The 56,797-nt window shown below is 61.2% G+C and carries 52 protein-coding genes and 2 tRNA genes (1 of these 54 cut by a window edge); 35 read left to right on the top strand and 19 right to left on the bottom strand.

What is annotated here, in order from left to right:
* The 3 genes in view from carB to HU737_RS19035 are tightly spaced (each overlapping or abutting the next) and all read left to right on the top strand, a layout consistent with a single transcriptional unit that may run on beyond the window.
* Positions 1 to 327, top strand: the 3' end of a protein-coding gene (gene carB / locus HU737_RS19045; protein WP_186556502.1) for a carbamoyl-phosphate synthase large subunit. It extends 2,895 nt beyond the left edge of the window; the window shows 327 of its 3,222 coding nt (coding positions 2,896-3,222); the start codon falls outside the window, past its left edge; its stop codon occupies positions 325 to 327.
* Positions 324 to 806 carry a transcription elongation factor GreA gene (gene greA / locus HU737_RS19040; protein ID WP_186556501.1) on the top strand — a complete coding sequence of 161 codons (483 nt, stop codon included), beginning with the start codon at positions 324 to 326 and terminating at the stop codon, positions 804 to 806. Before carB ends, greA begins: the two co-directional genes overlap by 4 nt.
* Positions 784 to 1,233, top strand: a complete 450-nt coding sequence (locus HU737_RS19035) for an MFS transporter (RefSeq protein WP_186556500.1) — start codon at positions 784 to 786, stop codon at positions 1,231 to 1,233. Before greA ends, HU737_RS19035 begins: the two co-directional genes overlap by 23 nt.
* Positions 1,234 to 1,245: 12 nt before the next feature.
* Here the strand turns inward: HU737_RS19035 and yhbY are convergent, their stop codons facing one another.
* Positions 1,246 to 1,554: a ribosome assembly RNA-binding protein YhbY gene (yhbY, locus tag HU737_RS19030; RefSeq protein WP_186556499.1), complete on the bottom strand. Its 309-nt coding sequence runs from the start codon at positions 1,552 to 1,554 to the stop codon at positions 1,246 to 1,248.
* Between the two features lie 102 nt (positions 1,555 to 1,656).
* On the opposite strand from yhbY, the gene rlmE reads away from it, so the two are divergent.
* The 16 genes from rlmE to HU737_RS18950 all read left to right on the top strand — a co-directional run bounded on the left by rlmE (position 1,657) and on the right by HU737_RS18950 (position 17,648).
* Positions 1,657 to 2,283: a 23S rRNA (uridine(2552)-2'-O)-methyltransferase RlmE gene (gene rlmE, locus HU737_RS19025; protein WP_186556498.1), complete on the top strand. Its 627-nt coding sequence runs from the start codon at positions 1,657 to 1,659 to the stop codon at positions 2,281 to 2,283.
* Between the two features lie 204 nt (positions 2,284 to 2,487).
* Positions 2,488 to 4,395, top strand: a complete 1,908-nt coding sequence (ftsH, locus tag HU737_RS19020; RefSeq protein WP_186556497.1) for an ATP-dependent zinc metalloprotease FtsH — start codon at positions 2,488 to 2,490, stop codon at positions 4,393 to 4,395.
* Positions 4,396 to 4,403: 8 nt separating this feature from the next.
* Positions 4,404 to 5,255, top strand: a complete 852-nt coding sequence (gene folP, locus HU737_RS19015; RefSeq protein ID WP_186556496.1) for a dihydropteroate synthase — start codon at positions 4,404 to 4,406, stop codon at positions 5,253 to 5,255.
* Between the two features lie 16 nt (positions 5,256 to 5,271).
* Positions 5,272 to 6,612: a phosphoglucosamine mutase gene (glmM, locus tag HU737_RS19010; protein ID WP_186556495.1), complete on the top strand. Its 1,341-nt coding sequence runs from the start codon at positions 5,272 to 5,274 to the stop codon at positions 6,610 to 6,612.
* 66 nt (positions 6,613 to 6,678) lie between these two features.
* Positions 6,679 to 7,434: a triose-phosphate isomerase gene (gene tpiA, locus HU737_RS19005; protein ID WP_186556494.1), complete on the top strand. Its 756-nt coding sequence runs from the start codon at positions 6,679 to 6,681 to the stop codon at positions 7,432 to 7,434.
* A gap of 4 nt (positions 7,435 to 7,438) precedes the next feature.
* Complete coding sequence (secG, locus tag HU737_RS19000) at positions 7,439 to 7,831, top strand: preprotein translocase subunit SecG (protein WP_186556493.1); 393 nt, start codon at positions 7,439 to 7,441, stop codon at positions 7,829 to 7,831.
* A 21-nt stretch (positions 7,832 to 7,852) separates the two neighbouring features.
* Positions 7,853 to 7,938, top strand: a tRNA-Leu gene (locus HU737_RS18995).
* Positions 7,939 to 8,036: 98 nt separating this feature from the next.
* Positions 8,037 to 8,113: transfer RNA gene (locus HU737_RS18990), tRNA-Met, on the top strand.
* Between the two features lie 130 nt (positions 8,114 to 8,243).
* Positions 8,244 to 8,702 (top strand): ribosome maturation factor RimP, encoded by a 459-nt coding sequence (rimP, locus tag HU737_RS18985; RefSeq protein ID WP_186556492.1) that lies wholly within the window; start codon positions 8,244 to 8,246, stop codon positions 8,700 to 8,702.
* A 59-nt stretch (positions 8,703 to 8,761) separates the two neighbouring features.
* A complete protein-coding gene (gene nusA, locus HU737_RS18980) occupies positions 8,762 to 10,243 on the top strand; it encodes a transcription termination factor NusA (protein WP_186556491.1) in 1,482 nt (493 codons plus the stop codon).
* Between the two features lie 27 nt (positions 10,244 to 10,270).
* Positions 10,271 to 12,799 (top strand): translation initiation factor IF-2, encoded by a 2,529-nt coding sequence (gene infB, locus HU737_RS18975; RefSeq protein ID WP_186556490.1) that lies wholly within the window; start codon positions 10,271 to 10,273, stop codon positions 12,797 to 12,799.
* 117 nt (positions 12,800 to 12,916) lie between these two features.
* Positions 12,917 to 13,318, top strand: coding sequence for a 30S ribosome-binding factor RbfA (rbfA, locus tag HU737_RS18970; RefSeq protein ID WP_186556489.1), 402 nt, complete (start codon positions 12,917 to 12,919; stop codon positions 13,316 to 13,318).
* A gap of 3 nt (positions 13,319 to 13,321) precedes the next feature.
* On the top strand, positions 13,322 to 14,239 hold the full coding sequence (truB, locus tag HU737_RS18965; RefSeq protein WP_186556488.1) for a tRNA pseudouridine(55) synthase TruB: 918 nt from the start codon (positions 13,322 to 13,324) through the stop codon (positions 14,237 to 14,239).
* Between the two features lie 148 nt (positions 14,240 to 14,387).
* On the top strand, positions 14,388 to 14,657 hold the full coding sequence (gene rpsO / locus HU737_RS18960) for a 30S ribosomal protein S15 (RefSeq protein WP_009404303.1): 270 nt from the start codon (positions 14,388 to 14,390) through the stop codon (positions 14,655 to 14,657).
* 249 nt (positions 14,658 to 14,906) lie between these two features.
* The gene (pnp, locus tag HU737_RS18955; RefSeq protein ID WP_186556487.1) at positions 14,907 to 17,012 is read left to right on the top strand and encodes a polyribonucleotide nucleotidyltransferase; all 2,106 of its coding nucleotides are present in this window, start codon (positions 14,907 to 14,909) and stop codon (positions 17,010 to 17,012) included.
* A 285-nt stretch (positions 17,013 to 17,297) separates the two neighbouring features.
* Positions 17,298 to 17,648 (top strand): BON domain-containing protein, encoded by a 351-nt coding sequence (locus HU737_RS18950; RefSeq protein ID WP_186556486.1) that lies wholly within the window; start codon positions 17,298 to 17,300, stop codon positions 17,646 to 17,648.
* Between the two features lie 84 nt (positions 17,649 to 17,732).
* Here HU737_RS18950 and HU737_RS18945 read toward each other — a convergent pair whose 3' ends face one another.
* Positions 17,733 to 18,035, bottom strand: a complete 303-nt coding sequence (locus HU737_RS18945; RefSeq protein WP_186556485.1) for a heme-binding protein — start codon at positions 18,033 to 18,035, stop codon at positions 17,733 to 17,735.
* A gap of 60 nt (positions 18,036 to 18,095) precedes the next feature.
* Here HU737_RS18945 and HU737_RS18940 point away from each other — a divergent pair, with 60 nt between their 5' ends.
* A complete protein-coding gene (locus HU737_RS18940) occupies positions 18,096 to 18,509 on the top strand; it encodes a VOC family protein (RefSeq protein WP_186556484.1) in 414 nt (137 codons plus the stop codon).
* Between the two features lie 169 nt (positions 18,510 to 18,678).
* On the opposite strand, the gene HU737_RS18935 is transcribed toward HU737_RS18940, so the two are convergent.
* From HU737_RS18935 to dksA, 13 genes are all read right to left on the bottom strand, one after another.
* On the bottom strand, positions 18,679 to 21,615 hold the full coding sequence (locus tag HU737_RS18935) for a DUF748 domain-containing protein (protein ID WP_186556483.1): 2,937 nt from the start codon (positions 21,613 to 21,615) through the stop codon (positions 18,679 to 18,681).
* Positions 21,616 to 21,693: 78 nt separating this feature from the next.
* Positions 21,694 to 22,563, bottom strand: a complete 870-nt coding sequence (locus HU737_RS18930) for an oxygenase MpaB family protein (protein WP_186556482.1) — start codon at positions 22,561 to 22,563, stop codon at positions 21,694 to 21,696.
* Between the two features lie 39 nt (positions 22,564 to 22,602).
* Positions 22,603 to 24,537 (bottom strand): acetate--CoA ligase, encoded by a 1,935-nt coding sequence (gene acs, locus HU737_RS18925; protein ID WP_186556481.1) that lies wholly within the window; start codon positions 24,535 to 24,537, stop codon positions 22,603 to 22,605.
* Positions 24,538 to 24,709: 172 nt separating this feature from the next.
* A complete protein-coding gene (gene pgi / locus HU737_RS18920; RefSeq protein ID WP_186556480.1) occupies positions 24,710 to 26,374 on the bottom strand; it encodes a glucose-6-phosphate isomerase in 1,665 nt (554 codons plus the stop codon).
* 432 nt (positions 26,375 to 26,806) lie between these two features.
* Entirely contained in the window at positions 26,807 to 27,670 is an 864-nt protein-coding gene (gene panC, locus HU737_RS18915; RefSeq protein WP_186556479.1) for a pantoate--beta-alanine ligase, read from the bottom strand.
* Positions 27,667 to 28,467: a 3-methyl-2-oxobutanoate hydroxymethyltransferase gene (gene panB / locus HU737_RS18910; protein WP_186556478.1), complete on the bottom strand. Its 801-nt coding sequence runs from the start codon at positions 28,465 to 28,467 to the stop codon at positions 27,667 to 27,669. The genes panC and panB overlap by 4 nt, the downstream gene beginning before the upstream one ends.
* A 249-nt stretch (positions 28,468 to 28,716) precedes the next feature.
* Positions 28,717 to 29,196 carry a 2-amino-4-hydroxy-6-hydroxymethyldihydropteridine diphosphokinase gene (gene folK / locus HU737_RS18905; protein WP_186556477.1) on the bottom strand — a complete coding sequence of 160 codons (480 nt, stop codon included), beginning with the start codon at positions 29,194 to 29,196 and terminating at the stop codon, positions 28,717 to 28,719.
* Positions 29,197 to 29,198: 2 nt separating this feature from the next.
* Entirely contained in the window at positions 29,199 to 30,587 is a 1,389-nt protein-coding gene (locus HU737_RS18900; protein WP_186556476.1) for a polynucleotide adenylyltransferase PcnB, read from the bottom strand.
* Between the two features lie 748 nt (positions 30,588 to 31,335).
* Positions 31,336 to 32,787 carry a sigma-54-dependent transcriptional regulator gene (locus tag HU737_RS18895; RefSeq protein WP_186556475.1) on the bottom strand — a complete coding sequence of 484 codons (1,452 nt, stop codon included), beginning with the start codon at positions 32,785 to 32,787 and terminating at the stop codon, positions 31,336 to 31,338.
* 4 nt (positions 32,788 to 32,791) lie between these two features.
* Complete coding sequence (locus HU737_RS18890; RefSeq protein WP_186556474.1) at positions 32,792 to 35,767, bottom strand: sensor histidine kinase; 2,976 nt, start codon at positions 35,765 to 35,767, stop codon at positions 32,792 to 32,794.
* The gene (locus tag HU737_RS18885) at positions 35,751 to 35,927 is read right to left on the bottom strand and encodes a hypothetical protein (protein WP_003250005.1); all 177 of its coding nucleotides are present in this window, start codon (positions 35,925 to 35,927) and stop codon (positions 35,751 to 35,753) included. Before HU737_RS18885 ends, HU737_RS18890 begins: the two co-directional genes overlap by 17 nt.
* Before the next feature lie 235 nt (positions 35,928 to 36,162).
* A complete protein-coding gene (gluQRS, locus tag HU737_RS18880) occupies positions 36,163 to 37,050 on the bottom strand; it encodes a tRNA glutamyl-Q(34) synthetase GluQRS (RefSeq protein WP_186556473.1) in 888 nt (295 codons plus the stop codon).
* Between the two features lie 63 nt (positions 37,051 to 37,113).
* Entirely contained in the window at positions 37,114 to 37,560 is a 447-nt protein-coding gene (gene dksA, locus HU737_RS18875) for an RNA polymerase-binding protein DksA (protein ID WP_186556472.1), read from the bottom strand.
* 212 nt (positions 37,561 to 37,772) lie between these two features.
* On the opposite strand from dksA, the gene HU737_RS18870 reads away from it, so the two are divergent.
* Positions 37,773 to 38,945: a pyridoxal phosphate-dependent aminotransferase gene (locus HU737_RS18870; protein WP_186556471.1), complete on the top strand. Its 1,173-nt coding sequence runs from the start codon at positions 37,773 to 37,775 to the stop codon at positions 38,943 to 38,945.
* Entirely contained in the window at positions 38,945 to 39,613 is a 669-nt protein-coding gene (sfsA, locus tag HU737_RS18865) for a DNA/RNA nuclease SfsA (protein WP_186556470.1), read from the top strand. The genes HU737_RS18870 and sfsA overlap by 1 nt, the downstream gene beginning before the upstream one ends.
* Before the next feature lie 34 nt (positions 39,614 to 39,647).
* Here the strand turns inward: sfsA and HU737_RS18860 are convergent, their stop codons facing one another.
* Complete coding sequence (locus tag HU737_RS18860) at positions 39,648 to 39,965, bottom strand: Rieske (2Fe-2S) protein (protein WP_186556469.1); 318 nt, start codon at positions 39,963 to 39,965, stop codon at positions 39,648 to 39,650.
* Positions 39,966 to 40,128: 163 nt separating this feature from the next.
* Here HU737_RS18860 and HU737_RS18855 point away from each other — a divergent pair, with 163 nt between their 5' ends.
* Genes HU737_RS18855 through HU737_RS18840 form a run of 4 tightly spaced genes read left to right on the top strand, consistent with a single transcriptional unit; the run spans position 40,129 to position 43,723 of the window.
* Complete coding sequence (locus tag HU737_RS18855) at positions 40,129 to 41,013, top strand: heme/hemin ABC transporter substrate-binding protein (RefSeq protein WP_186556468.1); 885 nt, start codon at positions 40,129 to 40,131, stop codon at positions 41,011 to 41,013.
* 50 nt (positions 41,014 to 41,063) lie between these two features.
* Complete coding sequence (locus HU737_RS18850; RefSeq protein ID WP_186556534.1) at positions 41,064 to 42,047, top strand: FecCD family ABC transporter permease; 984 nt, start codon at positions 41,064 to 41,066, stop codon at positions 42,045 to 42,047.
* Positions 42,047 to 42,814, top strand: a complete 768-nt coding sequence (locus HU737_RS18845; protein WP_186556467.1) for a heme ABC transporter ATP-binding protein — start codon at positions 42,047 to 42,049, stop codon at positions 42,812 to 42,814. The genes HU737_RS18850 and HU737_RS18845 overlap by 1 nt, the downstream gene beginning before the upstream one ends.
* A gap of 12 nt (positions 42,815 to 42,826) precedes the next feature.
* Positions 42,827 to 43,723, top strand: coding sequence for a ChaN family lipoprotein (locus tag HU737_RS18840; protein ID WP_186556466.1), 897 nt, complete (start codon positions 42,827 to 42,829; stop codon positions 43,721 to 43,723).
* Between the two features lie 292 nt (positions 43,724 to 44,015).
* Here HU737_RS18840 and HU737_RS18835 read toward each other — a convergent pair whose 3' ends face one another.
* The 3 genes from HU737_RS18835 to HU737_RS18825 all read right to left on the bottom strand — a co-directional run bounded on the left by HU737_RS18835 (position 44,016) and on the right by HU737_RS18825 (position 46,543).
* A complete protein-coding gene (locus HU737_RS18835; RefSeq protein WP_186556465.1) occupies positions 44,016 to 44,288 on the bottom strand; it encodes a TfoX/Sxy family protein in 273 nt (90 codons plus the stop codon).
* A 239-nt stretch (positions 44,289 to 44,527) separates the two neighbouring features.
* Positions 44,528 to 44,881, bottom strand: a complete 354-nt coding sequence (locus HU737_RS18830; protein ID WP_186556464.1) for a pentapeptide repeat-containing protein — start codon at positions 44,879 to 44,881, stop codon at positions 44,528 to 44,530.
* A 99-nt stretch (positions 44,882 to 44,980) separates the two neighbouring features.
* Positions 44,981 to 46,543 carry a bifunctional aminoglycoside phosphotransferase/ATP-binding protein gene (locus HU737_RS18825; RefSeq protein WP_186556463.1) on the bottom strand — a complete coding sequence of 521 codons (1,563 nt, stop codon included), beginning with the start codon at positions 46,541 to 46,543 and terminating at the stop codon, positions 44,981 to 44,983.
* Between the two features lie 108 nt (positions 46,544 to 46,651).
* Here HU737_RS18825 and mrcB point away from each other — a divergent pair, with 108 nt between their 5' ends.
* The 9 genes from mrcB to msrQ all read left to right on the top strand — a co-directional run bounded on the left by mrcB (position 46,652) and on the right by msrQ (position 56,529).
* Positions 46,652 to 48,973, top strand: a complete 2,322-nt coding sequence (gene mrcB, locus HU737_RS18820; protein ID WP_186556462.1) for a penicillin-binding protein 1B — start codon at positions 46,652 to 46,654, stop codon at positions 48,971 to 48,973.
* Positions 48,974 to 49,034: 61 nt separating this feature from the next.
* The gene (locus HU737_RS18815; RefSeq protein ID WP_186556461.1) at positions 49,035 to 49,796 is read left to right on the top strand and encodes a tetratricopeptide repeat protein; all 762 of its coding nucleotides are present in this window, start codon (positions 49,035 to 49,037) and stop codon (positions 49,794 to 49,796) included.
* Positions 49,796 to 50,128 carry a YqcC family protein gene (locus tag HU737_RS18810; protein ID WP_186556460.1) on the top strand — a complete coding sequence of 111 codons (333 nt, stop codon included), beginning with the start codon at positions 49,796 to 49,798 and terminating at the stop codon, positions 50,126 to 50,128. Before HU737_RS18815 ends, HU737_RS18810 begins: the two co-directional genes overlap by 1 nt.
* Before the next feature lie 408 nt (positions 50,129 to 50,536).
* Positions 50,537 to 52,261: an acetolactate synthase 3 large subunit gene (locus HU737_RS18805; protein ID WP_186556459.1), complete on the top strand. Its 1,725-nt coding sequence runs from the start codon at positions 50,537 to 50,539 to the stop codon at positions 52,259 to 52,261.
* 1 nt (position 52,262) lies between these two features.
* On the top strand, positions 52,263 to 52,754 hold the full coding sequence (ilvN, locus tag HU737_RS18800; protein ID WP_003250040.1) for an acetolactate synthase small subunit: 492 nt from the start codon (positions 52,263 to 52,265) through the stop codon (positions 52,752 to 52,754).
* A 53-nt stretch (positions 52,755 to 52,807) separates the two neighbouring features.
* Positions 52,808 to 53,824 (top strand): ketol-acid reductoisomerase, encoded by a 1,017-nt coding sequence (gene ilvC, locus HU737_RS18795; RefSeq protein ID WP_033701544.1) that lies wholly within the window; start codon positions 52,808 to 52,810, stop codon positions 53,822 to 53,824.
* Positions 53,825 to 53,975: 151 nt separating this feature from the next.
* On the top strand, positions 53,976 to 54,827 hold the full coding sequence (gene pssA, locus HU737_RS18790; RefSeq protein ID WP_186556458.1) for a CDP-diacylglycerol--serine O-phosphatidyltransferase: 852 nt from the start codon (positions 53,976 to 53,978) through the stop codon (positions 54,825 to 54,827).
* A 77-nt stretch (positions 54,828 to 54,904) separates the two neighbouring features.
* Positions 54,905 to 55,918: a protein-methionine-sulfoxide reductase catalytic subunit MsrP gene (gene msrP / locus HU737_RS18785; protein ID WP_186556457.1), complete on the top strand. Its 1,014-nt coding sequence runs from the start codon at positions 54,905 to 54,907 to the stop codon at positions 55,916 to 55,918.
* Positions 55,918 to 56,529 carry a protein-methionine-sulfoxide reductase heme-binding subunit MsrQ gene (gene msrQ / locus HU737_RS18780; RefSeq protein WP_186556456.1) on the top strand — a complete coding sequence of 204 codons (612 nt, stop codon included), beginning with the start codon at positions 55,918 to 55,920 and terminating at the stop codon, positions 56,527 to 56,529. Before msrP ends, msrQ begins: the two co-directional genes overlap by 1 nt.
* Positions 56,530 to 56,797 lie beyond the last annotated feature (268 nt).

Below are 56,797 nucleotides of genomic sequence, written 5' to 3'. Positions count from 1 at the left end.
CTGGGCTTCGAAGTGGTTGCAACTGTCGGCACCGCCAAGGTTATCGAAGCGGCTGGCCTGAAGGTGCGCCGTGTGAACAAGGTGACCGAAGGTCGTCCGCACGTGGTCGACATGATCAAGAACGACGAAGTGTCGCTGATCATCAACACCACCGAAGGCCGCCAGTCGATCGCTGACTCCTACTCGATTCGTCGCAATGCGCTGCAGCACAAGATTTACTGCACAACTACCATTGCGGCCGGTGAAGCCATCTGTGAAGCGCTGAAATTCGGCCCTGAAAAGACCGTTCGTCGCTTGCAGGATCTGCATGCAGGACTCAAAGCATGAGCATTACCAAGTACCCGATGACCGTCCAGGGCGCTCGCGCCCTGGAAGAAGAGCACCTGTTCTTGAGCAAGACCGAGCGTCCGCGCTTGAGTCAGGCTATTGGCGAAGCCCGCGAACTGGGCGATCTCAAGGAAAACGCCGAATACCATGCCGCCCGTGAGGAGCAGGGTATGGTCGAAGCGCGTATCCGCGACATCGAGGGCCGTCTGCAGAACTCGGTGGTGATCGATATCACCACCATTCCGCATACTGGCAAAGTGATCTTCGGTACCACCGTGCTCTTGGCTAACGCCGAGACCGGTGAAGAAGTGACCTACCAGATCGTTGGTGAAGACGAAGCCGATATCAAGCAGGGCAAGCTCTCTGCTGGCGCACCCATCGCCCGAGCCATCATTGGCAAGGAAGAGGGTGATGTTGCAGCGGTCAAGACACCTAGCGGTGTGGTCGAGTACGAGATTGTCGAAGTCAAGCACATCTGACCGGCGCCAGCGCGCGCCATCCCTCGAGGGGATCCTCTGGCAGCTGGCCCAGGTATTCTGGGTCGGCGGCTTGTGGGTGTTCCATGTGGGCTTGGTGCCGGCGCTCAAGGTCAGTGGCCTGGCGCCGTTGCTGGTGCACGACGTGGCTGCGCAGATCGACCGTTGGTTGATTGGCGTGGCTTGGCTCGGGTTGATGACCCAGCTGGCGGTGTTGGCGAGGGTGGAGGGCCTGGCGGCCTGGTGGCGGCAATTTCGCGGCCAGATGCTGCTGCTCGGCTTTGCTGCCTGCGTCAGCTACTACACGCTACGCTACGGGATATCCGTGGGCGAACGTTGGCAGATGTTCTGCTTTTTGGTGCTGGGCTTCTCCGGCATCGTGCTGGTGGCCCAGCCGGTCCCGGTCAGGGCGCGCAAGGCGCGCCACTGATCGGAGCCACCGTTACTTGAAGCGGTGGATGTTCGACAGCTGCTTGTTCGGTTGCGGGTTCTTGCGGTAGATCAGCGCTTTTTTGCCGATGGTCTGCACCAGTTCGGCGCGGCCGGCCTTGCACAGCCCGGCGATGGCGGCGGCACGTTCTTCGCGATCCTCGGAGCGAATTTCGACCTTGATCAGCTCATGGTCGGCCAGGGCGCGTTCCAATTCGGCGATAACGCCTTCGTTCAGGCCGTTGCCGGCAACGATCAAGACCGGCTTCAGGTCGTGACCAATAGACTTGTACTGCTTCTTCTGCTCGTTATTGAGCGGCATAATCTGACCCTTTTCGTCTGATTCTGTAAAATTGGTAGCCATTTTACCCGAGGGCCTGTGGCTCCGCCCAGTCAATCACGACGCTAATCATCGAGGTGCCCCGTGGTACAGCGTTCTAAAAGCAGCCATAACTGGCTGAGAGAGCATTTCAACGATCCTTTCGTCAAGCAGGCGCAGAAGGATGGTTATCGCTCGCGTGCGAGCTACAAACTGCTGGAGATCCAGGAAAAGGACAAGTTGATCCGTCCTGGCATGAGCGTAATCGACCTGGGCGCGGCCCCGGGTGGCTGGTCGCAGGTGACCAGTCGTCTGATTGGTGGCCAAGGTCGGTTGATCGCCTCCGACATCCTGGAAATGGACTCGATCCCGGATGTCACCTTCATTCAGGGCGACTTCACCGAGGACGCGGTGCTGCAAAGCATCCTTGAAGCGGTCGGCAATTCACACGTGGACCTTGTGATTTCCGATATGGCCCCCAATATGAGTGGTACGCCTGAGGTGGACATGCCGCGGGCCATGTTCCTCTGCGAGTTGGCACTGGACCTGGCGACCCGGGTTCTGCGTCCAGGCGGAGATTTCCTGATCAAGATCTTCCAGGGCGAAGGTTTTGATGTGTACCTCAAGGACGTGCGCAGCAAGTTCGACAAGGTGCAGATGCGCAAGCCGTCCTCCTCGCGGGATCGATCCCGTGAGCAATACCTGCTCGGCAGGGGCTTCAAAGGGGCGTGAAATGGCACTTGGCGTGGTGGGTGATAGTTAATTCCAATCAGCCGCCGCGTCAGGATTGTCCGAACTTCGTGTAGTCTAGGTTTCACAAAGGGTTACAGACGGCACCTGCGGATGCGTGGGTAATGTAGTAAGTTAGGGCGGTGAATATCATGCGAGGCACGGCTGCGTCGTGCGCCGACCTCAGAGGGTAGCTAATTGAACGACATGGCAAAGAATCTGATCCTGTGGTTGATCATCGCGGCCGTCCTGGTGACGGTGATGAACAACTTCTCCAGCCCGAACGAGCCGCAAACCCTCAACTACTCTGACTTCATCCAGCAGGTCAAAGACGGTAAGGTCGAGCGAGTCACGGTCGACGGTGCCGTCATTACCGGCAAGCGCACCGATGGCGACAACTTCAAGACCGTACGTCCGGCCATCGCCGACAACGGCCTGATTGGCGACCTGGTCAACAACAATGTTGTTGTCGAAGGTAAGCAGCCTGAACAGCAAAGCATCTGGACCCAACTGCTGGTAGCCAGCTTCCCGATCCTGGTGATCATCGCGGTGTTCATGTTCTTCATGCGCCAGATGCAGGGCGGTGCGGGCGGCAAGGGCGGGCCGATGAGCTTCGGCAAGAGCAAGGCGCGCCTGCTTTCCGAAGACCAGGTCAAGACTACCTTGGCTGACGTCGCCGGTTGCGACGAGGCCAAGGAAGAAGTTGGCGAACTGGTCGAGTTCCTGCGCGATCCGGGCAAATTCCAGCGTTTGGGCGGTCGTATTCCACGCGGCGTGCTGATGGTTGGCCCGCCAGGTACCGGTAAGACCCTGCTGGCCAAGGCCATCGCCGGTGAAGCGAAGGTGCCGTTCTTCACTATTTCCGGTTCCGACTTCGTCGAAATGTTCGTGGGTGTTGGCGCAAGCCGCGTTCGTGACATGTTCGAGCAGGCCAAGAAGCACGCGCCGTGCATCATCTTCATCGATGAAATCGACGCCGTCGGTCGCCACCGTGGCGCCGGCATGGGCGGCGGTCACGACGAGCGCGAGCAGACCCTCAACCAATTGCTGGTCGAGATGGACGGCTTCGAGATGAACGATGGCATCATCGTTATCGCTGCCACCAACCGTCCAGACGTGCTCGACCCGGCGCTGCTGCGTCCTGGTCGCTTTGACCGCCAGGTGGTGGTAGGGCTGCCGGATATCCGTGGTCGCGAGCAGATCCTCAAAGTGCATATGCGCAAGGTGCCGATTGGCGAGAACGTCAACCCTGCCGTTATTGCACGTGGTACTCCGGGCTTCTCCGGTGCCGACCTGGCCAACCTGGTCAACGAAGCGTCGCTGTTCGCTGCTCGTTCGAGCAAGCGGGTAGTTGAAATGAAGGAGTTCGAGCTGGCCAAAGACAAGATCATGATGGGCGCCGAGCGCAAATCCATGGTCATGTCCGAGAAGGAAAAGCAGAACACCGCTTACCACGAAGCAGGTCACGCCATCGTTGGTCGTGTCGTGCCTGAGCATGACCCGGTCTACAAGGTCTCGATCATTCCGCGCGGCCGTGCGCTGGGTGTGACCATGTTCCTGCCTGAGGAAGACCGTTACAGCCTGTCCAAGCGTGCGCTGATCAGCCAGATCTGCTCGCTGTACGGCGGCCGTATCGCCGAAGAAATGACCCTGGGCTTCGATGGCGTCACCACTGGTGCCTCCAACGACATCATGCGTGCCAGCCAGATTGCGCGGAACATGGTCACCAAGTGGGGCCTGTCCGAGAAGTTGGGCCCGCTGATGTATGCCGAGGAAGAAGGCGAGGTGTTCCTGGGTCGCAGTGCAGGTTCCCAGCACGCCAGCGTGTCGGGCGAAACCGCCAAGCTGATCGACTCCGAGGTGCGCAGCATCATCGACCAGTGCTATGCCACGGCCAAGCAGATTCTTACCGAGAACCGCGACAAGCTTGACGCAATGGCCGAAGCCCTGATGAAGTACGAAACCATCGATGCCGACCAGATCGACGACATCATGGCCGGTCGTACACCACGCGAGCCTCGTGACTGGGATAACGATGCCGGCACCTCCGGCAACCAGGCTTCCCAGGGTGATCGACCGGAGTCGCCGATCGGCGGTCCTGCGGCTCAACACTAAGGGTTATCATGACCTCACAGCTGTACCCGACCCGGTTGCCTTGCGGCAACCGGGTTCTTGATTTGTCCCGTACCCATGTCATGGGTATTCTCAATATCACCCCTGATTCCTTCTCCGACGGTGGCCGTTTCAGCCAGCGCGATGAAGCCCTGCGCCATGCCGAAGCCATGGTCGCGGCAGGTGCCACCTTGATCGACATCGGCGGCGAGTCCACTCGTCCAGGTGCCCGGGCAGTGTCTGTCACCGAGGAGCTCGAGCGCGTGGCGCCGATGGTCGAGGCGATCAACAGTCGCCTGGATGTGGTTATCTCGGTCGATACCTCTACCCCAGCAGTGATGCGCGAGTCGGCCCGTCTGGGCGCTGGCCTGATCAACGACGTGCGCGCGCTGGAGCGCGATGGTGCGTTGGACGCCGCCGCGGCGACCGGCTTGCCGGTGTGCTTGATGCACATGCGCGGTGACCCGGATAACATGCAGGACAACCCCCACTACGACGATGTCACCGTCGACGTGACGCGCTATCTTGAACAGCGTATGGCGGCCTGCGTGGCGGCCGGAATCAGCGCCGAGCAGATCGTCCTCGACCCGGGCTTTGGTTTTGCCAAGACCCTCGAGCACAACCTGAGTCTGTTCAAGCACATGGAGGCGCTCTATCGCCTCGGTCGCCCGCTGTTGGTGGGCGTATCGCGCAAGAGCATGATCGGCCTGACCCTGGATCGTCCGGTCGGTGAGCGGTTGTATGGCAGCTTGGCCCTGGCAGCCCTGGCCATGACCAAGGGTGCAAGCATCCTGCGTGTGCACGATGTGGCTGAGACAGTCGATGTGGTGCGCATGATCGCCGCCGTGCAGAACGCCGAATAAGAACACTGGAGTTCCTATGAGCAGAAAATACTTTGGTACCGATGGTATCCGTGGCCGCGTTGGCGAATATCCGATTACTCCGGACTTCATGCTCAAGCTGGGCTGGGCGGCAGGCATGGCCTTCCGCAAGCAGGGTGCTTGCCGGGTGTTGGTGGGCAAGGACACGCGGATTTCTGGCTACATGTTCGAATCTGCGCTGGAGGCCGGTTTGTCCGCGGCCGGTGCCGATGTGATGTTGCTCGGGCCGATGCCAACTCCGGCGATCGCCTACCTGACTCGCACCTTCCACGCCGAGGCGGGGATCGTTATCAGTGCTTCGCACAATCCTCATGATGACAACGGTATCAAGTTCTTCTCCGGTCAGGGCACCAAGTTGCCCGACGAAGTCGAGATGATGATCGAGGAGCTCCTCGACCAGCCGATGAATGTGGTCGAATCGAGCAAGCTGGGCAAAGTTTCCCGGATCAACGATGCCGCGGGTCGCTACATCGAGTTCTGCAAGAGCAGCGTCCCGAGCAGCACCAGCTTCGAAGGTCTGAAGCTGGTGATCGATTGTGCTCACGGTGCTACCTACAAAGTCGCGCCAAGCGTGTTCCGCGAGTTGGGCGCCGATGTCACGGTGCTGCACGCACAGCCCGATGGCCTGAACATCAACCTGAACTGTGGCTCGACCCATATCGAGTCGCTGCAGGCTGCGGTGTTGGTCGGTCATGCCGATTTGGGCATCGCCTTCGATGGTGATGGCGATCGGGTGCTGATGGTTGACCATACCGGCGCTATCGTCGACGGCGACGAACTGCTGTTCATCATCGCCAGGGACCTGCAGGAACGCGACAAGCTGCAGGGTGGGGTGGTGGGTACCCTGATGAGCAACTTGGGCCTGGAACTGGCCTTCAAGGAGCTTGATATCCCCTTCGTGCGCGCCAAGGTTGGCGACCGCTACGTGATGGCCGAGCTGATCGAGCGTGAGTGGATCCTCGGTGGGGAAAACTCCGGGCACGTGGTGTGCTGTAACCACACCAGCACCGGTGATGCGATCATTGCCGCGCTGCAGGTGCTGATGGCGCTCAAGCGTCGTGGCGAGAACCTCGCCCAGGCGCGTCAGGCGGTGCGCAAGTGCCCTCAGGTGCTGATCAATGTGCGCTATGGTGCCGGTGCCGACGATCCGTTGGAAAACCCTGCGGTGAAAGAAGCCAGTGCCAAGGCTACCGAGGCGATGGCCGGTCGCGGCCGGGTGCTGCTGCGCAAGTCCGGCACCGAGCCGCTGGTGCGGGTGATGGTCGAAGGCGATGATGAACATCAGGTCCGTGGCCATGCCGAAGCCTTGGCTAAGCTGGTTGCCGAAGTTTGTGCGTGAAAGACCCTTGCCAGCGCAGTTCGGGTTGGGTAAGATCTGCGCCCACTTTGACCGACGAGGTAAAGCATGCGTCGCCCCATGGTAGCTGGTAACTGGAAGATGCACGGTACCCGCGCCAGCGTCGCTGAGCTGACCCAGGGCTTGAGCAATCTGTCCCTGCCGAGCGGTGTAGAAGTTGCGGTTTTTCCTCCCGCCTTGTTCATCAGTCACGTGATTGATGGGTTGGCTGGTAAAGGAATTATCGTTGGGGCACAGAATTCTGCTGTACAGTCCGAACAGGGCGCGCTGACCGGCGAAGTTGCACCGAGTCAGTTAGCTGAAGTGGGTTGCAAGTTGGTGCTGGTCGGGCACTCTGAGCGTCGCCAAATCATTGGTGAAAGCGATGAAGTGCTCAACCGCAAGTTTGCAGCCGCTCAGGCAAGTGGTTTAACGCCAGTGCTTTGCGTAGGGGAAACCCTCGAAGAGCGTGAGGCAGGCAAGACGCTCGAAGTTGTAGGGCGTCAACTAAGCAGTATCATCGATGAGTTCGGTGTTAAGGCTTTTGCCAATGCTGTAATCGCCTATGAGCCTGTATGGGCCATTGGTACGGGTTTGACGGCCTCGCCTCAACAGGCTCAGGATGTGCATGCTGCCATCCGTAAGCAGTTGGCGGCAGAGAACGCCGAAGTTGCCGAGAATGTGCAGCTTCTCTACGGCGGCAGCGTGAAGGCGGCCAATGCGGCCGAACTGTTCGGCATGCCGGATATCGATGGGGGGCTCATTGGTGGAGCGTCCCTGAACGCAGACGAATTCGGTGCAATTTGTCGCGCCGCAGGAAACTGAACAAATGATGGAAACAGTCGTAGTTGTTTTTCATCTGTTGGCTGCACTGGCACTGGTAGTGCTGGTATTGCTGCAACAGGGTAAAGGTGCGGAAGCAGGTGCATCTTTCGGCGCAGGTGCTTCTAATACTGTGTTCGGAAGCCAAGGTTCTGCTACCTTCCTGAGTAAATTTACTGCTATACTCGCTGCCACTTTCTTTTTAACTGCACTTGGGTTAGGATACTTCGCGAAAGAGCAAGCTCACCAGCTGACTCAAGCAGGTCTGCCAGATCCAGCAGTTTTGGAAGTTAAAGAGCAGAAGCCGGCAGTAAATGATGATGTACCGGTGCTCCAGGAGCAGAAGAGCGAAGCCACCAACACTGGTGATGTACCTCCTCCGAGCCAAGAGCAGAAGTAACGGGTTTCAAGAAGTAGTATTGCCGAGGTGGTGGAATTGGTAGACACGCAACCTTGAGGTGGTTGTGCCCATAGGGTGTAGGGGTTCGAGTCCCCTTCTCGGTACCAATTGAAGCAAGAGAGCCCGCTTTAGCGGGCTTTCTTGTAGGTGGAGGTCGGATTGACCCAGTAGCGGGTTCAGTCTTATACTTTCGCCCCAGCTTTGTCGCGGGGTGGAGCAGCTTGGTAGCTCGTCGGGCTCATAACCCGAAGGTCGTTGGTTCAAATCCAGCCCCCGCAACCAGCTTCAGCGGAGCCCCTTTTCAGGGGCTTTTTGCTAGCCGAACAGTTTTAGGCGTCGTTGTCCAACGGCGCTTTCAGGGATGGGCGCTTTGCCCATTTTTTATTTGCACAGCATGCACGAGGGGGTTCAGGTGTCGAGCAAGCTAGAACAGTTGCAGGCCTTGTTGGCCCCGGTTGTCGAGGGTCTGGGCTATCAGTGCTGGGGGATCGAGTTCATCTCCCAGGGCAAGCATTCGGTGCTGCGTATCTACATCGACAAGGAAGGCGGAATCCTGGTGGACGACTGCGAAGCAGTCAGCCGACAGGCCAGCGCGATCCTCGATGTGGAAGATCCGATTACTTCCGAATACACCCTTGAAGTGTCCTCTCCTGGCATGGATCGCCCGCTGTTCACGCTTGAACAGTTTGCCTCGCATGCCGGCGAGCAAGTGAAGATCAAGCTGCGTTCACCCTTCGAGGGTCGTCGTAACTTCCAGGGCCTTCTCCGCGGCGTGGAGGAGCAGGATGTGGTCGTCCAGGTAGACGATCAAGAGTTCCTGTTGCCGATCGACTCGATCGACAAGGCCAATATTATTCCCAGTTTTGACTGAGACGTGCCGGACCCGGCGGACTATCCGGGCCCAATGGCTTGCGCAAGGCGAGGCGTACGATGAGCAAAGAAGTACTGCTGGTTGTTGAATCGGTATCCAACGAAAAGGGTGTACCGCCCGGCGTCATTTTCGAGGCGCTGGAAGTGGCTCTGGCCACTGCAACCAAAAAACGTTTTGAGGACGAAGTCGACCTGCGTGTGGAAATCAACCGCCACACCGGTAGCTACGAGACCTTCCGTCGCTGGACCGTGGTCGACGAAGCCGATCTTGATGATCCGGCGATCGAGACCTGGTTGGACAAGATTCACGAGACCCACCCTGAAGCCAAGGTCGGTGACGTGATCGAAGAGAAGATCGAGTCTATCGAATTCGGTCGCATCGCCGCTCAGACCGCTAAGCAGGTCATCGTGCAGAAGGTCCGCGAGGCCGAGCGTGCGCAAGTGGTCGACGCTTACCGCGAACGTGTTGGCGAGATCATCTCCGGCACCGTGAAGAAGGTCACCCGCGACAACGTCATCGTCGACCTGGGCAACAACGCCGAGGCGTTGCTGGCTCGCGAAGACATCATTCCACGCGAGACTTTCCGGGTTGGCGTGCGCCTGCGTGCGCTGCTCAAGGAAATCCGCACTGAGAACCGCGGTCCGCAGCTGATCCTGTCGCGTACCGCGCCGCAGATGCTGATCGAACTGTTCCGCATCGAAGTGCCGGAAATCGCCGAAGGCCTCATCGAGGTCATGGCCGCTTCCCGTGATCCGGGTTCGCGCGCCAAGATCGCCGTTCGCTCCAAGGACAAACGCATCGACCCGCAAGGCGCCTGCATCGGCATGCGTGGTTCGCGTGTTCAGGCGGTGTCCGGCGAGTTGGGCGGTGAGCGTGTGGATATCGTCCTGTGGGACGAGAACCCCGCGCAATTTGTCATCAACGCCATGTCGCCGGCTGAAGTCGCGGCGATCATCGTTGATGAGGATGCCCACGCCATGGATATCGCCGTGGCCGAGGACAACCTGGCCCAGGCCATCGGTCGTGGTGGTCAGAACGTTCGCCTGGCAAGCCAGCTCACCGGCTGGACCCTGAACGTGATGACCGAGAAGGACATCCAGGCCAAGCAGCAAGCCGAGACTGGCGACATCCTGCGCAACTTCATCGACGAGCTGGAAGTCGACGAAGAGCTCGCCCAGGTGCTGGTCGACGAAGGCTTCACCAGCCTGGAAGAAATTGCCTACGTACCGTTGGAAGAAATGCTCAACATCGATGGCTTCGACGAGGATATCGTCAACGAGCTGCGCGCTCGTGCCAAGGACCGCCTGTTGACCAAAGCCATCGCTACCGAGGAAAAACTGGCAGACGCCCATCCGGCCGAAGACCTGCTCTCGCTTGAGGGTATGGACAAGGACCTGGCGGCCGAACTGGCGGTGCGCGGCGTGGTTACCCGCGAAGACCTGGCCGAGCAGTCGATTGACGACCTGCTCGACATCGACGGCATCGACGAAGAGCGTGCCGGCAAGTTGATCATGGCCGCCCGAGCCCACTGGTTCGAGTAATTAGGCGCGGCCTGAGGAGAGAAGTGCATGACGCAAGTCACGGTGAAAGAATTGGCCCAAGAGGTCGCTGCACCGGTTGAGCGCCTGCTGCAGCAGATGCGTGAGGCAGGTCTGCCGCACACCGACGCCGGTCAGGTAGTGACCGACAATGAGAAGCAGGCTTTGCTGGCTCATCTGAAGAGCAGCCACAAGGCAAAAGTGGAAGAGCCGCGCAAGATCACCTTGCAGCGCAAAACCACCAGCACCCTGCGTGTCGCCGGTAGCAAGAGCATCAGCGTAGAAGTACGCAAGAAGAAAGTTTTCGTTCAGCGCAGCCCGGAAGAGATCCAGGCTGAGCAGAACCGCGAGCTGGAAGAGCGCCGCGCCGCTGAAAACGCTGCACGCGACAAGGCTAACGCCGAAGCGCGTCAGCGCGCCGAGGAGCAATCCCGTCGCGAAGCGCCACAAGCCGCTGTTGCCAGCAAGCCTGAGGCCGCGCCTGCCGCTGCCCCGGTGGCTGCTGCCCCAGCTGCGGCCCAGGAGCCTGTGAGCGAAGAAGCCGCAGTCCGCGCAGCCGAGCGCAAGAAAGAAGAAGCGCGTCGCACCGAAAACCGCACCCGCGATGAAGATCGTCGTGGCGGTCGTGGCGAAGCGCCGCGCGTCTCGATCAAGGTCAAGGTCAAGGAGAAAGAAAAAGCTCCGACGCCTCGTGCCGCTCCGCGTACCACCGAAGAAGAAAGCGATGGCTTCCGTCGCGGTGGCCGTGGCAAGGGCAAGCTGAAAAAGCGCAACGCGCATGGCTTCCAGAGCCCGACCGGTCCAGTCATCCGTGACGTGACCATCGGCGAGACCATCACGGTTTCCGACCTGGCCAACCAGATGTCCGTCAAGGGCGCTGAAGTAGTCAAGTTCATGTTCAAGATGGGTACTCCGGTCACCATCAACCAGGTGCTCGATCAGGAGACCGCCCAGCTGGTCGCCGAAGAGCTCGGCCACAAGGTCACCCTGGTCAGCGACACTGCCCTGGAAGATTCCCTGGCCGAATCGCTGAAGTTCGAAGGTGAGAGCGTACCGCGTGCTCCGGTTGTGACCGTCATGGGTCACGTTGACCACGGTAAGACCTCGCTGCTCGACTACATCCGTCGTGCCAAGGTTGCCGCTGGCGAAGCCGGTGGTATCACCCAGCACATCGGTGCTTACCACGTCGAAACCGACCGCGGTATGGTCACCTTCCTCGACACCCCAGGTCACGCTGCGTTTACCCAGATGCGTGCCCGTGGTGCCAAGGCGACCGACATCGTCATCCTGGTGGTGGCGGCGGACGACGGCGTGATGCCGCAAACCCGCGAAGCCGTTCAGCATGCCAAGGCAGCTGGCGTTCCGCTGGTCGTTGCAGTGAACAAGATCGACAAGCCGGGTGCCGACCTCGATCGCATTCGTAACGAGCTGTCCGTCGAAGGCGTGACCTCCGAGGACTGGGGTGGTGACACTCCATTCGTCAAGGTTTCGGCGAAGATGGGTACCGGTGTCGACGAGCTGCTCGAAGCCGTACTGCTGCAGGCCGAGATCCTCGAGCTCAAGGCCACCCCAACCGCGCCTGGTCGTGGTGTCGTGGTCGAATCGCGCCTGGACAAGGGCCGCGGCCCAGTTGCCACCATCCTGGTTCAGGACGGTACGCTGCGTCAGGGCGACATGGTCCTGTGCGGTTCGAACTATGGCCGCGTTCGCGCCATGCTCGACGAGAACGGCAAGCCTGTGAAAGAAGCCGGTCCGGCCATTCCAGTCGAGATCCTCGGCCTGGACGGCACGCCGGAAGCCGGTGACGAGCTGTCGGTAGTGGCTGACGAGAAGAAGGCCCGTGAGGTCGCTCTGTTCCGTCAAGGCAAGTACCGTGAGGTCAAGCTGGCCCGCGCTCACGCTGGCAAGCTGGAAAACATCTTCGAGACCATGGGTCAAGAAGAGAAGAAGACCCTCAACATCGTCCTCAAGACCGATGTTCGTGGTTCTCTCGAAGCGCTGCAGGGCTCGCTCGGCGGCCTGGGCAACGACGAAGTGCAGGTGCGCGTGATTGGTGGTGGCGTCGGTGGTATCACCGAGAGCGACGCCAACCTGGCCCTGGCGTCCAACGCGGTGCTGTTCGGCTTCAACGTGCGTGCCGATGCCGGTGCCCGCAAGATCGTCGAGCAGGAAGGTCTGGATATGCGTTACTACAACGTGATCTACGACATCATCGAAGACGTCAAGAAAGCCCTGACCGGCATGCTCGGCAGCGATGTTCGCGAGAACATCCTGGGCGTCGCCGAAGTGCGTGACGTGTTCCGTTCGCCGAAGTTCGGCGCCATCGCTGGCTGTATGGTCATCGAGGGTACCGTTCACCGCAACCGTCCGATCCGCGTACTGCGCGAGGACGTGGTGATCTTCGAAGGCGAGCTGGAATCGCTGCGTCGCTTCAAGGACGACGCGGCCGAAGTCCGCTCGGGCATGGAGTGCGGTATTGGCGTCAAGAGCTACAACGACGTCAAGGTCGGCGACAAGATCGAAGTCTTCGAGAAAGTCCAGGTGGCTCGTACCCTGTAAGGGTCGAGCTGGCAGAAGCCTCGCCCCAGGGCGGTTGGCAACGCCTCTGCAGGTAGCGCCCGGTCCGGCTTCAAGCCTGGCCGGGCGTTTGCCGCTTTAAGTTACAGGTAGCAAAGAATGGCAAAAGAATATAGCCGTACCCAACGCATTGGCGATCAGATGCAGCGTGAGCTGGCCGAGCTGATCCGCCGTGAAGTCAAAGACCCGCGCGTCGGCCTGGTGACCATCACCGCCGTCGACGTCAGCCGTGACCTGGGCCATGCCAAGGTGTTCATCACGGTCATGGGCCAGGAAGATGCCCCCGACGCGATCAAGCAGTCGGTCAAGGCGCTGAACAGCGCCGCCAGCTTCCTGCGCCTGCACCTGGGGCGCTCGATGCAACTGCGCAGCGTGCCGCAACTGCATTTCCATTTCGATGAAAGCGTCAGCCGCGGTGTGCACCTGTCGGCACTGATCGAGCGTGCAGTGGCTGAAGACCGTCTGCATCAGGGTTCCAACGAGCCGGACACCAAGGAGTAACGGGTGGCCCAGGTCAAACGAATCCGCCGCAACGTCAGCGGCATCATCCTGCTCGACAAGCCATTGGGGTTCACCTCCAACGCCGCCTTGCAGAAGGTCCGCTGGTTGCTCAATGCCGAGAAGGCCGGCCATACCGGCAGTCTCGATCCCCTGGCCACCGGCGTGTTGCCGCTGTGCTTCGGTGAAGCGACCAAGTTCTCCCAATACCTGCTCGATTCCGATAAAGGTTACGAGACGGTCATGCAGTTGGGGCAGACTACCAATACCGCCGATGCCGAAGGCGAAGTCTTGCAGACTCGCGAGGTGACCGTTGGTCGCGCCGATATCGAGGCCTTGCTGCCACGTTTTCGCGGCCCGATCAGCCAGATCCCGCCGATGTACTCGGCGCTCAAGCGTGACGGTCAACCGTTGTACAAATTGGCCCGTGCAGGAGAGGTAGTGGAGCGCGAGGCGCGTTCTGTTACTATTAACCGCTTGGAGCTGCTCGAGTGCGAAGGCACCCGTGCGCGCCTGTCGGTTGGTTGCAGCAAAGGCACCTATATTCGTACCCTGGTGGAGGATATCGGTGAGGCGCTGGGCTGTGGTGCCTATGTCGCCGAACTGCGTCGAACCCAGGCTGGCCCCTTCGAGTTGGCACAGACCGTGACCCTCGAGGCGCTCGAACAAGCCCATGCCGAAGGTGGCAATGAAGCGCTCGATCGCTTCCTGATGCCGTCCGATAGCGGGTTGCAGGACTGGCCGCTGGTGCATCTATCCGAGCACAGTGCGTTCTACTGGCTGCATGGCCAGGCAGTACGTGCGCCGGATGCGCCGCAGTTCGGCATGGTCCGGGTACAAGATCACAATGGTCGCTTCATCGGTATCGGTGAAGTGAGCGAAGACGGGCGCATTGCGCCGCGTCGCTTGATTCGGTCGGAATGACCGATACCAGCTGCGAAAGCCTTGGCTGACACAGGTGGATACGAGGATGGCTGTCAGTAGGCACGGTCACACCTCTTTTTATTAATACAGGGTTCGTCCCTGGCCTATTGGACCCCGCTTGCGGGATCCGTTTATCTGGAGATGCCAAATGGCCCTCAGCGTTGAAGAAAAAGCTCAAATCGTTGCCGACTATCAGCAAGCCGCCGGCGACACCGGTAGCCCGGAAGTGCAGGTTGCTCTGCTGACCGCCAACATCAACAAACTGCAAGGCCACTTCAAGGCCAACGGTAAAGACCACCACTCGCGTCGTGGCCTGATCCGTATGGTTAACCAGCGTCGTAAGCTGCTGGACTACCTGAAGGGCAAAGACACCACTCGTTACAGCGCCCTGATCGGTCGTCTGGGTCTGCGTCGCTAATAGCGGCCTGGCCAGTGGTGTGCATGGCGTGTCGCATTCTTCGGCAGTGCTGCTTGGCAGCGCTACCGTCGGACACGCTACGCGTATCTTCGAGGTTGGCAGCCTGGCATCGCTGAGCGGTTTATCCGCCCAGCAGCCAGGCTCCCAGCCTCGATTTGTATCTGGACGGTCAATGGGGCCGATTCCCCGTTCTGCCCAAGAATTCGTAAGAAACCAGTTCCCCCAGAGCCACTGAAAAGGTAGGAAACCGTGAACCCGGTAATCAAGAAATTCCAGTTCGGTCAATCGACCGTTACGCTCGAAACCGGCCGCATTGCCCGTCAGGCATCCGGCGCCGTGCTCGTCACCGTCGACAACGACGTCACCGTTCTGGTGACCGTGGTCGGTGCCAAGCAAGCTGATCCAGGCAAGGGCTTCTTCCCGCTGTCTGTTCACTACCAGGAAAAGACCTACGCCGCGGGTAAGATCCCAGGTGGTTTCTTCAAGCGTGAAGGCCGTCCTTCCGAGAAAGAGACCCTGACCTCGCGCCTGATCGACCGTCCGATCCGTCCGCTGTTCCCAGAAGGCTTCATGAACGAAGTGCAGGTTGTCTGCACCGTCGTCTCCACCAGCAAGAAGACCGATCCGGACATCGCTGCGATGATCGGTACCTCGGCTGCCCTGGCGATCTCCGGCATTCCATTCGAAGGCCCGATCGGCGCCGCCCGTGTTGCTTTCCATGAGAGCACCGGCTACCTGCTCAACCCAACCTACGAGCAACTGGCCGCTTCGAGCCTGGACATGGTCGTCGCCGGTACTGCCGACGCTGTCTTGATGGTTGAGTCGGAAGCCAAAGAGCTGACCGAAGACCAGATGCTGGGCGCTGTGCTGTTCGCCCACGATGAGTTCCAGGCCGTTATCCAGGCTGTCAAAGAGCTGGCTGCCGAAGCTGCCAAGCCGACTTGGGACTGGAAACCTGCCGTTGCCAACACCGAGCTGCTCAACGCTATCCGCGCTGAGTTCGGCGACGCCGTTTCCCAGGGCTACACCATCACCGTCAAGGCCGACCGTTATGCGCGCCTGGGCGAGCTGCGCGATCAAGCGATCGCCAAGTTCTCCGGCGAAGAAGGCCAGCCTTCTGCCGCCGAAGTCAAAGAAATCTTCGGTGAGATCGAGTACCGCACCGTTCGCGAAAACATCGTTAACGGCAAGCCACGTATCGACGGTCGCGACACCAAGACTGTACGTCCGCTGAACATCGAAGTCGGCGTTCTGCCAAAGACTCACGGTTCGGCCCTGTTCACCCGTGGCGAAACCCAGGCCCTGGTCGTTGCGACCCTGGGTACTGCCCGTGACGCCCAGCTGCTGGACACCCTCGAAGGCGAGAAGAAAGACCCCTTCATGCTGCACTACAACTTCCCACCGTTCTCGGTAGGTGAGTGTGGTCGTATGGGCGGTGCTGGCCGTCGCGAAATCGGCCACGGCCGTCTGGCCCGTCGTTCGGTTCAGGCCATGCTGCCTGCTGCTGACGTGTTCCCGTACACCATCCGTGTCGTTTCGGAAATCACCGAATCCAACGGCTCGAGCTCCATGGCTTCGGTCTGCGGCGCTTCGCTGGCCCTGATGGACGCTGGTGTACCGATGAAGGCGCCGGTTGCCGGTATCGCCATGGGTCTGGTCAAGGAAGGCGAGAAGTTCGCCATCCTCACCGACATCCTCGGTGACGAAGACCACCTGGGCGACATGGACTTCAAGGTAGCCGGTACCGCCAAAGGCGTTACCGCGCTGCAGATGGACATCAAGATCAACGGCATCACCGAAGAGATCATGGAAATCGCCCTGGGCCAGGCCCTGGAAGCGCGCCTGAACATCCTCGGCCAGATGAACCAGATCATCGGTCAATCGCGTACCGAGCTGTCGGCCAACGCTCCGACCATGATCGCGATGAAGATCGACACCGACAAGATCCGCGACGTGATCGGCAAAGGTGGCGCGACCATCCGTGCCATCTGCGAAGAGACCAAGGCTTCGATCGACATCGAAGACGACGGCTCGATCAAGATCTTCGGCGAAACCAAGGAAGCGGCTGAGGCAGCACGCCAGCGCGTTCTGGGTATCACCGCTGAGGCCGAGATCGGCAAGATCTACGTGGGTAAGGTTGAGCGCATCGTCGACTTCGGCGCTTTCGTCAACATCCTGCCTGGCAAAGACGGCCTGGTGCACATCTCGATGCTCAGCGATGCGCGTGTCGAGAAAGTCACCGACGTGCTCAAAGAAGGTCAGGAAGTTGAAGTACTGGTACTGGACGTGGACAACCGCGGCCGTATCAAGCTGTCGATCAAAGACGTTGCCGCGGCCAAGGCTTCGGGCGTTTAACAGCACAGCTGTAGCGTAAGAAAAGGACCCTTCGGGGTCCTTTTTTTTGCCCTGGATTTTACCGCTGGTGCTCTGGCAGCAAACCCTTGGTGTACTTGCATCTTGCACGCAGGTTTATCCCGCTACATGCAAAATGCACGATACCTACTATTGAGTAAAAATACTAACGTATTGATTTATAAGGATTTTATTGAATGCAAAAACCTGGCACAGCCCCTGCAATAGTATCTTCACCTGACGCCAAAAGACCTGGCGCAGACCTTTCGAACAACAGGAGTGTCTCGTATGAAGAAGTTCGCCATTGCTGCCGCTGCTGCAACCGCTCTGACCCTGACCATGGCTAACGCGGCCTTTGCCCAGCAGCCAACCCAGGCGCCTATGATGCTGGCGGCTGGTGAAGTCACCAAGGCCAAGGAAGAGACCAAGGACACCTGGATCACCACCAAGGTAAAAGCTGATCTGCTGACTGAAAAAGGGATTCCAGGCAGTGACATCAAAGTCGAGACCAACAAAGGGGTAGTTTCTCTGTCCTCGGATGTAGCTATCACCGAAGCCCAGAAAACGACCGCTGTTGCGATTGCCAAGAAAATCAAAGGCGTTCAAGCCGTTTCGGCTGACGGCCTGAAAGCCGAATAAGGATTGTCCCGACGGCCACAAGGATTTGGCCACCCACACAAAAACCCCGGCTCAGGCCGGGGTTTTTATTTGCCTGGTGGGCTTTCAACTCACCGGGTTACGCGCCACTACATCACTTTCAAAACACGTTTGATCGACAATCAACGGCTCTACCAGCGGCCGGCTGTCGCGAAAGTGCGCGGTTTGCGTGTGTGCTTCATAAGCTGCGTCGTCGCAGTAGATCTCGTAGAGATAGATCACATCGGGGTCGAGGCGATCCTGGGATACGTCGAACACCAGGCAACCAGGCTCAGTCGCCACAGAGGCAGCAGCGTTGGCTGTGATTGCGCTCAGGAAAGCATCCGCACTGCCGGGTTTGACACGGGTCTTGATGAACAGGCTATACACAGGTCGTCCTTTTTGTTTTAAATTCTGTTTTGAATTGTATACAAAAATGGAGCCCTGCCAATGTCCGAATTACCTGCCCGCCCTGGTCGACTCAACGGTCTGCGCCACATTGCCCTGTTGGTACCCAATCTGGAGGAGTGCGAGCGCTTTTATGTCGATGTACTCGGTATGGAAGTGCTGCACCGAGCCAACGAAGACCTGGTCTATCTCACCTGCGGCAACGACAACCTATCGTTGGGGCGTGGCGCTGGGGCTGCCAACGGGCTGCAGACCTTGGATCACTACGGGTTCATTGTCGACAGCGTGGAAGAGTTGGACGCCTGGTACCAGTATTTCAAAGCGCACGGCGTCACCCTGCTCGATACGCCTTTCAATCATGGCGATGGCGCGCGCAGTTTCCATTTGCTCGATCCTGCGGGCAATAAAGTGCAGCCGCTGTATCACCCGGCAGTATCGGGGCAGCGGTTGGTCTAGGCGGGAGGAAGCTGCAGGGTTGCGATTTGAGTTGTCTGTTTTGGGGCTGCTTTGCAGCCCTTCGCGGGCAAGCCCGCTCCTACAGGGACCGCGCCGCTCTGTAGAAGCGGGTTTGGCGAGGCACCGGAACGCCGCGAAGGGCTGCACAGCAGCCCCAAGACAGACGATACTACTCAGCGTCTAGATGCATCGGCGTGATCACCCGCCCATCGCTCTCGGCTTTACCCAGGGTGGTATCGATGAAGTACACCCGGTCATCCTCAAGCTTGCCCTTGTCCACCAGGTAATCCTTGATGTTGCCGGCGCGTTCCTGGCCCAGCTGACGCAGCAGTGCAGCGCTTTCCGCCCACGACTTGATCACCGCTTCGCGCAGCTTGGCCGTACGTTCATCGCGGCTCAGTTCCTGCCATTCGCCCGGGGGCTGCTGTTTCAAGCGCGTGCGGTAGATGCCTTCGAGCATGGCCGGCTTGTCGCTGTCATCTACCACCAACATGGAGGCGTTGGCCGGCACCTTGTCACCACGGCGCTGGAGGATCTTGTACCAAGTAGCCTGGTACTCGCGCTCCAGACGCTGTTCGGCGATCAATGGGCCGTCGCTGGTCTGGGCGCTGGTGCCTTCGATTTCCAGGCGCAGTTCCGGGCGCTCTTTAAGGGCGGAGGCCAGCTTGTCCAGGGCCGACTGGGCGTCGCCACTCAGGTCGCTGGAACCTGGAGCAAAGGCCACGGTACCGAGGTCTTCCGAACCGCCGCCGGCGACCAGCCCACCAATGAACTTGAACGGCGCCTGGGCTGCACGCAGCACCAGGTTGCGCAGGGTCTGCCAGACGATCGGCATGACGCTGAACTGGGGATTATTAAGGTCGCCGGTGACCGGCAGCTCGATCGAGATCTTGCCTTCGGTATCCTTGAGCAGCGCCACCGCCAGGCGGATGGGCAGGTCCACGGCATCCGGGCTGTCGACTTTCTCACCCAGTTGCAGCTGCTCGACCACCACTTTGTTCTCGGCTTTGAGCTGGCCGTTGGTGATCAGGTAGTGCAGGTCGAGGTTCAGCCGCCCCTTGCGGATGCGGAAACCTGCGAACTTGCCGGAGTAGGGCGTCAGGGTGGTCAGCTCGACCCGCTTGAAGCTGGTAGCGATGTCCAGGCTGGCCATCGGGTTGAATGGATTGAGCGCACCTTTGATGGTGACCGGGGCATAACGGTCGACCTTGCCCTTGATGTCGACTTTCGCCGGAGCCGGCTTGCGGTTGTCGATGGTGCCAACCTGGCCATTGAGCTGCTGCACCGCCGTGGCGAAGTTGGGGGTCAGGGTCAGATCGGCGAAATTCGCCGAGCCATCGTTGATGTCGATCTGGCCGATGTGAATCCCCAGCGGCTTGTCGTTGCTGGCCGCTGCCGGCTTGGCTTGGGCAGTACTGGCGCTACCGGCCGGTTGTGGAATCAGCAGGTCATCGACGTTGGTGGTGCGGTCTTCGTTGATGATGAAGCGCGCATACGGCTGCAGCAGATTGACCTTGTCGATCGACAGGGCATCACCATGCACATAGGACAGACCGTCGAGGTTCAGTTGCTGCCATTTGACGAAGTCGCGGTTCTTGATCGTATCGAGGGTGTGCAGTTGGTTGACCTGGGCCTTGCCGCCGACGCTGAAGGCCAGCGGCTCGGTGCTCTTGAGGTCGACCTTGAGGCTGCTCGAGAGCATGCCACTGCGCAGTTCCAGGCGAATGAACGGGCTGATGTAGGCCTGGGCCACCCGCAGGTCGATATCGCTGGTAGTGACATCGAGCTTGGCCGTTACCGGTGCCAGGTTGACCTGGCCTGCGGCCTGCAGCTTGCCTTGCTTGCCGACGCCAGTGTCAAGCTTGAGGGTGAAGGGCGACTTGTTGAGGCTGTCGAAACCCTGCAGGTCAAGGTTGAGCGGACCGACGTCCAACGCTACCGGCTCTTTCTGGCTGCGGTCAGCCAGGTGAATCATGTAGTTGCGCGCCTGTACATCCTTGAGCAATACCTGCCAAGGCTTGCTCGGCTCTGCTGCGGCTTTCTCCTCGCTGCTGGGCTCAGCGGCAGCGGGTTCGGCTTTTTCTTTTGGGCTGGCCTTGGCCGGCTGGCTGGCGAATAACTTCTGCCAATCGAGCTGGCCATCTTTTTCCAGTGCTGCCCAGGTTTCCAGTTTCTCACTACGGATCTTGCCGACGGTGACCAACTGCTTGGCCAGGTCGATAGAGGTCTCGCTGACCTCAAGGCTCGCCAGGCGGGCCAATGGGCGGCCGTCCGGTGCCTTGATGGCGAACGGGGCGATGCGCACCGAAGTGTTGTCCAGCAACAGCTCGGTTTCCTTTGCCAGGTTGAGCTTGTAGTGGGTGTCGAGGCTGATTACGCCGTCTTCCAGGACCAACGGCACAGCGTCGCGCACGTAGGGCCACCAGGCTTTCATCTTGCCGTCGGTGATCTTCAAGGTGCCTTCGGAGGCAATCGGGGCCAGACCCAGGGTGCCTTTCCAGTCGATGCGGCCACCGGCCGGGCCATTGGCGACCAGGCTCATGTCAGCGTTGTCGTCAGGTAGGGTGCTGAGGTTCTTCAGCTCAAGGTTCATCGAGTCGTAAAGAAACTCGATGGGCTCACTCGGACGCAGGTCCTGGAAGTGCAGGTAGCCTTCGTTGAGCTTGATGCTGCCAATGCGCAGCGGGAACGGATCGCTCGCCGGCTCTTCAGCTTTCGGCTCGCTGGGCGGCAGTTTGAACAGCTGGGTGAGGTTGAGGCTGCCGTCTTTGGCGAACAGCACTTCGCTGCGCGCCTTGTCCAGCTCCACTGCATCCAGGTGCAGGGCGCCGCTCCACAGGCTGTCGAGCGAGAGGTTGGCGTAAAGGCGTTCGAAGCCGACCTGCTCTTTGCCCGGCTCGCCAATCTGCAAGCCCCAAAGCGTCAGTTCAAGGCTGAAGGGGTTGAGCTCGATACGCGTCAATTGCGCCGGCACCGTGGCGTACTTGGCCAACTGCTGGTTGGCAATACGTAGGCCGACGCCGGGGAGAATGAGGAAGCCGAGCAGGCTATACAGGGCCACGAGGGCCAGCAAGGCGCCGATGGCGCGAGTCAATCCTTTGGGCATGTGCAGCTTCGTCTATCCAAGCGGGAGTGCTTGGAGTATGGCACGTTAAATCGGTTCCGCAGAACCAGCCAAATTACCTTAGTCGATGCCCATGCGCCGCCTGGCCCGATGCGCCGAGCTGTCGCGCATGGCCCAGCGCAAGACCGGCGCGGTGCGGGCTATGCCCAGGCGGATCATGCGACTGCGCAATTGCCCCTGGTGCAGACCGAGCATGTCCCGGCCCCAGTCCGGCAGCAGGTCGATGCCCGCTTGCAGCATGAGCTTGCCCACAGGCTCAGCCAGACGGCTGGGGGCAGGGGCCTTGAGCAGAATGCTCACTACCTCAAGGCTACGGGCGTCGCACTGCAGGTGCGGGCGCATGCGTTGCAGGTAGTCGTCGATCTGCTGGCAGGAGCGAGGCACGTTACGTGCCCCAAGGCGCTCGGCGATCAGTGCGATCTCATCGTAATACGCGTCCTGGTCGGCGCGAGACAGATGGGGGTTGCGGTAACGCAGGTGCGCGGCAAGAAAACTGCTGACCTCGGCCACATGTACCCAGGTCAGCAGGTCGGGATCACTGGCGGCATACGGGCGGCCATCGGCAGCGGTGCCGACCACTTGCAGGTGGATGGTGCGCACCTTGTCGATCAACCATTGGGCATCCCGGGTCGAGCCAAAGGTGGTGCCGGAGATGAACTGGCTGGTGCGGCGCAAGCGACCCAGCAAGTCCTGACGAAAGTTGGAGTGATCCCATACCCCGGCCAACGCCAGCGGATGCAGCAGTTGCAGCATCAGCGCACTAATGCCGCCTACCAGCATGCTGGGGAAGTCGCCATGCACCTGCCAGCTGATGCTCTTGGGTCCGAACAAGCCAGGGTCGCCTTTGGGCGATTCCAGGTCGAGCTGGCCGAGGGCCAACCCGGTGAGGCTCATGACCTGGGTTTCGATACGACGGCGTAAGGCTTCCATGGCGACCTGCTGTTGGGGGCAGCCCGCCATGGGCCGCCGTCATTGGTTGAGGCGTTTGTCGATCAAGCCCTGGACCACGCTGGGGTCGGCCAAGGTCGAGGTATCGCCCAGGTTGTCCAGCTCGTTGCAGGCGATCTTGCGCAGTATACGCCGCATGATCTTGCCCGAACGGGTCTTGGGCAGGGCAGGCGCCCACTGGATCATCTCGGGCTTGGCGAAGCTGCCGATCTCCTTGCTGACCAGTGCCAGCAGTTCAGCCTTGAGAGTATCGTCAGGGTCGACCCCATTCATCGGCGTGACGAAGGCGTAGATGCCTTGCCCCTTGAGATCGTGAGGGTAACCGACCACGGCCGCCTCGGCGATGCTGTCGTGCAGCACCAGCGCGCTTTCCACCTCGGCAGTGCCGATGCGGTGGCCGGAGACGTTGATCACATCGTCGACCCGCCCGGTGATCCAGTAGTCGCCATCGGCGTCGCGGCGGGCGCCGTCACCGGTGAAGTAGTAGCCGGGCAACGGCTTGAAATAAGTGTCGACCATGCGCTGATGGTCGCCATACACACTGCGAATCTGTCCAGGCCAGCTGGCCTTGATCGCCAGCAGCCCAGCGCCTGCGCCCTCGATCAGCTTGCCCTGCTCGTCCAGCAGCACCGGCTGCACACCAAACAGCGGCTGGGTGGCGCAGCCTGGCTTGAGCTGCGGGTTGCCTGGCAGCGGGCTGAGCATGATGCCGCCGGTTTCGGTCTGCCACCAGGTATCGACGATCGGGCAGCGCTTCTGCCCAACCTCCTCGAAGTACCATTCCCAAGCTTCCGGGTTGATCGGCTCGCCGACGCTGCCAAGCAGCCGCAGGCTTTTCCTCGAGGTGCTTTGCAGTGGGCCTGAGCCTTCGCGCATCAGCGCGCGCAGGGCGGTTGGCGCGGTGTAGAAGATGTTCACCTGATGCTTGTCGACCACCTGCCAGAACCGCGAGGTGTCCGGGTAGTTGGGCACGCCCTCGAACATCAGCGAGATCGCCCCATTGGCCAATGGGCCGTAGACGATATAGCTGTGGCCAGTGACCCAGCCGACATCGGCAGTGCACCAGAACACCTCGCCGTCACGGTAATCGAACACCACCTTGAAGGTCAGCGTGGCTTGCAGCAGGTAACCGCCGGTGGTGTGCAGCACTCCTTTGGGTTTGCCGGTGCTGCCGGAGGTGTACAGGATGAACAGCGGGTCTTCAGCTTCCATTGGCTCAGGCGGGCAGTCGTCGCCAGCCAGTTCGGTCGCGGTGTGGTACCAGAGGTCGCGGTTGTTGTCCCAGGCGACTTCGCCACCGGTGCGCCGCACCACGAACACGCTGCTGACGTTGGGGCAGCTGGCTAGGGCCTTGTCGACGTTTTGTTTGAGCGCGATACGTTTGCCACCGCGTACGCCTTCGTCGGCGGTGATCACGGTGCGGCAATCGGCATCGAGAATACGGTCGCGCAGGGCATCGGGGGAGAAGCCGCCGAAGACCACCGAGTGAATCGCGCCGATGCGAGCGCAGGCGAGCATGGCGTAGGCCGCTTCAGGGATCATCGGCATATAGATGCATACCCGATCGCCTTTGTTCACGCCGCGGGCCTTGAGCGCGTTGGCCAGGCGGCAGACTTGCCGGTGCAGTTCGCGGTAGCTGATGGCGTTCGAATCTTGCGGATCGTCACCTTCCCAGAGCAGCGCGGTCTGCTCGCCGCGCTTGGCCAAGTGACGGTCGATGCAGTTGTAGCTGACGTTCAGTTGGCCACTGTCGAACCAGCGCGCCTCGCCGGTTTTCAGGTCTGACTGCTGCACGCGGGTCCAGGGTTTGATCCAATCCAGGCGTTTGGCCTGCTCGGCCCAGAAGTTGTCTGGGTCGTCTACCGACTGGCGGTAGAGGCGTTGGTAATCGTCCACAGTCAGCTGTGCGGACTGGCTGACGGCCAAGGCGGTGGGGTATTTGCTGAGATCGAACATGGCGGGTTGTCCTGCTCTTGTCGTGGCAATCATTCGATGGACAGTGTAGTCAGCGAACATGTTCCACGAAGTTGGCAGGGCAGAAACCATCGCGGGGCAAGCCTGCCCCCACGCCCTTCAAGGCTGCGTGAGAGCGGGCTTGCCCCGCGATAGAGAGTGGGCAGCGGTGGGATCAGCCGCGGTGACGCCCACGGAAGTAGTTGATCAAGCCTTGGGTAGAGCCGTCTTCGGCGGACTCTTCCTGAGCGCCCACCAGACGCTGGTAAACACCCTTGCCGAGTTCTTTGCCCAGTTCCACGCCCCACTGATCGAAGGCGTTGATGCCCCACACCACGCTTTGCACGAACACCTTGTGCTCATACATCGCCACCAGTGCGCCGAGGCGGCGCGGACTGATGCGCTCGACTACCAAGGTGTTGCTCGGGCGGTTGCCCGGGATCACCTTGTGCGGCGCGAGCTTGTCGATGTCCGCTTCGTTCAGGCCTTTGCCGCGCAGTTCGGCCTCAGCCTCTTCGCGGGTCTTGCCGAGCATCAGCGCCTGGCTCTGCGACAGGCAGTTGGCGTACAGCCACTGGTGATGGTCGGCGACCGGATTGAAGCTCACCACAGGGACGATGAAGTCCGCCGGGATCAAGTGGGTGCCTTGGTGCAGCAACTGGTGATAAGCGTGCTGACCGTTGCAACCCACACCACCCCAGATCACCGGGCCAGTCTCGGTTTTCACCGGGGTGCCGTCTTGCAGCACGCTCTTGCCGTTGGACTCCATGTCCAGCTGTTGCAGGTGCTTGGTGATGTTACGCAGGTAGTGGTCGTATGGCAGGATCGCGTGGCTGTTGGCGCCCCAGAAATTGCCGTACCAGACGCCGAGCAGGGCCAGCAGGACCGGCATGTTCTTGTCGAACGGCGCGGTCTGGAAGTGCTGGTCCATGGTGTAGGCGCCAGACAGCAGTTCTTTGAAGTTGGCGGTGCCGATGGCCAGGGCGATCGGCAAGCCGATGGCCGACCACAGCGAGTAGCGCCCGCCGACCCAGTCCCACATGGGGAAGATGTTCTCTTCGCGAATACCGAAGGCCACGGCGGCGGCCTTGTTGCTCGAGACGGCGATGAAGTGGCGATACAGCTCGGCCTCGGAGCCGCCTTGGGCCAGGTACCAGGTCCGTGCGGCCATGGCGTTCTTCAAGGTCTCGAGGGTGTTGAACGACTTCGACGAGACGATGAACAGCGTGGTTTCGGCGCGCAGGTTGGCCGACAGCTCATGGAATTCACTGCCGTCGATGTTCGCCAGGTAATGGCAGCGTACCCCGCGCTGGGCGTAGGGCAGCAGGGCTTCGGAAACCAGCTCCGGGCCGAGGAACGAGCCACCGATGCCGATGTTGACCACATCGGTGATCGGCTTTTCGCTGTATCCGCGCCACAGGCCATCGTGGATGCGGCCGACCAGCTCGGTGATCTGGTTGAGGACCTTGTGCACCTCAGGCATCACGTTGACGCCATTGACGCTGAGCTTGTCGCCCACCGGGCGGCGCAGCGCGGTATGCAGCACCGGGCGTCCTTCCGAGGCGTTGATGATTTCGCCGTTGAACATCGACTCGATGGCCTGGGCAAGATCGACTTCATTGGCCAGGTTGACCAGCAGCTCGCGGGTCTGCTCGGTAATCAGGTTTTTCGAGTAGTCGAGGAACAACCCGCAACTGCTCAGGGAAAACTGGTCGAAGCGCTTGGAATCGGCAGCGAAGGCTTCGCGCATGCTGAAGCCCTGCATGGCGTCGCGGTGTTGCACAAGCGCCTGCCAAGCGGGCAGCGCCGTCACATCATGGGGGGTACGGTAATACGCCATTGCGGATGGTTTCCTTGATGCATGATCGTGCCTTGGACAACGGGCAGTCGCTGCCGGTTGCAGGCTGGGGATCATTATAGGCATTGCTTGCGTGGGGGGAATGGGGGCAGGCAGGGAGAATTTGGGCCGCTGCGCGGCCCTTCGCGGGCAAGCCCGCTCCCACAGGGATCGAGATGACCTTGAGAGATTCACTATGACTCACGGCAAGCAGTGGGCCTCCCAGGCACAACAATGATCGCGTACAACATGCAAATCCCTGTGGGGGCGGCACAGGGATTGAGATGACCTTGAGAAACTCGCTAAGACTCACGGCAAACAGTGGGCCTCACAGGCACAACAATGATCGCGTAAAACATGCAAATCCCTGTGGGAGCGGGCTTGCCCGCGAAGAGGCCAGCACTGACACAGCAAAGTCAGTTGCTCCCCCAAGGCCTAGGCAGTCAGTTCATCCAGATGCAGGTACAGGTTATCGATCAGTCGTGTAGTACCCAGGTACGCTGCAGCAATTACCACCACATCGCGATCATCGATCATCGCCGGACGCAAGGTCAGTGCATGGCGCACCTCCAGATAGTCCGGGCGAAAACCTGCTGCCAGCAGCTGCGCCTGAGCCGCAACGATCAACGCAGCATAGTCGCGCTGACCATGGCGAATGGCGTCGGCCATCGCACTCAGTTCACGATACAGCGCCGGCGCCGCTGCGCGCTGCTCCGGGCTCAGGTAACCATTGCGCGACGACAGTGCCAGGCCATCCTCGGCGCGCACGGTCGGCTCGCCGATGATCTGGATCGGCATGTTCAGGTCGCGCACCATGGCGCGGATCACCGCCAGCTGCTGGAAGTCTTTCTCGCCGAATACGGCAAGGTCGGGCTGGACCATGTTGAACAGCTTGCTGACCACGGTTGCGACACCTTCGAAGTGCCCAGGACGGCTGGCGCCGCACAAGCCTTCGGACAACTGCGGCACGCTGACCCGGGTCTGCACGCTCATGCCGTCGGGGTACATCTCTTCGACGGTGGGTGCGAATAGCAGGTGGCAGCCAGCCTGGAGCAAGCGCTCCTGGTCGGCGGCCAGGGTCCGTGGATAGCTGTCGAGGTCTTCGCCGGCGCCAAACTGCAGCGGATTGACGAAGATGCTGGCAACCACGAAATCAGCACGCTGGGCGGCCTTGGTCACTAGCGCAGCATGGCCGCTGTGCAGGTTGCCCATGGTCGGGACGAAGGCGATGCGCTTGCCTTCGCCACGCGCGCGGGCGACGGCAGCGCGCAGCTCGCGCACGGTCTTGACTGTGTTCATGCGCTGAATCCGTGTTCGCTGGCGGGGAAGCTGACGTCTCTGACCGCAGTGACATAGGCGACCAGCGCACTGTGGATATCTGGCTGGCCGACCATGAAGTTCTTCACGAACTTCGGCACGCGACCGCTCAAGGACAGGCCGAGCATGTCGTGCAGCACCAGCACCTGGCCGTCAGTTGCACTGCCGGCACCAATACCAATGACCGGAATGCTCACCGCCTGGGTGATCTCCGCCGCCAACTCGCTGGGTACGCATTCGAGCAGCAGCATGGCCGCGCCGGCTTGCTCCAGGGCAATGGCGTCAGCGCGCATCTGCCGCGCTTGGGCTTCCTGGCGGCCTTGGACCTTGTAGCCACCCAGTACATTGACAGTTTGCGGGGTCAAGCCCATGTGCGCGCACACCGGCACGCCGCGCTCGGCCAGCAGGCGGATGGTTTCGGCCAGCCAGGCAGCACCTTCGAGTTTGATCATGTGGGCGCCGGCCTGCATCAGTGTGGCGCAGTTGGCAAAGGCCTGTTCGGCGGTGGCGTGGGCCATGAACGGCAGGTCGGCAAGGATCAACGCGCCGTCATTGCCGCGTTTGACGCAGGCTGTGTGATAGGCCATCTCGGCGGTAGTGACCGGCAGGGTGCTGTCGTGACCTTGCAGGACCATGCCCAGCGAGTCACCCACCAGCAGTACGTCCACACCGGCCTGGCTGGCGACCTTGGCGAAGGTCGCGTCGTAGCAGGTCAGCATGGTGATTTTCTCACCTTTGGCCTTACGGCCGTGCAGGGTGGTCAGGGTTACTTCAGGCATGTAGGAAATCCTCGTTCAGGCGCTGTGAAAAACGACTGCGAACAACGCATGCATTCATCTTCCGGAGCGGCACATCATCGACTGTGATGTTCGGGCACAGGTCCGTCCGGGCCTAAATAGGTGATATGTGGCACATCGACGCCACGGGACGCCTATAGTCGTGAGCGAGGGGGGCGAAGTCAATGACCCTGTTACCGCATTGTTACGGCGCGGGTGTTACTGGCGTTACCGTCGCCTGCAACGCCCGAATTACAGGCGTTCCAGACCGACGAACGGGCAGTCTTCGAGCAGCTCGGCGAGGCGCCGGCCATCGGCGAGGGTGAAATCCGCCGGGACCAGTTCGGCCAGCGGGTAGAGCACGAAGGGGCGCGCCTGCATGTGGTAATGCGGCACTTTCAGGCGGGGAATATCGATGACCTGGTCAGCGAACAGCAGTACATCCAGGTCGAGGGTGCGTGGCCCCCAGCGCTCCTGACGGACCCGGCCCTGCTCATTCTCGATCGCTTGCAAGGCATCGAGCAGTTGCAGCGGGGCCAGCGAGGTGTCCAGCGCGGCCACGGCATTGGTGTAGCGCGGCTGGCCTGGCAGCAGCGAGTCACTGGCATAGAAGCTCGACACGCCTGCCAGGCGGGTGCCCTCGGCCTTGTCCAAGGCATCGAGGGCATTGCGCAGCTGTTCGGCGGGATCGGCCAGGTTACTGCCCAGGCCGATGTAGGCGCGGCTGCTCATGCTCAGTCAAAGGCCTCGTCACCGCTGCGCTTGCGCTTGGAGCCGCTGCGCTTGCGTTTGCGTGGGGCGGCACCGGCGCCATCGTCACGGTTGCCCAGGTCGCGGATCATGTCGCGACGCTCGCTGTCGTTGGCTTCCTGGTAGTCAGTCCACCATTGGCCGAGTTCTTCGGTTTCCTCGCCTGCGCTTTCACGCAGCAGCAGGAAGTCGTAGCCGGCACGGAAACGAGGGTTGTCGAGCAGCATGTCGGCGCGTTTGCCGCTGCGGCGCGGCAGGCGCTCCTGCATGTCCCAGATCTCGCGGATCGGCAGGGTGAAGCGTTTCGGGATAGCGATACGCTGGCACTGCTCGGCGATCAAGTCGTGCGCGGCCTGGTTCATGGCCGGGATTGGCGGCACGCCTTGGCTTTGCAGATACAGCGCGCGGCCCGGCAGGGCTGGCCAGAGCAGGGCGGCGAAGAGGAAGGCGGGGGTAACCGGCTTGCCTTGCTTGACGCGCAGGTCGGTGTTGGCCAGTGCCTGGCTGATCAGTGTATGGGTATAGGTCGGACGCTCTTCCAGGGCATGGCTGCTGCCTGGGAACAGCGGCTCGAACAACTCCAGGTCGACCAGCATTTCAAAGACGATTGCGCCTTGGCCGGAGAGGAACAGCTTGAGGCTCTCCTCGAACAGGCGGGCAGCGGGAATCTCGCGCAGCAGTGGCGCCAGCTCACGAATCGGCTTGACCGTGTGCTTTTCGATGCCGAAGTCGAGCTTGGCGGCGAAACGCACGGCGCGCAGCATGCGCACGGGGTCTTCCTGGTAGCGATGGACCGGGTCGCCAATCAAGCGCAACAGGCGGTTGCGGATGTCATGGATACCGTTGGCGTAGTCGAGAATGCGCTCGCTGACCGGATCGTAGTACAGCGCATTGATGGTGAAGTCGCGGCGCTGCGCGTCTTCTTCCAAGGTGCCGTAGACGTTGTCACGCAGGATGCGACCGCTGGCATTGTGCGACGAGCGATGGCTATCGCCTTCGCCTTCGTCCGAATGATGGGCGCGGAAGGTGGCGACTTCGATGATCTCACGGCCGAAATGCACGTGGACCAGCTTGAAGCGACGGCCAATGATCCGGGCGTTGCGGAACTCGGCACGGATCTGTTCGGGGGTGGCGCTGGTGGCGACGTCGAAGTCCTTGGGGTTGATCCCCAGTAGCAAGTCGCGCACGCAGCCACCGACCAGGTAGGCCTGATAGCCGGCGGCCTGCAGGCGGTCGACGATGCTTACCGCATGGCGGCTGAACTGGCTGCGTTGCAGCGAGTGCTGGCTCTTGTTGATCACTTCAGGCGTGGTGCGCCTGTGGTGTTGACCACCGGTGGGCGGACGGAATGACTGGAACAGCTTCTTCAGCATGGGATGCACTGTTTGAAGGAATGTTCGGCCACGGATAGGAGAATGGCCGCATGATGGGCGGGGATTCTAGCATTTACTGGGGGAATGGTGTAGGCGATGCGCCAAGGGGTGTTTCAGGGGGGGAGAAACGACAAGGGGAGCCTAAGCTCCCCAAGAAGTCGTTGCGTGCTCTTATTGTTTTTCTGCTGGGCTTCTTGTTTTTGTTGAGTGCCCTGTCCACAAAGCTCGAAACTTGTGGACGACCCCCAAACCGGGGGTAAAGAGCAAACGGATTGCTTTGGCCGCTGAGGTGATGCTGATCTGTCGATCCAACCAGTGTAGGCGCTGCTTTAGTGCAGTTTTTGTTGTTCTCTGCCTGGTTGTGGGGCAAGCCCCAAACACAACTCCTCTCCAAAAGAATCAGTTAGCTGCGCCTCCGCCGTCTTGTTTTTATTGTGCGTGAGCCGTTTCGTCTTGTTCTTATTCTGAGTTGCAGTGCTTGTTATTGTTCTTGTACCAAACATATAGCAGGTGCCGTGCCAACTTTGGCAGGTCCAGCAAAATCAGGGGTTTGCGGGTTTCTGGCGGGGTTGTCGGGCGGGCAAATGTAGAAATTTCGTTACCGTACGCCTCGGCATCTGTTACGGCGGGAGGGGTGGGGTAACAGATTTTTGCGCGAACTGATCTGTTACCTCTGAACGCATCGCGGGGCAAGCCCGCTCCCACGCGCGTGGGAGCGGGCTTGCCCCGCGATGATGTCGGATCGTTATCAGTTATCGCTGGTAGCGTTGCTCTTGCGCCGTGGAATGCCCAGGCGCTGGCGGCGTTCCCACAGGCACTTGCGGCTGACACCCAGCTTGCGGGCAAGCTCGGTCTCGGTCATGTGGTCCTGGTGTTCGAGGACGAAATGTTGGAAGTAATCTTCCAGCGACAGATCCTCGGTCGGCTCATGGCTGGCGTTGTTGGCGCTGACACCGCTGATGGTCGGCAGATTGTTCAGCAGGTCGTCATCGTCCAAATCGCTCAGTTCGATGTCGATGCCCAGCAGCTCGGCGGAAATTTCCGGGCTCTCGCTGAGAATAACCGCGCGCTCGACAGCGTTTTCCAGCTCGCGCACGTTACCCGGCCAGCTGTAATGACGAATGGCCTGCTCGGCTTCGTGGGAGAAGTGCAGGTCATCGCGACCGATGCGCGCGCTCTGTCGGGCGAGGAAGGCATTGGCGATCTCATTGACGTCACTGCCACGCTCACGCAGGGCCGGCAGCTTCAGGGCGATCACGTGCAGGCGGTAATAAAGGTCTTCGCGGAACTGCCCAGCCTTGGCCAGGTTCTTCAAGTCGCGGTGGGTCGCTGCGATCAGGCGCACATCGACTTTCTGCGACTGCACTGAGCCGACCCGGCGAATTTCGCCTTCCTGCAACACACGCAGCAGACGCGCCTGGGCTTCGAGTGGCAGTTCGCCGATTTCATCGAGGAACAGCGTCCCGCCGTCGGCCGCTTCGACCAGGCCGGCACGACCCGCGCTGGCGCCGGTGAATGCGCCTTTCTCGTGGCCGAACAGCTCCGACTCGATCAGGGTTTCCGGGATGGCCGCGCAGTTGACCGAGATCATCGGCGCCTTGGCCCGTCGCGATAGATTGTGCAGGGCGCGGGCGACCAGCTCTTTACCGGTGCCGGATTCGCCCTGGATCAACACATTGGAGTCAGTCGGGGCGACCTTGCGGATCTTGCTGTACATATCCTGCATCGGCGGGCACGAGCCGATGATGCCGATCTCGCCGTTGGCGGCGTTGTTGCTGCCCTTGTCGGCGGCGCCTGGCTTGCCATTGGCCCGTGGCTCGGCGCTGGCTGGCGCCGCGGCGGGGGCGTTCTGGCGGTCGCGCAGAATCCGCGCCACGGCCTGGAGCATCTCGTCATGGTCGAAGGGCTTGGCGATGTAGTCCACCGCGCCCATCTTCATCGAGTCGACTGCCGAGCGCAGGCTGGCGTAGCTGGTCATGATCAGCACCGGGGTGCCCTGGCCGAGCTTGATCAGCTCGGTGCCGGGCGCGCCAGGCAGACGCAGATCGCTGACGATCAGGTCGAAGGTGGCAATGCTGAAGCGTTCCTGGGCTTCCTGCACCGAGCCGGCTTCGCTGACCTGGTACTGGTTGCGCTCGAGCAGTCGACGCAAGGCCGAGCGGATGATGGTTTCGTCTTCGACGATCAGAATATGCGGCATTGATTCAATTCTCTCGACGGTCTCGAATTTCAGGGGACGTCGCTACGACATGCCGGGGCAGGGTCACGCGGATCCGGGTGCCACGCTGCCGTTCGATATCGGCGGGGCTGTCGATGGTGATTTGCCCATAATGCTCTTCCACGATGGAATAGACCAGAGCGAGCCCCAGTCCGGTTCCCTCGCCTGGGTCCTTGGTGGTGAAGAACGGTTCGAACAGGCGGTCCATGATGTTTTTCGGGATGCCACTGCCTTCGTCCTCGACGATCAGGTCGACGGCGTGCTCGCTCATCTCGCTACGCACCCGCACGGCGCTGCCCGGGGGCGAGGCGTCGCGAGCGTTGGAGAGCAGGTTGATCAGCACCTGGGCCAGGCGTTGCGGGTCGCCCTCGACCCAGTGATCGGGGTCGCAGAGGTTGAAGAACTGTACTTCGAAATTGCGCCGGTTGAGGGCCAGCAGACCGATGGCATCTTGCGCCACCTCCGCTAGGCACACCGGCTCTTCGCTGTTCTGCTGGCTGCCGCCGGCGTGGGCGAAGCTCATCAGCGACTGGACGATGCGCGATACGCGCTTGGTCTGCTCGATGATCTGGCTGGACAGTTCGGTGATCTCGCCGTCGCCTTCGCGTTCTTCGCGCAGGTTCTGCGCCAGGCAGGCGATGCCGGTGATCGGGTTGCCGATCTCGTGGGCCACCCCGGCGGCCAGGCGGCCGATGCTGGCCAGGCGCTCGGAGTGCACCAGCTTGTCTTCCAGGGCCTGGGTTTCGGTGAGGTCTTCGACCAGCAGGACCAAGCCGCTGTTACCTGGCGCGAGAGGCTCGTCGATGGCTGCCTTGTGCAGGTTGAGCCAGCGGATTTGGCCATCCAGGCCCAGGCGCTGCTTGTGCAAGTGCTCATCGGGTACGTTGATGAAGCCTTGCAGCAGGCCGCGCCAGGGTTCGCTGATGGTCATCAGGCGTGAACCGACCACGTGCTTGGCGGCGATCCCGGTCAGCTCCTCCATGGCTTTGTTCCACATGAGGATTTCCTGGTCCTTGGCCAGCGAGCAGACCCCCATCGGCAGCTCCTGCAGGGTCTGGCGGTGGTAGCGGCGCAGGGCATCGAGTTCGGCGGCAAGGCCGGTCAGGCGCGAGTGGTAGTCTTCCAGGCGGCTCTCGATGAAGTGGATGTCTTCGGTGACGTAGTTCTCGTTGCCAGACTTGTACGGCAGGAACGTCTCGACCATGTCCTGGGCCACGCTTGGCCCCATCAGCCCGGACAGGTTGGCCTCGATGCGGTCGCGCAGGCGGCGCAGGGCATACGGGCGGCGCTCGTCGAAGGGCAGGTAGAGATCGCGCAGGGCCTGCTCGACTTCTTTTTGCGCGGCCTTGGCGCCGAGCGGCTTGGCCAGTTGGGTGGCGAACTCTTGTGGCGAGGCGGCGTGCAGCTCGCGGCGTTGTGGCCGGCGCACGTTGTCCACCGCACAGGCTTCGGCGGCGCTGATTTCTTCGCTGCTGGCATTGGTGAACAACGAGATCAGGGTGAACAGCAGGACGTTGGCCGCCAGCGAGGCGATTGCCGCCATGTGCCAGCTGGTGTCGTCGAGCACGTAGATCATGTTCAGCAGCGGGATGTAGAAGCCCTGCAGGTTACCCAGTAGCGGCAGCAGCATGGTCACCATCCACACCAGCATGCCGGCCAACAGCCCGGCGATGAAGCCGCGCCGGTTCGCGGTTGGCCAGTACAGGACCGACAGCACGCCAGGGAGGAACTGCAAGGTGGCGACGAAGGCGACGATGCCCAGGTTGGCCAGGCTCTGGTGAGTGTTCTGGGTCAGGTAGAAGATGAATCCGGCGGTGATGATGGCGACGATCAGCGCGCGCCGGGTCCATTTCAGCCACCGGTAGATGTTGCCTTCCGCCGGTGGCTGGTAGAGCGGCAGCACCAGATGATTCAGCGCCATGCCTGACAGCGCCAGGGTGGTGACGATGATCAAGCCGCTGGCGGCGGACAGCCCGCCAATGTAGGCCAGCAGCGCCAGTGCCTCATTGTTTGCGGCAATGCCTAGGCCCAGGGTGAAGTATTCAGGGTTGGTGCTTGCCCCCAGGCGCAGGCCAGCCCAGAGAATCAGCGGCACGGCCAGGCTCATCAACAGCAGGAACAGCGGCAGGCCCCAGCTGGCGCTGACCAGCGAGCGTGGGCTGAGGTTCTCGGTGAAGGCCATGTGGTACATGTGCGGCATGACGATGGCCGAGGCGAAGAACACCAGCAGCAGGGTGCGCCATGGGCCTTCTTGCAAAGGTGTATGCAACGCGGCCAGGGCGGTCTGGTTCTGCAGCAGCCAGACTTCCAGCCCGTGCGGCCCGCCAAACACGCCGTACAGGGCATACAGGCCGACTCCGCCTAGAGCCAGCAGCTTGATCACCGACTCGAAGGCGATGGCGAACACCAGGCCTTCGTGCTTTTCGCGGGTGGCGATGTGGCGTGAGCCGAAGAAGATGGTGAACAGGATAATCAATGCGCAGAAGGCGAACGCCACCCGGGCTTTGACCGGCTCGCCGGTGAGGATGCTGATCGAGTCGGCCACAGCCTGGATCTGCAGGGCCAGCAACGGCAATACGCCAATCAACATGAAGATGGTGGTCAGGGCCCCGGCCCAGGTGCTGCGAAAGCGAAACGCGAGCAGGTCGGCCAGTGACGACAGCTGGTAGGTGCGGGTGATCTTCAAGATCGGGTAGAGCAGCACCGGTGCCAACAGGAAGGCCCCGGACACCCCCAGGTAGCAGGCCAGGAAGCCATAGCCGTACTGGTAGGCCAGGCCCACCGAGCCATAGAAGGCCCAGGCACTGGCGTAGACGCCCAGCGACAGGGTGTAGGTCAGCGGGTGGCGGATGACCGAGCGCGGGATCAGCCCGCGTTCGCTGATCCAGGCCACGCCGAACAGCACCAACAGGTACCCGGCGCTGATCAGGATCATCTGGGTCAGGCTAAAGCTCATCGGCATCTCGTTGGCTCTGCAGGATGAAGGTGACGACGATCAGGATCAGCCAGAGCAGGTATGGGCGATACCAGGCTCCGGTCGGCTCGATCCACCAGTCCATGATGGCTGGGGAGAACAAGTAGATCCCCACGACCAGAAGCAGGACCAAACGATAGATGTACATGCTGGCCTCGATGGTTGGGCGCTGCGGGCTTGGACTTATTATTGGCGCAAATGGCGGGGGCGATGCTAGCGGGATTCCGTGTTGTACGGCAAGAAATTGAATTTATTGGGTTTTCGCGTCGTTTTTCAGTGCCAGTGGAGGCCCTATCGCGGGGCAAGCCCGCTCCCACGCCGGCCTATCTCAACTGGGCGCAGGCGTGGGAGCGGGCTTGCCCCGCGATAGAGCCGGCACAGGCTCAGCGCAGATCAGCCTCTGGCACGGTCATTCGAGAGGCGATGGCGTCAGGCCTCCACTGCTGTCGCGCCACTGCCAGCACTTCGCCAGGGCTGGCACCCTCCAGCGCCGGATCAGTCACTTGTCCCAGCGCCCGCAACGCCCGTAGCAGCAACGGCGTGGCCTGCTCAGGCGCCAGCGGCGGCGAGCGATACGACTTGCCCAATTTGTGCCCATCCGGCTGGATGATCAGCGGGATATGCAAGTAGCGCGGCTGGGAGAATCCCAGCAGCTCTTGCAGATACAGCTGGCGCGGGGTGTTGTCGAGCAAGTCAGCCCCACGCACGATGTCGGTCACACCTTGCCAGGCATCGTCCAGCACCACCGCCAATTGGTAGGCATACAGCCCATCGCGACGCTGGATGATGAAATCGCCCACTTCGCGGCCCAGATGCTGGGCGAACTCGCCTTGCACCCGGTCACTAAAGCGGTAGGTCAGCTCTGGCACCCGCAGCCGAATCGCCGCGCCTTCGCGAGCATGGCCGGCATTGCGGCAAGTGCCTGGATAAATACCGTTGCTCCCCTCCAGCTGCTTGCGCGAGCAGGTACAGGCATAGGCCAGGCCCTGGCGGAACAGGCGTTCGACGACCTCGGCGTACGCATCATGGCGCTGGCTTTGGAACACCACCTCGCCATCCCACTCCAGGCCATAACCTTCCAGGGTGTGCAAGATGGCATCGCGTGCACCGGGCATCTCGCGCGGTGGGTCGGTGTCTTCCATGCGTAGCAGCCAACGTCCACCGACAGCCCGGGCATCCAGCCAGGAGGCGAGGGCGGCAACCAGTGAGCCGAAGTGCAGAAAACCGCTGGGAGTGGGAGCAAAGCGCCCGACGTAGGGTGATGGGGTCATGGGTTAACAGTATCTATAAATGAAACGGGGCGCATTGAGCGCCCCGTTCGGTGGAAATCAGGATCAGCCCTTGCCGACCGTTTTTTCCTTTTGCTCGGCAACTTCTTTGCAGTCGAAGCAAAGATCGGCAGTAGGGCGAGCTTCAAGACGACGCAGGCCGATCTCGATGCCGCAGCTCTCGCACCAGCCGTACTCTTTGTCCTGAATCAGTTGCAGGGTCTTGTCGATCTTCTTGATCAGCTTGCGCTCGCGGTCACGTGCGCGCAGTTCAAGGGCAAACTCTTCCTCTTGCGTGGCACGGTCTGCCGGGTCGGCGAAGTTGGCCGCCTCTTCTTTCATATGGTCAACGGTCTTGTCGACGCCGACCATCAGCTCCTGCTTCCAAGCGTTCAGGATATTGATGAAGTGCTTGCGCATGGGTTCACCCATGTACTCCTCACCCTTGGTCTCCTGATAGGGCTCGACCCCATAAAGATTTTGCCTGGCTTTTTGCTTTTCTTGGGTGGACATGAATAGACCGCCTCTCACTCATCTGATCCAATGCGCAGGATGCTCCATCTCCGGCGACCGCCGGCCCTGCGACTGCGAGCCGCCGAACTTACCAGATAGATCGGGGGTGCGCTAGCCCGGCCGATCCTACGTGTTGACAGCGGCATGAGCCGCCCGTTCAGTGGCGTACAACGGTTGAACAACTAGTTTAGACCCAATTGAGAGAAGGCCCCATGGCTCAGCCCTACAGCGCGCGCAGCCGCGCCATCGAACCCTTTCATGTCATGGCACTGCTGGCGCGGGCCAACGAATTGCAGGCGGCGGGCCGGGATGTGATCCACCTGGAGATCGGTGAGCCGGACTTCACCACCGCCGCGCCGATCATCGCGGCCGGCCAGGCCGCCCTGGCCGATGGGCATACCCGCTACACCGCCGCGCGTGGCCTGCCGGCGCTGCGTGAGGCGATTGCAGGCTTCTATGCGCAGCGCTACACGCTGTCGATCGACCCCGAGCGTATCCTCATCACCCCAGGGGGTTCCGGGGCGCTGTTGCTGGCCAGCAGCCTGCTGGTCGATCCGGGCAAGCACTGGCTGCTGGCCGACCCGGGCTACCCGTGCAACCGACACTTCCTGCGCTTGGTCGAAGGCGGCGCGCAGCTGGTGCCGGTGGGCCCTGAGGTCAATTACCAGCTCACCGCCGACCTGGTCGAGCGTCATTGGGACAAAGACACGGTAGGCGCGCTGGTCGCGTCACCGGCCAACCCGACCGGTACCGTTCTGGATCGCGAGGCCTTGGCCAGCCTGTCCCAGGCCACTCGCGAGCGGCATGGCCACCTGGTGGTGGACGAGATCTACCACGGCCTGACCTACGGCATGGACGCACCCAGCGTACTGGAAGTGGACGACGAAGCGTTCGTTTTGAATAGTTTTTCCAAGTATTTCGGCATGACCGGCTGGCGCCTCGGTTGGTTGGTTGCGCCGCCCAACGCGGTCGGCGATCTTGAGAAACTGGCGCAGAATCTGTACATCAGTGCTCCAAGCATGGCCCAGCATGCCGCGCTGGCCTGCTTCCAGCCCGACACCCTGGCGATTCTTGAAGAGCGCCGCGGCGAATTCGCCAAGCGCCGCGACTACCTGCTGCCCGCGCTGCGCGAACTGGGCTTTGGCATCGCCGTCGAGCCGCAGGGTGCTTTCTATCTGTACGCCGACATCAGCGCGTTCGGTGGCGATGCGTTCGCCTTCTGCCGGCACTTCCTGGAAACCGAGTACCTGGCCTTCACCCCAGGCCTGGATTTTGGTCGCCATCAGGCGGGGCATCACGTGCGCTTTGCCTACACCCAGAGCCTGCCGCGTCTGGAACAGGCTGTTGAGCGTCTCGCCCGTGGTCTACGGAGCTGGCAAGGCTGATGGCATTTTTCCCATTGCTCGAACAGGGGCGGCTGCTGCGCCGCTATAAACGTTTTCTGGCTGACATCGAGCTGGCCAATGGCGAACAACTGACCATCCACTGCCCTAATACCGGCTCCATGCTCAATTGCATGCGTGAAGGCGGACAGGTCTGGTTCAGCCGCTCCAATGACCCCAAGCGCAAGCTGCCGGGCACTTGGGAGATCAGTGAAACGCCGCAGGGGCGGTTGGCCTGCATTAACACTGGCCGGGCCAATGCGCTGGTCGAAGAGGCCTTGCGCACCGGGGTCATCAGCGAACTGGCCGGCTTTACTGCACTCAAGCGCGAAGTAGCCTACGGCGAGGAGGGCAGTCGGGTCGATTTTCGCCTGGAGTTCGCCAGCGGCCCGGCCTATGTCGAGGTCAAGAGCGTCACCCTCGGCTACCCGGACACGTCGGTAGCGGCCTTCCCGGATGCGGTCACCCAGCGCGGCGCCAAGCACCTGCGTGAACTCGCGGCCTTGGCCCGCCAGGGCGTTCGGGCCGTGCAGCTGTATTGCGTCAACCTCACCGGAGTCGAAGCGGTGCGCCCAGCCGAGGAGATCGATGCGGCCTATGCCAGCGCCCTGCGCGCAGCCGTGGCCGATGGCGTCGAAGTGCTGGCCTATGGCACACGGCTGGATGCCTAACAGATCGTCATCGACCGGCCGCTGCCAGTGCTGCTCAATCCTTGAACCAGATGCCCTGGCTGTCTTCCAGGCAGTCCAGGGCCTGCAACTGCTCACCCTCGCAGGGACCGGCCACGCATTCGCCGGTCTCGATCAGAAACAGTGCGCCGTGATGAGCGCAATGAATCAGGCTGGCGCTGTCATCGAGAAAGCTATCGGCTTGCCAGTTGAGCGCGATGCCTTTGTGCGGGCAGCGATTGCGGTAGGCAAACACCTGGCCCTGGCGGCGCACGGCAAACAGCGCCACGCCCGCTACGCTGAACGCGCGGCTGTGGCCTTCACCAAGGTGCTCGGAAGCGCAGAGAAAATGCATTGCAGGTACAGGCTCGTACAGTAAAGGAATGGAACAAACGGATGGCTTGACGCCTCAATGCGAATAATTATCAAATTGCCCGCATGCTGCGTGCGCTGTCTATGGTGCGCAGTTCCGCTGTTCGCCACAAGGCGCGCGGCTTGTCTTCTGCAAAGGAACTCCGATGATGCGCCGTCCCGCTGCCCTGATCGCCCTGTGCGCCGGTCTTGTTCTCTCCACCCAGGCTCTGGCCGCCGAGCTGCCGCAACGTTGGGTGAGTGCCGGTGGCGCCCTGAGCGAATGGATCAGCGCCCTGGGCGGCGAGCAGCGCCTGGTTGGCGTCGACACCACCAGCCAGCACCCAGAGTCGCTCAAGGCTTTGCCCAGCATCGGTTACCAGCGTCAGCTGTCTGCCGAGGGCATTCTCAGCCTGCGCCCCGATGTGCTGGTAGGTACCGAGGAAATGGGCCCGCCGCCGGTGCTGGCACAGATCCGCAACGCCGGTGTGCGAGTTGAGCTGTTCTCCAGCAAAGCCGAACTGGGCGCAGTGGAGCAAAACCTCACGCATTTGGGCAGCCTGCTCGGCGCTGAACGGCAAGCCCGCGAACTGGCCGCAGGTTACCGCCAGCAACTCGATGATCTGCAGGCCAAGGTCAAGCAGGCCCAGGCCAGCCAGAAAGCGCCGGGGGTGCTGCTGTTGGTTGGCCACGCCGGCTCCAAGCCAATGATTGCCGGCCACGGCACCTCGGGGGACTGGCTGCTGCGTCAGGCGGGGGCACGCAATCTGGCCGATCATCAGGGCTACAAGAACTTCTCGGTGGAAGCCCTGGCCGCCCTGGATCCGGATGTGGTGGTGTTCTCTGACCGTAGCTTGAGTGGCGAGCAGGCCCTGCAAGCATTGGTCAAAGAGAACCCAGCGCTGGCGGCCTCGCGCGCTATCCGCGAAAAGCGCCTGGTTTCTCTGGATCCGACCTTGTTGGTTGGCGGCCTGGGCCCACGCCTGCCGGCTACCCTGCATGAATTGGCTGCTGCCTTCTATCCGGCGGCCCAGGCCAGCCTGGCCCAATGAAGCGGCGAGTTCAGCCGCGCACGCTATTCATTGGCCTGAGTGGGCTGTGTTTGCTGGCAGTCTGGCTGTCGCTGGCGCTGGGGCCGGTCAGTCTGCCGCTAATCGATACCTTGCGTGCCGGGCTGCGCCTGCTGGGGTTGCCGGTAGCAGGCGATGGCCTGGAACAGGCCGAGCTGATCCTGGGGCAGATTCGTCTGCCGCGAACCTTGCTTGGGCTGGCCGTTGGCGCTGTGCTGGCGCTGTCAGGAGTGGCCATGCAGGGACTGTTTCGTAATCCACTGGCAGACCCGGGCTTGGTCGGTGTGGCCAGTGGTGCGGCACTGGGCGCGGCGATCGCGATTGTCGGCGGCAGCTGGTTGGGCGGCATCCCTGAATGGTTCGCGCCTTATTTGCTGTCGGTCTGTGCCTTCGTCGGTGGCTTGGGGGTGACGGCGCTGGTCTATCGCCTGGGCCGACGTGACGGCCAGACCAACGTCGCCACCATGCTTCTGGCAGGTATCGCCTTGACGGCGTTGGCGGGCTCAGCGGTCGGCTTGTTCACTTACCTGGCCGATGACGCCACCCTGCGCACCTTGACCTTCTGGAACCTGGGTAGCCTCAATGGCGCCAGTTACCAGCGGCTGTGGCCGTTGATCCTGGTCACCGTCGCGGTGGCCGTCTGGCTGCCACGCCGCGCCCAGGCGCTCAATGCGCTGTTGCTGGGCGAGTCAGAAGCCCGCCACCTGGGCGTCGAGGTGGAGTCGCTCAAGCGTGAGCTGGTGTTCTGCACCGCACTGGGTGTCGGCGCTGCCGTGGCTGCCGCTGGCCTGATCGGCTTCATCGGCCTGGTGGTGCCGCACCTGGTACGCCTGGTGGCCGGGCCTGATCATCGTGTGCTGCTGCCGGCGTCGTTGCTGGCGGGCGGAGCGTTGCTGCTGTTCGCAGACCTGGTGGCGCGCTTGGCGCTGGCGCCGGCCGAGTTGCCGATCGGTATCGTCACCGCCTTCATCGGTGCACCGTTTTTCTTGCTGTTACTGATCAAGGGGCGCAACTGATGCTCGAAGTCGAAGGCCTGCATCTGCGCCGTGGCAGCACTGAGGTGTTGCACGATATCCAACTGAAGCTGCAGCCGGGGGAGATCCTCGGTGTGCTGGGCCCCAATGGCGCGGGTAAGAGCAGCCTGCTGGGGGCCTTATGTGGCGAACTGACACCGAGCCAGGGCCAGGTGCGTCTGCTTGGTCGGCAACTGATTGACTGGAGCGGGCAAGCGCGCGCGCGGCAGTTGGCGGTGTTGCCGCAAGTGTCCAGCCTCGGCTTTGCCTTCCGGGTCGAGGAAGTGGTCGGCATGGGGCGCTTGCCGCATGCCAGCGGCCAACAACGAGACCAGCAGATCATCGAGGCTGCGTTGCGTGCCGCCGATGCCTGGCACTTGCTCGAGCGCAGCTATCTGGCGTTGTCCGGTGGTGAGCGCCAGCGCGTACACCTGGCGCGGGTGTTGGCGCAGCTGTGGCCGGGCGAAGCGGGCGCTACGCTGCTGTTGGACGAGCCAACCTCGATGCTCGATCCCTTGCACCAGCACACCACGCTGCAAGCGGTGCGCAGTTTTGCCGATCGGGGGGCGGCGGTGATGGTCATCCTGCATGACCTGAACTTGGCGGCGCGCTACTGTGACCAGATATTGCTGCTGGAACAGGGGCGCTGCCATGCGCTTGATTCTCCCCGCAAGGTCTTGACCCCTGAAGCGCTCAAGGCGGTGTTCGGCATTGATGTGCTGGTGCAGGATCACCCGGAGCGCGGCCATCCGTTGATCATCACCCGTTAGGAGAACTGCTCGATGCGCCATCGCTTGCTGTTGTCGATCTGTGTGGCCTTGGCCTTGAGCGGCTGTCAGGCACGCCAGGCCAGCTTGCCGGCGTTGCCCGCCTGGCAGGGTAGTGAAGGGCGCGACCCTGCGCAGTTGGGGCAGATCCGCGACCTTGCCAGCGGCCAGCTGATCAGCCCCCAGCAACTGCTTGAGCAATTGGCCGATGCACCGCGCGTGCTAGTGGGTGAGAAGCACGACAACCCCGATCAGCATGCCTTGCAGCTGTGGCTGCTGCGCGCCCTGGCCAGTCAGCGGGGGCAGGGCAGCCTGTTATTGGAGATGCTCCAACCTGAGCAACAGCCGCGGGTGGATGCCGTGGCAGCAGGCGGGCAACTGCCGGCAGACTTGCCCAAGGCGCTGGCCTGGCAGGACGGCTGGGATTGGCAGTGGTATGGGCCGATCGTGCGCGAGGCGTTCGAGCTGCAAATACCGTTGCTGGCCGCCAACCTTTCCAGCAGTGAGATGCGTCAGGCTTATCGGCAGCCTGTCTCGCTGCAGGGCGAGCGCTCCAATGCGCCTGCGGTCAAGGCTTCACTGTTGGCGCAGGTGCGGGATGGGCATTGCGGTTTGCTGCCCGAAAGCCAGCTGCCGGCGATGCTCGCGGTTCAGCAACAGCGTGATCGGCGCATGGCCGAGCGGATGATGGCTGCGCCTGAGCCGGCGTTGTTGTTTGCCGGTAGTTATCACGTGCGCAAGGATCTGGGTGTGCCGCTGCATTTGGCTGACCTTGGGGCCCAGGGGCAGACCAAGGTGGTGCTGCTGGCCGAGGTGGGGGAGCGGGTTGAGCCGGGGATGGCGGATTACGTTTGGTTCACCGCTGCGGTGCCTGAGCAGGACTATTGTGCGCAGTTGCGTAAGGCGCATTGAGCATCCATTGGCTTCATCGCGGGGCAAGCCCGCTCCCACGCAAACGACAGGCTTAGACTTAAGCTGCGTGGGAGCGGGCTTGCCCCGCGATGTGTCCAGCTCAGCCAGGTCCTGAAGTCCAGGCAAAAAAAGACCCGGCAAAAAGCCGGGTCAATAACCGTGATTAGCCTGATGAGGAGATAATCTGAGAGTCCGAACCAGGGGCTTTCAGGTTACCCAACCAGTCTCGCGACCAGTTGTGATAATCATAACGATTCTCATTTCTACGTCAATCCCATTCCCCAACTTATTTCTATTTTTTTTGCGTGGCGTTCTTCGCGTCCAATTGCTGGTTGAGCGCTTGCTTGCGTTCGGCAGGCAAATCGTTCCAGTGCATGTCCAGCAGGGCGCCTTCGATTGCGTACAACAACACCTTGGATGCACGAAAACCTCGGGTTCTTACCGCCTGGTATGCGCCCACCGCGCCCAGGCGACGCAAGTCCGACGCACTGTGGATGCCGGCTGCGTGCAACCACTGGGCGGAGGTCTTGCCGAGGTTCTTCAGGTGCTGCAATTCATCGTTCATCGAGCCTCCTTGCGATGGCTGAACGGGTCGTATGAATAAATCGCGAGCAGGTCAGACAGGAGTGTAGCGGGGCTTGGCGGATACGCGGCGTTTTGCCATCGGAGCCGACGGGATGCCGTAGATCGTGGCAGCAGGCTCGGCCGCATCGCGGGGCAAGCCCGCTCCCACGCAGTTTGAGTCCAAGCCTTTTGTTTGCGTGGGAGCGGGCTTGCCCCGCGATGAGGCCCGCACCATCAGCATCACTTCCCAGAAATTGGCCGGTAACGCATGCGCGTACCAAACTTGGCCGACATCAAGATCTCATCGGCACTCAGCTGGGCAGGGAAGTAAGTTCCGGAAATCTGCGCATGGGCAATGCTGGCGCCTTCCAGGCCATTTTCGCGCAGGTCCAAGCCGCGCAGGTCGGAGGCGCGGAAGTAGGCATCGGTAAAGTCGATCCCACGCACATCCAGTTCGCGCAGATCCAAACCGCGGAAATCCCCGCCACGAAAATCGATCACTGTGTCGGTAGGTTTCTCGCGATTGAAGGCAGCGATCTGCTCATCGCGCACGAGGGCGTACAGGGTGTTGTCCAGTTGCCGGGGCTGGTTCATGGTGGCGCCTCCTCGTGGGGTGTGATGATATTGTAATGCCATCACTGAGCAGGCGCCGATGTTCAAGCGTGAAGTGTCGACTGCTTCACGTCTGGGCGCTTAAAGGCCTGGCAGGCGCTGGCGGATCTGTTCGATCAACTGGTCCATGCTGGCGCTTTCCTGGGTGTCTACGCGCTTGCTGTCGCGCAGTTCCTGCTCATTGAGCGGGTCGCGGCTGGCCTGTTGCGCCTTGACCACTTCCAGGGTGGCGTCGGATGGATCGTCGTTGTCTGCCTGGCGCTGGGCCAACCAGCTTTCGATCACTGCCTGCGGCGCGTGGCAGTCGAGGATCAGCAACGGCACGCCGGTCTGGCTGGCCACCTCGGCGGCGGCCTGGCGTTGTTCCTGCTTGAGGTAGGTGGCATCCAGCACTACCGGGAAGCCTGCGCGCAGAATCACTTCGGCCAGTTGGTGCAGGCGCTGGTAGGTGGCGGCGCTGGCGCTCTGGTCGTAGATCCCGGCTTGGAGCTGGCCCGCATTGGCCTGGGCTTGTTCACCGAACAGGCGCTTGCGTTCGACGTCAGAGCGCACGCGGATCGCGCCCAGCGCTTCGACCAGGCGCATCGATACATGGCTTTTGCCAACCGCCGATACACCATGGGTGATGGCCAGCAGGCGCGAGGGGATCGCGCTATAGCTCTCGGCCAGGTTGGCATAGTTGCGGTAAGTGCGCAGGGTGGTGGCACGCTGCACGCCATCGGCATTGGCCGGCATGCTGAACAGGGCGACCTTGGCGCGTACCAGTGCGCGATAAGCCTTGTAGAAGTTGAGCAACTCCAGGCCCTGGTAGTCGCCGGTCAGCTCCAGATATTGGCTGATGAAACGCCGGGCAAGGCATTTCAGGCCGCGGTCTTCCAGGTCCATGGCGAGGAAACCGGTGTCAGCCCAGACATCGGTCTTGCGGAACGGCTCGTTGAACTCGATGCAATCGAACACCACCACCTTGCCATTGATCAGCGTAGCGTTACCCAGGTGGATATCACCATGGCACTCGCGGATGAAGCCGTTGGCCTTGCGCGCTGCGAACAGCTCGTGCAGGCGATCGAAGCTGCTGCGTGCCCAAGCCTGCAGTGCGTCCAGCTGTTGCAAGTCGGCCTTGTCGCTGAGGAACGGACGGATTTGCTCGAAGTTCTGCTCAACCGGGGCCATCACGCTTTCAGGCGAGCCGAATGGCTGATCGGCCAGGACCTTGGGGGTCTGCAGGTGGAACTCGGCGATCTGTCGGGCCATCTGGTCGATGTGGCTGGCGTTCAGTTCGCCGTTGGCCTGCAAGGTGCTGAGCAACTGGCTCTGGGGGAACTGGCGCATGCGCAGGGCGAATTCGATCGGTGCACCTTCGCCACCGATTTGCGGCGCTTCGACGCTGCCGGTGATCGGCAGCACGTCCAGATACAGGCCTTCGGTCAGGCGCTGGTTCAGGCGCAACTCTTCGTTACAGAAATGCTCGCGCTGGTCCAGGCCAGTGAAGTCCAGGAAGCCGAAGTTCATTGGCTTCTTGATCTTGTAGGCGTACTCACCCGTGAGCAGCACCCACGAGATATGCGTCTCGATGAGCTGGAACCCGTCCACGGGATGAGGGTAGAGGGCGGGGTTCTGCAGGGCACTGATGAGGGCTTGGCTCACGGGCAATCCTTCCGGGGTAAGGGAATTCGAATGCGCCATTATGGTCAATGGTGCCGTCCCTGCATACCGCCGGGCCTGCCTTGACTAAAGTGCGTATAATCCGCCGCCATGACTCGATCCCGAAATTCCCGTACTGCGCAGAAACGCTCGACCGGCCGCTCCCGTGCCTGGCTGGGCTGGGCCCTCAAACTCAGCCTGGTAGGCCTGGTGCTGGTGGCCGGTTTTGCCATCTACCTCGATGCCATCGTCCAGGAGAAGTTCTCCGGCAAGCGCTGGACCATCCCGGCCAAGGTGTATGCCCGGCCGCTGGAGCTGTTCGTCGGCCAGAAGTTGAGCAAGAACGACTTCCTCACCGAGCTCGATGCCCTCGGCTATCGCCGCGAAAGTGCGGCCAATGGCCCGGGCGCGGCCTCGGTCAATGGCAATAGCGTCGACCTCAACACTCGCGGCTTCCAGTTTTATGAAGGCATGGAGCCCGCGCAGTTCGTGCGCGTGCGCTTCTCCGGCGACTACGTCGCGGGCATGACCGGCGCCAACGGCGGCAAGCTCGATGTGGTGCGCCTGGAGCCGCTGATGATCGGCGGTATCTACCCGAAGAACCTTGAAGACCGCATCCTGATCAAGATCGACCAGGTACCGCCGTACCTGCTGGAAACCCTGATCGCCACCGAAGACCGTGATTTCTACAGTCACTTCGGCGTCTCGCCCAAGGGCATCGCCCGGGCGGTGTGGGTCAATACCTCGTCCGGCGCCATGCGCCAGGGGGGTAGTACCCTGACTCAGCAGTTGGTGAAGAACTTCTACCTGACCAACGAGCGCAGCCTGAGCCGTAAGCTGACCGAAGCCATGATGGCGGTGCTGCTGGAGCTGCATTACGACAAGCGCGAAATCCTTGAGGCCTACCTCAACGAAGTGTTCGTCGGCCAGGATGGCCAGCGCGCCGTGCACGGCTTCGGCTTGGCCAGCCAGTTCTTCTTCAGCCAGCCGCTGCAAGAGCTCAAGCTGCATCAGATTGCGCTGCTGGTCGGTATGGTCAAGGGGCCGTCGTATTACAACCCGCGGCGCTACCCTGAGCGGGCCCTGATCCGCCGTAACCTGGTGCTCGATCTTCTCGCCGAGCAGGGTGTGGCGAGCAAGGAAGTGGTCGAGGCGGCGAAGAAGATGCCGCTGGGCGTCACCAAGCGCGGCAGCCTGGCCGACAGCTCGTTCCCGGCCTTCCTCGACCTGGTCAAGCGTCAGCTGCGCCAGGACTACCGCGACGAAGACCTTACCGAAGAAGGCCTGCGCATCTTCACCAGTTTCGATCCGATCCTGCAGATGAAGGCCGAAACCGCCATGAGCGAGACCTTCAAGCGTCTGGCCGGGCGCAAGGGTTCGGATGCGGTCGAGTCGGCGATGGTGGTGACCAATCCTGAGACTGGCGAAGTCCAGGCGTTGATCGGCAGTCGTCAGTCGGGCTTTGCCGGCTTCAACCGCGCGATCGATGCCGTGCGCCCGATCGGCTCGCTGGTCAAGCCGGCGGTGTACCTGACCGCGCTGGAAAAACCGAGCAAGTACACCCTGACCAGCTGGGTGCAGGATGAGCCGTTCTCGGTCAAAGGCGCCGACGGCCAGGTCTGGCGTCCGCAGAACTACGACCGCCGCCCGCACGGCACCATCTACCTGTATCAGGGGCTGGCCAATTCCTACAACCTGTCCACCGCCAAGCTCGGCCTGGAAGTGGGCGTGCCGAACGTGATCAAGACCATCGGCCGCCTGGGCGTCAACGTTGACTGGCCGGCGTTCCCGTCGATGCTTCTGGGCGCCGGTGGCATGTCGCCGATGCAAGTCGCGACCATGTACCAGACCATCGCCAACGGCGGCTTCAACACGCCGATGCGTGGTATCCGCAGCGTACTGACCGCCGAGGGCGAGCCGCTCAAGCGGTATCCGTTCCAGATCCAGCAGACTTTCGATCCAGGTGCCATTTATCTGGTGCAGAACGCCATGCAGCGGGTCATGCGTGAGGGTACCGGGCGTTCGGTTTACAGTGTATTGCCGAACAACCTGACCCTGGCGGGCAAGACCGGCACCAGTAACGATTCGCGCGACAGCTGGTTCTCCGGCTTCAGCCAGGATCTGCTGGCGGTGGTCTGGCTGGGCCGCGACGACAACGGCAAGACGCCATTTACCGGTGCCACCGGCGCCCTGCAGGTGTGGACCAGCTTCATGCGCAAGGCCGATCCGTTGCCGCTGGACATGCCGCAACCGGATAACGTGGTCCAGGCCTGGATCGATCCGTACAGCGGCCAAGGCTCCGACAGCAGCTGTCCGGGAGCGGTGCAGATGCCGTATATTCGCGGCAGCGAACCGGCCGCAGGGGTTGCCTGTGGCGGTGAGCAGAATCCGGCTGAGTCGGTCATGGACTGGGTCAAGGGTTGGATGAATTGAGCACTGCTGGCCTGGGCGGATCAACCCCCAGGCCAGCAGCCGCATTTAAAGAGGGTGTGAAGTGAACAAGTGGTGGTTTCCTGCCTTGACGGCATTGGCCATGCTCCATGGCTGCGCCAGCGTTCCACGCGGCAACATTCCGGTGGTCGACTCGAGCACCCGGGTATCTAACAGCGAGCGCGTTACCGCCAACCGTGCTGCGACCCAGGCCGGCAACGGCACCTCGCAGGCTCAGGCACTGACGGAAGATTCCGGGGTTACCGTGATGATCCCGCAAGGGGCGGGCGCGTCGTCCATCCAGACCTTCCCAGCGGGCAATGGTGCAGCACCCATCAGCACTGCGCCGATCAGTACCGGTCCGATCACCACCAACCCCAACCCGATCGCTGACGAGCCGTTCGACATCGCCTCGATGAGCAGTACGCCAGCTGCGAGCAGCGCGCCGACTGGGATTCCGCGTAGCAATACGGCCGCCGGCAGCCTATCGGCCGACGAACAACTCGATGGCCCGGTGCTGGCGCTGCTGACCACCGCCCAGCAGCAACAGGGCAGTGGCGACTTCAATGGCGCCTCGTCGAGCCTGGAGCGTGCCCAGCGCATCGCCCCGCGTGAGCCGCAAGTGCTGTTCCGCCTGGCTCAGGTGCGTTTGTCGCAAGGCGATGCGGCCCAGGCCGAACAGCTGGCGCGTCGTGCCCTGACCTACGCCAATGGCCGTCCAGACCTGCAAGCCGAACTGTGGAACACCATCGCCCAAGCCCGTGAGAAACAGGGTGACAGCGCAGGTGCAGCGCTGGCGCGACAGAAGGCACGGGTCAATCTGTGATGGTCGAGCAACGCATTCTCGATATCGCTGATCACTTGTTGCTGATCGAACACGAACTGCGCGCACAAGGCTGGTGGAGCGAGCAGTCACCCAGTGCCGAGGCGCTGGCCAGCGTGGTGCCGTTCGCCGTCGATTCGATGGGCTTCGAGCAGTGGCTGCAGTGGATTTTCCTGCCACGAATGAAGCTCATTCTCGAACACGGGCATCCCTTGCCAAATGCCTCGGGCATCCTGGTGATGGCTGAAACGGTTTTCGTCGATCGCCCAGAGCAGAGTCGCGCGCTGCGTCGACTGCTGGCGGAATTCGATCAATTGATCAGCCCATCCGCCTGATTTCTTCTCTTTTTCTTTCAAGAGCCGCAGATTGCGGCTCTTTTTTTGTGTTTTGTTTGTTTTTCTGCTGCTGTCAGATCTATTCGTGGTGGAACGAATTCATCCTGAGGAAAAATTGGCAATAATTTTTCTTGACTTAATCGCGGCGAATCACAAGAATCCAGTTTCCGCTTTAGAGGGACTGCCAGAAGCAGACCCGCTAAGCAGATCATGAGGCGCACACCCGCGCCGACTTGTTACACCCCGCAACGCGTTACCTCGCGCTGGGTGGGAAAACCCCGCAACACTCTGGGGTGCTCCCAATACTTGCTCAGTCAGTGCTGACGTTCGCTCATGCTCTGCTTGGCAGTAAACCTATTAAGACCCGTCCACTAGGGACGGTATTCTGGCGTTTTAGAGGTGAACAACGTGGAGCTTTTATCTGGCGCTGAGATGGTCGTCCGCTTTTTGCGTGACGAAGGCGTTAAGCACATCTACGGGTACCCTGGCGGTGCTCTCCTTCATGTTTACGACGCGCTGTTCAAAGAGCCGGAAGTCGAGCACATCCTGGTTCGTCACGAGCAGGCGGCAACCCACATGGCCGACGGCTATGCCCGCGCTACCGGCAAGGCTGGTGTAGTGCTGGTAACCTCAGGTCCGGGCGCCACCAATGCCATTACCGGCATTGCTACCGCGTACATGGATTCGATTCCAATGGTCATCCTGTCGGGCCAGGTGCCTAGCACCATGGTCGGCACCGATGCCTTCCAGGAAACCGACATGATCGGTATCTCGCGGCCGATCGTGAAGCACAGCTTCATGATCAAGCATGCCTCGGAAATCCCGGAAGTCCTGAAAAAAGCCTTCTACCTGGCGCAATCCGGCCGTCCCGGCCCGGTCGTGGTCGACATTCCAAAAGATATGACCAACCCGGCCGAGAAGTTCGAGTACGTCTATCCGAAGAAGGTCAAGCTGCGTTCCTACAGCCCGGCCGTACGTGGCCATTCGGGGCAGATCCGCAAGGCAGCCGAGATGATCCTCGCCGCCAAGCGTCCGATCGTCTACTCCGGTGGTGGCGTGATCCTCGGTGGCGGCTCCGAAGCGCTGACCGAAATCGCCAAGTCGCTGAACCTGCCAGTCACCAATACCCTGATGGGCTTGGGCGGCTTCCCGGGTACCGACCGCCAGTTCCTCGGCATGCTCGGTATGCACGGCAGCTTCACCGCCAACCTGGCCATGCACAACGCCGACGTGATCCTGGCGGTCGGTGCGCGTTTCGATGACCGTGTGATCAACGGCCCGGCCAAGTTCTGCCCGAACGCCAAGATCATCCACATCGATATCGACCCGGCATCGATCTCCAAGACCATCAAGGCCGACGTACCGATCGTAGGTCCGGTCGACAGCGTGCTCAGCGAGATGCTGGCAATCCTCAAGGAAATCGGCCAGCAGCCTGACAAGGCCGCGCTGGACGCCTGGTGGAAGCAGATCGAAGAGTGGCGCGGTGATCGCGGCCTGTTCCCTTACGACAAGGGCGACGGCAGCGTGATCAAGCCGCAGACCGTGATCGAGACCCTGTGTGAAGTGACCAACGGCGACGCGTTCATCACGTCCGACGTTGGCCAGCACCAGATGTTCGCGTCGCAGTACTACCGCTTCAACAAGCCAAACCGTTGGATCAACTCCGGCGGCCTGGGCACCATGGGCTTCGGCTTCCCGGCGGCGATGGGCGTCAAGCTCAACTTCCCGGATGACGATGTCGCCTGCGTGACCGGTGAAGGCAGCATCCAGATGAACATCCAGGAGCTGTCGACCTGCATGCAGTACGGTTTGCCGGTGAAAATCGTCAACCTCAACAACGGTGTACTGGGCATGGTTCGCCAGTGGCAGGACATGTCGTACAACGGCCGTCACTCGCATTCGTATGTCGAGTCGCTGCCGGACTTCGTCAAGCTGGTCGAGGCCTATGGCCATGTCGGTATCCGCATCACCAGCCTGAAGGACCTCAAGCCCAAGCTTGAAGAAGCCTTCGCCATGAAAGACCGGTTGGTGTTCATCGATATCGCGGTCGACAGGACCGAGCACGTCTACCCGATGCAGATCAAAGACGGCTCGATGCGTGACATGTGGCTGAGCAAGACGGAGCGTACCTGATATGCGGCACATCATTTCCCTGCTGCTGGAAAACGAACCCGGTGCCTTGTCTCGCGTGGTCGGCCTGTTCTCCCAGCGCAACTACAACATTGAAAGCCTGACCGTGGCGCCGACCGAGGACCCAACCCTCTCGCGCCTGACCCTGACCACCGTTGGCCATGACGAAGTGATCGAACAGATCACCAAGAACCTGAACAAGCTGGTGGAAGTGGTGAAGCTGGTCGACCTGTCGGAAAGCGCTCACATCGAACGCGAACTGATGCTGGTCAAGGTCAAGGCCACCGGCGCCCAGCGCGCCGAGATCAAACGCACCACCGACATTTTCCGTGGGCAGATCGTCGACGTAACCGCCAGCGTGTATACCGTGCAACTGAGCGGCACCAGCGACAAACTGGACAGCTTCATCCAGGCGATCGGCACCGCATCGATTCTCGAAACCGTGCGCAGTGGAGTCACCGGCATTGCCCGTGGCGACAAAGTGCTCAGCATCTAACTTCAAAAATTAGCGATGGCTCCACTAGGGCCGAGATATAACAGGGGTATTTCATGAAAGTTTTCTACGACAAAGACTGCGACCTTTCCATCATCCAAGGTAAGAAAGTCGCCATCATCGGCTACGGTTCGCAAGGCCACGCCCAGGCGTGCAACCTGAAGGACTCCGGTGTAGACGTTACCGTCGGTCTGCGTAAAGGTTCGGCTACCGTTGCCAAGGCAGAAGCTCACGGCCTGAAAGTTGCCGACGTGGCTACCGCTGTCGCTGCTGCCGACCTGGTCATGATCCTGACCCCGGACGAGTTCCAGGGCGCTCTGTACAAGAACGAGATCGAGCCGAACATCAAGAAGGGCGCTACCCTGGCCTTCTCCCACGGCTTCTCGATCCACTACAACCAGGTCGTTCCGCGTGCCGACCTCGACGTGATCATGATCGCGCCGAAAGCTCCGGGCCACACCGTTCGCTCCGAGTTCGTCAAAGGCGGCGGTATCCCTGACCTGATCGCGATCTACCAAGACGCCTCGGGCAACGCCAAGAATGTTGCTCTGTCGTACGCCGCTGGCGTCGGTGGCGGCCGTACCGGCATCATCGAAACCACCTTCAAGGACGAGACTGAAACCGACCTGTTCGGCGAGCAGGCTGTTCTGTGTGGCGGTACCGTCGAGCTGGTCAAAGCCGGTTTCGAAACCCTGGTTGAAGCGGGCTACGCGCCAGAAATGGCCTACTTCGAGTGCCTGCACGAACTGAAGCTGATCGTTGACCTCATGTACGAAGGCGGCATCGCCAACATGAACTACTCGATCTCCAACAACGCCGAGTACGGCGAGTACGTGACTGGCCCAGAAGTCATCAACGAAGAATCCCGCAAGGCCATGCGCAATGCTCTGAAGCGCATCCAGGACGGCGAGTACGCGAAGATGTTCATCTCCGAAGGCGCCACCAACTACCCATCGATGACCGCCAAGCGTCGTAACAACGCCGCCCACGGTATCGAAGTGATCGGTGAGCAGCTGCGTTCCATGATGCCTTGGATCTCGGCTAACAAGATCGTCGACAAGGCTAAGAACTAAGTCTTTGCGATGAGATGAAAAACGCGGCTTCGGCCGCGTTTTTTCGTTTAGGCGGCTCGCATCTGGTATAAAGCGACCAGTGGCTTGCCGTCAGAACCTGTTTCGCAAGCCCGTGTCGAAACATTTTCCACTCAGTTGCAAGGTAATTTTCATGAGCGAACGTCCCGAAGAGCCGAACAAGCCCTCCGACGCCGAAAGCCTGCTACCTGTCGATGAGCATGTTGAAGAGGGGCATGACGCCGAAGGGCGCAAGGTGCGGCATCGCGGCATCTACCTGCTGCCCAACCTGTTCACCACTGCCAACCTGTTCGCCGGCTTTTACTCGATCATCAGCTCGATCAGCGCGCAGAGCGCCATGAGCGCAGGTGATCCACGCGAGGCGAGCAAGTATTTCGCCTTTGCTGCCATCGCCATTTTCGTGGCCATGGTGCTCGACGGCCTCGATGGTCGTGTAGCGCGCATGACCAACACCCAGAGCGCCTTTGGCGCCGAGTACGACTCGTTGTCCGACATGGTCGCCTTCGGCGTCGCTCCGGCACTGTTGGCATTCGGCTGGGCGCTGGGCGACATGGGCAAGGTCGGTTGGATGGTGGCCTTCATCTATGTTGCGGGCGCGGCGTTGCGTCTGGCCCGTTTCAACACCCAGGTCGGCACCGCCGACAAGCGTTACTTCATCGGTCTGGCCAGCCCGGCTGCGGCAGGTGTGGTGGCCGGTACTGTCTGGGCGTTCAGCGATTTCGGCATCCAGGGCTCCAAGCTGTCGTTCCTAGTCGCGCTGCTGGTCGCCGCTGCCGGCATGCTGATGGTCAGCAACGTCAAGTACAACAGCTTCAAGGAGCTCGACCTCAAGGGGCGCGTGCCTTTCGTGGCGATCCTGGCCGTGGTGCTGGTGTTTGCCGTGGTGTTCAGCGATCCACCGCGCATCCTCCTGCTGATCTTCCTCGGCTATGCGATCTCGGGCCCGGTGCAGTACTTGCTGCGGGTGCGCCGTCGAAAGGCCTGAAGTTGATTTAATGCTGGAATAACCTGCCGGCTCTACAGTCTTACGGGTACATCAGTTGCCCGTACTGTGGAGCCGTTATGCTCATCAAGATCCCTCGTTCATCCGATTGCCAAGCATCGGAGATCACCCCCGAAAGCCTTTATCTATCGCGTCGAGACGTACTGGGTGCCTCTCTGGCGGGTATTGCCGTGGGTGCGCTGCCAGGCCTGGCTAGCGCGGGTGAGTCGTCGCGCTATGCCGATGTCGCGCCTGGTGCGCCGCCGCAATGGTTCAGCGACAAGCTGGGCGCCGCTCGTTGGCAAGCGGTAACGGTCAAGGATGAGGCGATCACTCCGTTCAAGGATGCAACGCACTACAACAACTTCTACGAGTTCGGCACCGACAAGGGCGATCCGGCGGCCAATGCCGGTAGCCTGAAAACCGAGCCGTGGAGCCTGGTGGTCGATGGTGAGGTGGCCAAGCCCGGGCGCTATGCGCTGGAGGACTTCGTCAGGCCGTATCAGCTGGAGGAGCGCATCTATCGACTGCGCTGTGTCGAGGCCTGGTCGATGGTCATTCCTTGGCTGGGTTTTACCCTGGCGGATGTGCTCAAACAGGTGCAGCCGACCTCGAAAGCGCGTTACCTGCGATTTGAGACGCTGCACGATCCCAAGGTCATGCCGGGTCAGCGCTCCTCATTCGCCTTGATCGACTGGCCGTATGTAGAGGGCTTGCGCCTGGATGAAGCGATGAATCCGCTGGCGATCCTTGCAGTGGGTATGTATGGCCGGGAGTTGCCCAATCAGAATGGCGCACCGTTGCGCCTGGTGGTGCCCTGGAAGTATGGCTTCAAAAGCATCAAGTCGATCGTGCGGATCAGCCTGGTCGCCGAGCAACCCAAGACTACCTGGGAAAGCCTGGCGCCGACTGAGTATGGCTTTTATGCCAACGTCAACCCGAATGTTGACCATCCGCGCTGGACCCAGACCCGCGAGCGGCGTCTGCCCAGCGGGCTGTTCAGCCCTAATGTGCGCGATACCTTGATGTTCAATGGCTACGGCGATGAAGTCGCCTCTCTATATAGTGGGCTCGATCTGCGGAAGAACTATTGATGCGCTATCCCTGGTTGCGCCTGGCTATTTTTCTGCTGGGCTGCCTGTTTCCGGCTTGGTGGCTGTACGAGGCGGCGATGAATCTGCTGGGGCCGGACCCTGGCAAGATCCTGGTCGACCGCCTCGGGCTCGGTGCGTTGATCTTCCTGCTGATTACCTTGAGCATGACCCCCTTGCAGCGTTTGACCGGTTGGTCGGGCTGGATCGTGGTGCGTCGGCAGCAGGGGTTGTGGTGCTTTGCTTATATAGTGCTGCACATGACTGCCTATATGGTGTTCATCCTCGGTTTGGATTGGGGCCAGTTGGGCGTCGAACTGCGTAAGCGCCCGTACATCATCGTTGGCGTGCTGGGCTTTATTGGCTTGCTGGCGCTGGCGGTCACCTCCAATCGCTACAGCCAACGGCGCTTGGGCGCGCGTTGGAAGAAGCTGCATAAGCTGGTGTATCTGATCCTTGGGCTGGGATTGCTGCATTTTCTATGGATTGTGCGCTCGGATCTCAAGGAGTGGGCCATCTACGCATCTATAGGTGCTGCCTTGCTGGCACTACGTATTCCGGCCGTCTGGCGGCGTGTGCCGCGGCTTATGGGTGGGCGGGGCAGGGTGGTTTGAAACATATTTGAAATAAAGTGTTGACGGCCTTTCGAAACCCCTTATAATGCGCCCCACTTCCAGCGTAGTTGGAACGGAAAACTCCTTGAGTATCAACGAGTTAGATGTTTCAGGCAGTACTGGAGGTGCTTCGATCTTCTGATCGGCAGCGGTGAAAAAGGTAGTTGACAGCAGCTTGTAACGCTGTAGAATTCGCCTCCCGCTACGAGAGATCGCAAGCGAGTCAAGTGTTTGAAGTTGAACGAGTTTCTCGCAAAATACTTCGAAA

The sequence above is a fragment of the Pseudomonas urmiensis genome (genome assembly GCF_014268815.2).
GTDB lineage: Bacteria > Pseudomonadota > Gammaproteobacteria > Pseudomonadales > Pseudomonadaceae > Aquipseudomonas > Aquipseudomonas urmiensis.
Note: the sequence above shows the minus strand (reverse complement) of the source record. Positions and strands in the feature narration are given on the sequence as shown.

What these genes read in the sequence shown, in the direction of transcription:
- HU737_RS18940 (WP_186556484.1), top strand. Translation starts at nt 18,096, where the DNA reads ATGTCCGAATTACCTGCCCGCCCTGGTCGACTCAACGGTCTGCGCCAC.
- gluQRS (WP_186556473.1), bottom strand. Translation starts at nt 37,050, where the DNA reads ATGACCCCATCACCCTACGTCGGGCGCTTTGCTCCCACTCCCAGCGGT.
- folP (WP_186556496.1), top strand. Translation starts at nt 4,404, where the DNA reads ATGACCTCACAGCTGTACCCGACCCGGTTGCCTTGCGGCAACCGGGTT.
- pssA (WP_186556458.1), top strand. Translation starts at nt 53,976, where the DNA reads ATGAGCGAACGTCCCGAAGAGCCGAACAAGCCCTCCGACGCCGAAAGC.
- acs (WP_186556481.1), bottom strand. Translation starts at nt 24,537, where the DNA reads ATGTTCGATCTCAGCAAATACCCCACCGCCTTGGCCGTCAGCCAGTCC.
- ftsH (WP_186556497.1), top strand. Translation starts at nt 2,488, where the DNA reads ATGGCAAAGAATCTGATCCTGTGGTTGATCATCGCGGCCGTCCTGGTG.
- HU737_RS18810 (WP_186556460.1), top strand. Translation starts at nt 49,796, where the DNA reads ATGGTCGAGCAACGCATTCTCGATATCGCTGATCACTTGTTGCTGATC.
- greA (WP_186556501.1), top strand. Translation starts at nt 324, where the DNA reads ATGAGCATTACCAAGTACCCGATGACCGTCCAGGGCGCTCGCGCCCTG.
- ilvC (WP_033701544.1), top strand. Translation starts at nt 52,808, where the DNA reads ATGAAAGTTTTCTACGACAAAGACTGCGACCTTTCCATCATCCAAGGT.
- panB (WP_186556478.1), bottom strand. Translation starts at nt 28,467, where the DNA reads ATGCCTGAAGTAACCCTGACCACCCTGCACGGCCGTAAGGCCAAAGGT.
- HU737_RS18890 (WP_186556474.1), bottom strand. Translation starts at nt 35,767, where the DNA reads ATGCCGATGAGCTTTAGCCTGACCCAGATGATCCTGATCAGCGCCGGG.
- HU737_RS18885 (WP_003250005.1), bottom strand. Translation starts at nt 35,927, where the DNA reads ATGTACATCTATCGTTTGGTCCTGCTTCTGGTCGTGGGGATCTACTTG.
- infB (WP_186556490.1), top strand. Translation starts at nt 10,271, where the DNA reads ATGACGCAAGTCACGGTGAAAGAATTGGCCCAAGAGGTCGCTGCACCG.
- HU737_RS18855 (WP_186556468.1), top strand. Translation starts at nt 40,129, where the DNA reads ATGATGCGCCGTCCCGCTGCCCTGATCGCCCTGTGCGCCGGTCTTGTT.
- dksA (WP_186556472.1), bottom strand. Translation starts at nt 37,560, where the DNA reads ATGTCCACCCAAGAAAAGCAAAAAGCCAGGCAAAATCTTTATGGGGTC.
- pgi (WP_186556480.1), bottom strand. Translation starts at nt 26,374, where the DNA reads ATGGCGTATTACCGTACCCCCCATGATGTGACGGCGCTGCCCGCTTGG.
- HU737_RS18870 (WP_186556471.1), top strand. Translation starts at nt 37,773, where the DNA reads ATGGCTCAGCCCTACAGCGCGCGCAGCCGCGCCATCGAACCCTTTCAT.
- HU737_RS18840 (WP_186556466.1), top strand. Translation starts at nt 42,827, where the DNA reads ATGCGCCATCGCTTGCTGTTGTCGATCTGTGTGGCCTTGGCCTTGAGC.
- mrcB (WP_186556462.1), top strand. Translation starts at nt 46,652, where the DNA reads ATGACTCGATCCCGAAATTCCCGTACTGCGCAGAAACGCTCGACCGGC.
- yhbY (WP_186556499.1), bottom strand. Translation starts at nt 1,554, where the DNA reads ATGCCGCTCAATAACGAGCAGAAGAAGCAGTACAAGTCTATTGGTCAC.
- rbfA (WP_186556489.1), top strand. Translation starts at nt 12,917, where the DNA reads ATGGCAAAAGAATATAGCCGTACCCAACGCATTGGCGATCAGATGCAG.
- HU737_RS18935 (WP_186556483.1), bottom strand. Translation starts at nt 21,615, where the DNA reads ATGCCCAAAGGATTGACTCGCGCCATCGGCGCCTTGCTGGCCCTCGTG.
- glmM (WP_186556495.1), top strand. Translation starts at nt 5,272, where the DNA reads ATGAGCAGAAAATACTTTGGTACCGATGGTATCCGTGGCCGCGTTGGC.
- HU737_RS18895 (WP_186556475.1), bottom strand. Translation starts at nt 32,787, where the DNA reads ATGCCGCATATTCTGATCGTCGAAGACGAAACCATCATCCGCTCGGCC.
- HU737_RS18950 (WP_186556486.1), top strand. Translation starts at nt 17,298, where the DNA reads ATGAAGAAGTTCGCCATTGCTGCCGCTGCTGCAACCGCTCTGACCCTG.
- HU737_RS18900 (WP_186556476.1), bottom strand. Translation starts at nt 30,587, where the DNA reads ATGCTGAAGAAGCTGTTCCAGTCATTCCGTCCGCCCACCGGTGGTCAA.
- secG (WP_186556493.1), top strand. Translation starts at nt 7,439, where the DNA reads ATGATGGAAACAGTCGTAGTTGTTTTTCATCTGTTGGCTGCACTGGCA.
- HU737_RS18860 (WP_186556469.1), bottom strand. Translation starts at nt 39,965, where the DNA reads ATGCATTTTCTCTGCGCTTCCGAGCACCTTGGTGAAGGCCACAGCCGC.
- HU737_RS18930 (WP_186556482.1), bottom strand. Translation starts at nt 22,563, where the DNA reads ATGGAAGCCTTACGCCGTCGTATCGAAACCCAGGTCATGAGCCTCACC.
- ilvN (WP_003250040.1), top strand. Translation starts at nt 52,263, where the DNA reads ATGCGGCACATCATTTCCCTGCTGCTGGAAAACGAACCCGGTGCCTTG.
- HU737_RS18830 (WP_186556464.1), bottom strand. Translation starts at nt 44,881, where the DNA reads ATGAACCAGCCCCGGCAACTGGACAACACCCTGTACGCCCTCGTGCGC.
- folK (WP_186556477.1), bottom strand. Translation starts at nt 29,196, where the DNA reads ATGAGCAGCCGCGCCTACATCGGCCTGGGCAGTAACCTGGCCGATCCC.
- panC (WP_186556479.1), bottom strand. Translation starts at nt 27,670, where the DNA reads ATGAACACAGTCAAGACCGTGCGCGAGCTGCGCGCTGCCGTCGCCCGC.
- HU737_RS18835 (WP_186556465.1), bottom strand. Translation starts at nt 44,288, where the DNA reads ATGAACGATGAATTGCAGCACCTGAAGAACCTCGGCAAGACCTCCGCC.
- tpiA (WP_186556494.1), top strand. Translation starts at nt 6,679, where the DNA reads ATGCGTCGCCCCATGGTAGCTGGTAACTGGAAGATGCACGGTACCCGC.
- msrQ (WP_186556456.1), top strand. Translation starts at nt 55,918, where the DNA reads ATGCGCTATCCCTGGTTGCGCCTGGCTATTTTTCTGCTGGGCTGCCTG.
- rpsO (WP_009404303.1), top strand. Translation starts at nt 14,388, where the DNA reads ATGGCCCTCAGCGTTGAAGAAAAAGCTCAAATCGTTGCCGACTATCAG.
- msrP (WP_186556457.1), top strand. Translation starts at nt 54,905, where the DNA reads ATGCTCATCAAGATCCCTCGTTCATCCGATTGCCAAGCATCGGAGATC.
- HU737_RS18845 (WP_186556467.1), top strand. Translation starts at nt 42,047, where the DNA reads ATGCTCGAAGTCGAAGGCCTGCATCTGCGCCGTGGCAGCACTGAGGTG.
- nusA (WP_186556491.1), top strand. Translation starts at nt 8,762, where the DNA reads ATGAGCAAAGAAGTACTGCTGGTTGTTGAATCGGTATCCAACGAAAAG.
- sfsA (WP_186556470.1), top strand. Translation starts at nt 38,945, where the DNA reads ATGGCATTTTTCCCATTGCTCGAACAGGGGCGGCTGCTGCGCCGCTAT.